We start from the raw sequence: 47,459 nt of genomic DNA on the forward strand, positions 1-47,459 counted from the left end.
ACCGGATTTGAACCCGCCTACTTCGTCGTCCCTGCGACCTCGATCGCAGCCGGTGCAGCAGCAGCCACTTGCCGCTTGCCTGCGTCCTGCTGGCTGTTCAGTGCAGCGCGTTTGGCAGCGGCCTTTGCGCGGGGGATGCGACCGACAGTGTTGATAGACCAGCTGGTGATCTGGGCAAGCACATTGTCTGAGGCAGCATTAAGTGCCGGAATTGCATCAGTGACCGTATCGCCAGTTGTCGGCACACTCGCCGCAAACACACGCATGCCGATGGAGCGGCCATCCCGGTCATCCACGATGCGTGCAGCCACTTCCACATAAGCTTTGTCACCACCGTCCACCTGCAGCTCAAAAGCCCGCAGAGTGGTTTGCAGTTGGTAGTCGATCAACAACCCCTGCCCCGGTTGCGAAACCCCACGCAGCTTGCCGGTGTTCTCCAGCGTCTCAACGAGCTTCGCCTGAAAGACGCGCGGCAGTGTGTCTGTCCATGCCACCTTCGGGAAGTAGGAGTAAATTGGGCCACCGCCCTGTGTCACAGCAATATTGCTCGTATCCAATGCCTGAAGAGCAACAGGTGTCGCCACAAGCATTTGATAATCAGAGGCACGGACTTTAACAGGAACATCGCGCGGCGCAGTCAAGCCATACAAAGCTTCAGGGCCACTTGCCCCACACCCTGCAAGACCACCCAGCAGAACGGCACCAACAACGATTTTTTTAAGTGTCGAACCGAACACGCCGAGCTCCAGCCTACTGCCATTAGCCACTCGCACGTTTTCGAGTCGCTTATCTACATTTTTGTCAAACATTTCAAAAAACTCAACGCCGCTGCGCACCATTAAAGACAGGTGTGTCCGATCCGCCGAAAATCACACGATTTGGGTTACGGTCGAAATTGTTCACAGCACGTCGAATTTCAATAAGTGTCTGGTTTAACTGCTGCATTGCTGCAGTAAAGTCCTGTCCGCCTTGCTGACTCAGTTTCAACAGGGCAGCAGAGATTGGCTCCGCCCGCAAGGCAAACGCATCTGCAACCTTGCGGATGGAGGCCGCAGCCTCAGTCGCTTCCTTGATAAAGCCTTGCCCATCAGCTGAAACCATACCGTCTACTTTCTCCAAAATCGTGTTCACACGAACGGAGGCAGCGTTCAGGTTTGTCGCAATGCTCTTCGCCTGGTCAATCACTTTGTCGACGTCCGGCACCTTCTTCTTCAGTTCCATGGTCATGTCATTGACGGATTTTGCAGCATTCTGGATTTCATCAATTGCTTTAGCAAGGTCAGGCGTCTTCTCAGCAAGAGTGGTCGCCACCTTGTCAGCCGAAGCAACAATATTGGAGACTTTCGCAGGGTCGATGGCTTCCACAATACCGTTGGTGTTGGAGATCAAAGAATTCGCATTGTCCATGGTCTCACTCAGCTGATCAGAGGCAGCGCTCAGGTTCGTTCCAACTTCACGGGCCGAAACGATCACACTGTCGATCTCTTTATTGCGACCGGCAATGGTATTGCTCACTTCACGAATGTTCGCTGTGGCAGCACCTGCATCATCAATAACTTTTGCGATCACCTGATTTTTGTCAGAAAGCGTTTTGGTCACCGTCTCAACCGAGGTCACGATATTACCGACCTGCTCGGACTTCACCATACTCAGGATACGGTTTGCATTCTTCGTGGTCAGCACAATCTCGTTGGAGGCCGTCTCAGCATTCTTCACGATACGGTCGATGGCGTCTTTATTCTTGGTCAGTTCAACAGTCAGCTGCCGCGCGTTTTCAGCAACAACAGAAGCAGAGGAAAGCATGGTGTTGATATCACCGCGACGCTCAGTCAGCACACCACCAAGATCAGACGCACCTTTCAAAATGCGCTCAACCTCTTCAGGCTTGACGGCTCCAATCACAGCTTCAATCTGATCAAGTTCATCGGAAAGCTCTGTCGTAAAGTTCACCAGCTGATCAGAGGCCAGCTTACCGTTGGCAATGATGTCACCAACACCGTCTGCAGAGGCAGACAGTTTCTTGGTCATGGCCTCAACATTGGTGACGATCTCACCCAGTTTGTCCGGGGGGACATTCGCCAGCAGGTCTTCACCGCGATCAACCAGTTTGCCAATCCGGCCCGAGAGCCCCGTCAGCGCTTTACTTGTCTCAGTTACACCAGCAAGAAAATCATCAACGCCCTTGGCATTGTTTGCCAGCGCTTGGGTAAAGACCTCTACGTTCTTTATGGTCTTTTCCACTTCAGGCCGCGCAGTCATCACCAGCTCATCAATATGCGCCAGCGTGGAATCTGCCTTGCGCATGATGTCTTTGGCACCTTCCAGCAAATCCTCAAACTGGGACCTGCGTGCATACATGACCGGAATAGTATCAGCTGCTTTGGAGAACAGTGCCGGACTGTCAGATGATCCGCCGGACAGATCCACATAAGCCACGCCTGTCAGTCCGGTAAACCCAAGAGACGCAACAGTGTCACGGCGCAGCGGAGCATTGGCATCAACGCGCACAATCGCAACAACAAGCTTAGGGTTTTCAGGATCGTACGTCAGCGCACTCACATCGCCGATCTTGATGCCGTTAAACAGCACCTGACCGCCAATCGGCAGACCCGTCACAGCACCGGGGAAAATGATTTTGATATCACGACGGCTTGAGCGGTCACCCGCACTCAACAGCCAGAACGTAAACAGGAAGGCGATGCCAACAACAGTTAGAACGAATGCACCAATAGCGATATTATTTGCGCGGGTTTCCATGCATCCTCCTCACACCCGTTTGAGGGCACGTGCCCCGCGGAAATAGGACTTAACCCAAGGGTGCTCCACCTGCATCATTTGCTCAATGGTTCCTTCAACCAGAACCCTGCGTTCGCCCAAAACGGCAATACGGTCACAAATACTATGCAGACTATCCAGATCATGGGTCACCATGTAAACCGTAAGCCCCAGAGTTTCTTTCAGTTTTACAATAAGATCATCAAAATCAGCCGCCCCGATCGGATCAAGACCAGAAGTGGGTTCATCCAGGAACAATAAGTCAGGGTCCAGCGACAAGGACCGGGCCAGAGCAGCCCTTTTGATCATGCCGCCAGAAAGCTCGGAGGGCAGCTTGTCAGCCGCATCCAAAGGCAGCCCGACCATCTCAATCTTCAGCAAAGCCAGTTCATCCCGCAAACGCGGCGACAGCTTCAGGTGCTCACGCATCGGCACCTGAATATTCTGCTTCACAGTGAGAGAGGAGAACAATGCTCCCTGCTGGAACAACACCCCCCAGCGCTGCTCAATCTCACGGCGCATGGCATCAGTTGCTTCGTCAAAATCCTGCCCGAACACCTCAATGGAACCGGACCGTCGCGGCGTCAGCCCCAGCACAGCACGCATGAGCACGGATTTGCCCATACCAGACGCACCAACAAAGCCAAGCACTTCACCGCGGTAAACATCCATGTTCAGGTTCTCAAGAACCAGTTTGCTTCCAAAGCCGACCGTAACATCGCGCACCCGAAGCAAAATCTCCCGATCATCAACCGCACGATGACCTGAGCCCAATCCGTTCACCGGTCCTGATTGTCCTTGTCCCATACTGGTTAAAACCCGATAGACGCGAAGAACACAGCAAAAACTCCATCCACCACGATGACCATAAATATAGCTTTCACAACAGAAACAGTCGTATGACGCCCAAGTGACTCTGAAGAGCCCTCAACTTTCATACCTTCCATACACGCGATAAGCCCGATGATCAGGGCCATAAACGGCGCTTTCACAATGCCAACCATCAATGTGTCAACAGTAACAGCCGCCTGCAGTTGTGCAATGAAGGAATGAGGTACAATGCCCAGATACCACCAACAGGTCAGCCCCGCCCCAAACAACGCCGCGATGTTCGCTAGAAACACGAGGATCGGAAGCGCGATCATCAGCGCCACCAAACGCGGCAGGATCAGCACTTCGGTCACCCGCAGACCGGTCACCTGAAGCGCATCAATCTCTTCCTGCATCTTCATGGAACCAAGCTCTGCCGTGTAAGCAGAACCGGATCGTCCAGCCACCATAATGGCTGTCAGAATAACGCCAATCTCGCGCAGAACCAGAATGCCGGAGAGATCCACCACAAAGATCTCAGCACCAAACTGCTTCAGATAAAACCCGCCCTGCTGCGCAATAATTCCGCCGATCAGAAAGCTCATCAGGCACACAATCGGAACCGCACCCATGCACGAGCGCTGAAACTGAACGCCGATGGAAATAGGCCTCAACCGGCTTGGATGCGTCGCGGCGGCGGTGATCGTCGCGGTCAACCCACCCAGCATGGCCAGAATATCGCGCGTATCACGGCCCAGCTGGCGTGTCGCCTCGCCCACGGCTTCCAGATAATTGACGAAAGAGTTACCAGAGTGTTCTTCGGTGGGATTGTCGACGTCTTGCCGGTCAACTTCCTTCAGCAGGATGTCAAAACGCTCATCTTCATAGATGAACTTGACCTCTCGCCCCTGTTCGGCTTGCTCCATTTGGAACCGCTGCAGCAACCAGGCACCAGCCGTATCAAGAAAACTAACCGCCTTTAAATCCACGCAAATTACGGAATGGCGCAGTCTGGACGCAGCTTGATTGATGAGTTTTTCGCAAGTAGATCCCTGCCGGATACCCCAGGCACCGGAAGCCGTAAGCAAAAGTAACGCCCCGTCTTCAGCAGTTACCAGGTCCGGCGCATCCATTTTATCAGTCAGCTTCATCACGGGACCCTGCGCCCTATAATCCAAAAATCCTATTGATCCTATACAGGTTTCTGTAGTGTGTCGTCTAGTAATCCTCATTCAGCCACAAGTACAACGGAAAAAATTATGTCTATTTCTAAGCCATATCTATTATTTCTTGGGGACGTAAAAGACGAGCTGGCAGCAAAAACTGCCCATGGCGTACTTGATTGGCGACCAGAATGGTGCCTTGGCCAAATTACACTCCCGGGCTGCAAAGCCCACACGACCCTGTCAGAAATGAGTCTTGCTGATGCCATCGAGGCAGGTGCAAAGACCATGGTCATCGGCTGCGTAAATGCCGGTGGCGTCCTGCCAGATCACTGGATTGCAACCATTGTCGACGCTCTCAACCATGGCCTCGACATCGCAGCAGGCCTGCATATCGAGCTGGCAAGCATCCCAGCCATTGCCAAGGCTGCAGCTAAGAACAAGCGCAAGCTTCACGACCTGCGTTTTACGGACCTCACGTTCCCAACTGGCAAAGGCGAAAAGCGCTCCGGAAAGCGCTTGCTGACCGTTGGCACCGACTGCTCCGTTGGCAAGAAATACAGCGCTCTTGCTCTGCAAAAAGGGCTGGCTGACCGCAACATCAGCTCTGACTTTTGCGCAACCGGCCAGACAGGTATCCTTATTGCCGAACGCGGCGTTGCCATCGACTCTGTGGTCTCGGACTTCATCTCAGGTGCGGCAGAACACATCAGCCCGGCCACCAAAGACAACCACTGGGATGTGATTGAAGGTCAAGGAGCCCTGCATCACCCGTCTTTCGCCGGTGTCTCCCTCGGCCTGCTCCACGGCTCTCAGCCAGATACGTTTGTTGTGTGTCATGAGCCAACCCGCTCCACCATGCGTGGTGTGTCAGCACCTATTCCATCCATTCAGGACGTCATTGACCTGACAATACAACTGGGCCGCCTTACCAATCCGGACATCCGCTGTGTCGGTTTAGCCATCAACACCATGATGCTTTCTGAAAATCATGCAAAAAACCTGATTGAAGAGCTGGGGGAAGCGCATAAACTGCCCGCAACTGATCCTGTCCGCTTTGGGACCGATCCAATCATTGATCATATTTGCGCGGAGTTTAAACTGGTTTGACCTGTCGCCTGTCTATTGAAGCTGAAACATTCCCAATTGCGGGAAGCTTTACCATTGCCCGCGGTTCGCGCACGGAAGTAAACGTCCTCACCGCCACACTCACACAGGACGGCCACACAGGCCGTGGCGAATGCGTTCCTTATCCGCGGTACGGCGAAAGCGTTGAGAGCGTCACCGCTCAAATCGAAGCAGTGCGTGGAGCAATAGAAGCTGATGTCTCCATTGAGGAACTACAAGGCCTAATGCCCGCAGGTGCCGCCCGCAACGCAGTGGACTGCGCCCTGTGGGACCTGACGGCCAAACGCCAGAGTGCCACTGTAGCTGAACTGGTGGGCATCAAGTCCCAGCGCATTCTGGAAACCGCCTACACCATCTCCGTCGGCACACCGGAGAAGATGGCGACAGACGCTGCAAAAGCGGCCAGCCGCCCTCTCCTCAAAGTCAAATTGGCTGGCGATGGTGATGTTGAACGCATCGCTGCCGTCAGACAGGCAGCCCCAAACAGCAAGCTCATTGTGGATGCCAACGAAGGTTGGTCAGAAGATAATCTGGAAGCCAACATCAAGGCCTGTCAGCAGGCAGGTGTTGGGCTGGTGGAACAGCCTTTGCCAGCGGGCAAAGATGGCATTCTGGCAGAAGTGGAACACCTCATCCCGATCTGCGCGGATGAAAGCCTCCACACCTCTGCAGATCTGGAAAGCCTGCGCAATCGCTACTCAGCCATCAACATCAAGATCGATAAAACCGGCGGTCTCACTGAAGGGCTGAAGCTGCTGCGCAAAGCAGAAGAGATGGACTATGTCATTATGGTCGGCTGCATGCTCGCCACATCTCTCGCCATGGCCCCTGCCATGCTGCTGGCGCAAAACGCAGAGTTTGTTGATTTGGACGGCCCTCTATTGCTTGCCAAGGATCGCGAGCACGCAATCCAGTTTGAAGGCAGCCTGATGCACCCGCCGTCCCCGCAACTTTGGGGCTAATCACAAGCATAAAAAAGGCGGCTCTCACATCGAGGCCGCCTTGTTTTTTAAACGCGTTTGGTCACCAGCATAAGCGTCAGCACACCGACACAGCAGATCCCCGCCATCAGATAGAAGGCATAGGCTTGTTCAATCGCATAGAGCCAGCCGCTGGCAATTCCGCTCACGCCCATCACCACACCAAAGGCTGTTTGTGTCAGCCCCTGAGCCGTGCCAAGGCGTTTGCTTGATACCAGTTTAGATGTGTAGGCAACCATGCCCAAAAACACCATCCCAAAGCTACCTGCGTGCAACAGCTGAAGCAAAACAGCGGACCACGTCTCTGTTGCATAAGGGAACAGCATCCAGCGAATGATGCTCGCAACACCACCCGTGACCATCAACCCCCAGGCTCCCAGGTGACGCATAAAGAAGGAGCCCCAAACAAAAATTCCAATCTCTGCCAGAGTACCGATCGCCCACAATCCACCGACCATCGCATCGCTGATGCCTACAGACAGCCAGAAGATGCTGGCGAAGGCATAAAGCGCTGAGAAGCTACCCAGCAGCAAACCACCAGACAAAACCACAAGCAGGAACTGCGGATCGCGCAATTCTTCGGCGGCCCAAACACTTTCTTTGCTTGAGCTGCGGCTTTCTGAAGGCATACCCGGCAACAGCACAGCAAGCAGCGCCAGCAAACCCAGACTGCCCACAGTCAGGAAAAGCAGTTCAGCAGGCTCACCAAATGTCAGATACCAACCACCAATCAGCGTCGCGACCACAAACGCAATCGATCCCCATGATCGCATCGGCCCGTAATTCAGGCCAAGAGTGCTCACAGTTTCATAGGCATATGCATCCTGCAGCGGCTGAATAGGCGTGTAGAAAATGGAGAGGAAAACAACCAGTCCAATGACAGTCCAATAGTCACTGGAGTAGATCAGAATCCAAAAGGAGATCAGCGCGATAACACTGAACAGCGCCATGGAATGACGCCTGCGCCCCGCACGATCCGAGATGCTCGTCATCAACGGAGTTGCAAAGATGCGGACGATATTTGGCAAGGCAATCACCAATGCGATCTGCACGGGTGTAAAGCTAATATCCTCCAAAAAAAGCGGAAAGTACGCAAGAAAGAAAGCGTTTGCGAAATTAAACGCTGCAAACAAACCACTCACGCCTGTTGCAATCCAGAATAGGTTACTGGCTTTCCCTAATGAGGAAGTTCTTCTGGGCATAGTCATTGGAAAACACTACAAATGGGGGTGGAGAGTACCCGAGGAAGTGGATGGGAAGGGATACTCCTATCACTTGTGCTAATAGGGACTATCCAAATCAATGTAAACCAATTATTAGCCGTAGAATCTGTTATATAAACTTGTAGTATTATCTTAGTTAGTTATGAAGGAGCCACTTATGGCTGGCAACAACCGAAAGGTCCTTTTGAGCCCCGAGGAATTTGATGCCATCAAAAGCGCACTCTCTGAGACTGATAGAGGCCGTGCTTTCCTTCATGATCACCTCACACTAAACAGATCCGCCGAAACAGCAGACCTTCTGGAAGCTGTTCGACGACTTGAAAAAACATTGGTTGAGCGCGAACTGCCATCTGAGATGGAAACATATCGCCTGCACACCTATGAAATGTATGAGGCAATTGAGCGAACGAAGGACGAAATCTCAAAGATCAAGCTGGAAAATGCCGACAATAATCGCTTTTCAGCCGCTTCTGACGAGCTAGATGCAATCGTCACATCCACAGAAAGCGCAACACAGGTCATTTTGGAGTCCTCCGAAGCTATTCAGGATTTGGTGGACAAGCTCCGTGCGTCCGGCGCAGAAGATGCCCCATGCGATGCCATTGAAGAAATGGCCATGGAAATTCTAATGGCATGTTCCTTCCAGGATCTGACAGGGCAGCGCATCAACAAAGTGGTGAAGGCCCTTCATTACCTTGAAGGCCGCATCTCCAAGATGATCCGCATCTGGGGTGTAAACTTGGCTGATGAAGATCGCCCGGAAATCAATTTAGATGAGCCACGTGATGAAGATGATCGTCATATAGACAAGCGCCCGGACGCCCACTTGCTCAACGGCCCGCAAATGGATGGTGCAGGCGTTGATCAGGCTGACATTGACGCCATGTTTGATGCAACACCTGCCTCGACCGAAGAAGCACTGAACGAAAACGTCGTTCAGTTTGCTGCTGAGACACGAGCAGAAGCAGCCCATCAAGAAGAGGACAAAGCAGAAGAGCCTGCCGAGGAACCTGCTGAAATCTTTGAGCTTGATGATGTGGAAGACGAGCTGAACGCTGTTGAAACGCCTCAGGTCGCGTTGATCGAGGACGACGACCTCATCGTCACCAACGACGACACGCCAGTCGAAACGGACACCGCGACAGAGCAGGACGATGCACCAATCGAGATCGAGGGGCAGTCTCCTCCGCTCACCTCCCCAAGAGGCAGCAATTCCGACCCGCTCCATCACCTCTCAACAGGAGAGCGCCTCGCACTCTTCTCGTGATTAAGACCTAAAACCAGAAATTCGAAAGCCGTTTGCCGCCTTTTCAGTGCAAACGGCTTTTTTCTTATGCAGGCGCTTTCTCTGCAGAGTACTGCTTCAATGCCTTCTCAAAGATGGCAGGATCCACATTGCCGCCGGAGATCGTGATCACTGCCGTCTTCCCGGCAAGGTCAATCTTGCCAAACAACACAGAAGCCAAAGCAACAGCCGCGCCCGGTTCAACAACCAGTTTCAGCTCAAAATAAGCAAAGGCAACCGCTTTCATCGCCTCGTCATCTGTGACACGCAAACCTTTTGCCTGACGCCTGCTCAAAACTGAGAAGCCTTTATCCCCTGGCATTTCAGTCAGCACCGCATCACAAACAGAACCGCCCAGAGCAGCATTGCGAACACGTGTCCCAGCTTCCAGTGAGCGCGCATAATCATCAAAACCAGCAGGCTCTGCCGTGTAAATCTGACACTCAGGCAGGCTGGTTTCCAACGCCAGCGCAATACCGCTGGTCAGACCACCGCCACCTGTACAGCTGATCAACACATCAGGTGTGACACCCAGAACTTCACATTGCTCTGCAATTTCAAGCCCGGTCGTACCCTGTCCCACAATCACACCACTGTCATTGTAAGGGTGGATGAACGTCGCACCGCGCTCCTCACAAAGACCACGGGCAATCGCCTCGCGGTCCTCGCTCTCACGATCGTAAAGCACAACCTCCGCCCCCAGCGCTTTCGTCCGCTGGATCTTCAGCTGAGGCGCATCCTCAGGCATCACAATCAATGCCGGAAAACCAAGGATCTTCGCAGCAGCTGCAACGCCCTGCGCATGGTTTCCGGAAGAACACGCAACCACACCAGCGGGCCGCTGTTCCTGCGGGATCAGGGAAAGGCGATTGAACGCGCCTCGAAACTTGAAAGACCCGGTGCGCTGCAGGTTTTCGGCTTTAATAAAGACACGGCCATTCACCTGCTCATCCAACACCGGAAAGTTCAGAAGCGGTGTCAGGCTGGCATAGCCTTGCAGCCTTGTTCTTGCTTTTTCAATTTCGGAAAAAGTGAGTTCGACTGGACTGGAAACATCTAAAACCATAAGAACCTCGGCAACAGCAATATGCCGCCCTGTATAGCACGCAAATCTACGAGGGTTTCAGATATTCTGATCACAGCTCAAGGAGATCCACTCAACCATTCAGGTGATTTCCAACAGAGCCTTTGCCCGCATACAGGTCCTGCCGAAATCCTGCAGTGAATGCAGGATCATAGGCATGTTCAGCATTGGCTAGAAACTGCTCGGCACTTGCCCGCCACGTAAATCGCAGGGCAACATCCCGGCAATGATCCCGCGAAACCTCCAGTGCTTCCAGCGCTGCCGACTGAAGATCATTCTTCAGCACACCTGCCCCACTGTTGCCAATCACATCAATCGGCCCCATCACAGGAAAGGCCGCCACCGGCGTCCCGCAAGCAAGCGCTTCCAGCAGCACATTGCCAAACGTGTCGGTCTGGCTCGGAAACACAAATACATCCGAGTTTGCATAATACTCAATCAGCTCATCACCGACGACAGGCCCGGTAAACAACACCTCCGGATAAGCAACCTTGAGCTCCTCCAGCTGCGGGCCTCCGCCAACAACCACTTTGGTTCCCGGCAAAGAAAGCTGCAAAAACGCCTCGATATTCTTCTCAACCGCCACACGTCCCACATATAAAAATCGCGGCCCCGGCAGGTAATCCAGCAGGTTGGTTCGTATCGGCCGGAACCGCTGATGATCCACCCCGCGAGACCATCGCAGCAGATTGTCAAACCCACGCATGCGCAAGTCAGCTTCCAATGTACTCGTCGCAACCATGCACCCCTGCCCGCTGTTATGAAAACGGCGCAACCAGGAATAGCTAAAGGACAGCGGAACCGGATAACGTGCCTGCAAATACTCAGGAAAGCGCGTGTGATAACTGGTGGTGAAGACACGCCCGTCTCGCTTTGCCACCTGCCGTGCCATAAGGCCCAACGGTCCTTCGGTCGCGATATGCAGATGGTCGCAGTCGTACTTCTCAATAAACCCACGCACGATATGCGGCAGCGTCAGGCTCAGCCGGATCTCGCCATAAGATGGCATCGGAATGCTATGGAACGATTGCGGCGTCAGGAACTCAACCCGAATACCCATAGAGCGCAGTTCAACTGAAAGCCGCTCCAGCGTCCGCACAACGCCGTTGATCTGAGGCTTCCACGCATCGGTGACAATCAGGATCGAGCTCATGCCGCCACCCGTCCATCAGAACTCTCGCTGGTAGACTCACTCTCGCCCCGTTTGCCATCGCCCCAATGAATAACCTCAAACGTTCCATCAAAGTTCTCAGCAACGGCAGTGCAGCTCTCCACCCAATCACCAGTGTTGATGTAATGGATACCGTTGGTCTCATGATCAGCCGCATGATGGATATGACCGCAGATCACCCCATCCACCTTCTGACGCTGCGCTTCTGAGACCAGTGTTTCCTCAAACTTGCCAATGAAGTTGACGGCGTTCTTTACCTTCAGCTTCGCCCACGCAGAAAGGCTCCAGTAGGTCAGCCCAAGCTTACGACGGCAATAATTCAGCACTGTATTGAGATTGAGCGCACTCACATAAGCCCAGTCACCAAAGAAGGCCAGCCACTTTGCATGGCGCACCACCACATCAAACTGGTCACCGTGAATGACAAGATACCTCTTGCCATTGGCCCCCTCATGAATAACCTGATCAACAACCTCAACACCCCCAAAGTGAATGCCGAAGAAGTCCCGCAGGAACTCATCATGATTGCCGGGAATGTAAACGATCCGTGCCCCTTTGCGACCTTTGCGCAAGAGCTTCTGCACCACATCATTATGCAGTTGAGGCCAATACCACGACCGTTTCAGCCGCCAGCCGTCAATAATGTCGCCGACAAGATAAACCGTGTCAGCGTCGTTTTGCTTCAAAAAATCCAGTAAGAGATCAGCCTGACATCCGCGTGTGCCCAGATGCACATCAGACAAAAACAAGCTTCTGTATTTTTTACTAGTAGAATCCCCGGTCACCACAAAGCCTCCGGAATAAGAAAACCTTCTTTCCTTTAAATTGATTCACAAGAAACAAATATGACAGGATACATATACTCAAACCTGTCAGTTTCTTGCTTGAACCTCAAGTAACATTACTCCCCGTTTATTAGGGGAGAGAAAATCAAGTGCCTGCAATTCAAGTGAATATTCTATTTGCTTGCTAAGCTTGATCCTGACTGGCTCAAACCTTTCTGAGAATGTAGGCTGCCCTTCACAATTCACCGATTCATTAGGATGTTGAAATGCACTTGGGTATTGAGGGGCGCAAAGCCATTGTCTGCGCATCCAGCCGCGGGCTGGGTTTGGGAACAGCAAAAGCACTGGCAGAGGCTGGGTGCGATCTCGTAATCAACGGACGCAACGAGCAACGACTAGACCAAATCGCGAGCGGACTGGCAGCACAACACAACATCTCAGTCATTCCCGTGGCAGCAGATATCTCCTCACCAGAAGGCCAGCAAGCCGTTCTCAAAGCGTGCCCAAACCCGGACATTCTCGTCAACAACAACGGCGGCCCGCCACGCAAAGACTTCAAAGAGCTGGACCGTCAGGCGATTCAGGACGGTGTCATCCAGAACATGATCACCCCGATCGAACTGATCAAAGCAGTCATTGATGGCATGGCAGAGCGCCGTTTTGGCCGCATCGTCAACATAACCTCCATGTCTGTGAAGATGCCATTTGAAGGGCTGGACCTGTCCAGCGGTGCCCGTGCAGGTCTTACTGCATTCCTGGCAGGCGTCTGCCGCCAATACGCCCAGCACAATGTCACCATCAACAATGTGCTGCCCGGCAAGTTCGACACCGACCGCCTGAAAGGTGGCTTTGAGCGTCAGGCAGAGCAGACCGGCATCACCATTGAAGAAGCCAAACGTCTGTCTTCAGAAGAGATCCCTGCAAGGCGCCTCGGCAATCCGGAAGAATTCGGCAAAGCCTGCGCCTTCATGTGCTCAGCCCATGCTGGCTACATCACAGGCCAAAACCTCTTGCTCGACGGCGGTCTCTACCCAAGCGCCTTTTAAAAACGAAAAGCCTCCCCGCAGTCACACTGCCGGGAGGCAAATCAAACTGACATCGGCAAAGCCTTAGAACTTCAAACGCGCACCAAAGCTGATGATGTCAACATTGGTGTCGTTGACCGGCCCTTGAATGGTAATGCCCTCATAGAACGGGTGGTCCGGATTGATGTTGATATTTGAGCTTTCTGGAAAGATATGCGAGTAGCCAAAATCAACTTCCAGCCAGTCCTCGTAGAAGTAACTCACCCCGGCACTCAGCCAGAACCGGTTTGAATCAGGCAGTCGCGGTGTCCGGTTCGCTTCGTCGATTGGAGACCACTCATAAGCCAGCCCAAACCGACCAGTGATGTTCTGAGTGAAATCATACTCCGTACCAAGCGAGATGAAGTAGCCGTCGTTGTATTGGAACGGTAACTCGGAAACCACCTGATCCTGCAGATTGAACACCGGGAAGGTGCTAAACCGTGACCAATGCGTCCATTCAAACGTACCCATTCCGCGCCAGCGCTCATTCAATACCTGCTGGAAGGAAACTGTCACAGTCTCTGGCATAATGATGTTGGAACGAATTGGAGTTGGCGTGCCACCACCGACCACAAGCCGCCCCTTAAGGTTGTGCTCAATGGGCGAGCGATACCCAATACCAAGCTGAGTGCCTTCCCACGGCTTAAAAAGAGCTCCAAGGGTTGCCCCAAATCCGAGATTGTAGTCTTCGCCGCGCAGTTCCGCAGTTGGTGAATTCGCAGCAATTGGCGGAACACCCGTCGCAGACTTCAGCCTCACTTGCAAATATTGAAGCTGCCACCCAATCCCAACAGAGAATTTTTCGGTGACTTCATAAGCCGCCATCGGCGTAACATTGACAGAAAGCACACGGGAAGACCGCGCATAGACCTGCCCCGCCCATTCAATTTGAGGTTTGGTTTCAAAGCCATAAGGTGCATTGGAACTGACGCCAAGAGTAAGGCGGTCATTAATCTTCCAAGTGCCATATCCTGCTGGCACCCAGGCATCCACGCCAATGTCACCTGAGGAATATGGCACGCCGGTTACAGGAATGCTCAGCGCATCAATCGTCGCCGTATCCAGATCAATCGTTGCACGTGGGAACACAAATGTCTGCGAAGTTTCCACCTGCACCCCATCATGACCAGTCATGGTCGCCGGGTTCCAGTACATGCTGGAGAGGCTTTTAGAGACAGTTGCATTTCCCGCAAAGGAGAGCCCCTGATACCACGCAGATTGCTCACGAACAGCAAAAGCACCGGCAAATGCATCAGACGCAATCAGCAAGGAAGAAAGGCTAGCGATCGTAATGGGTAAATATCTGGACATGCACGGTACTTTCTGTTCTCAAGAAAACATTCAAGCAGTGCCATGATCAACCTACGAGTTACTTATTGATTCGGCTCTCTTCCTCATGATTGAAAATATTAAAGAGTAATTGCACTGGCATATTTAAAGGTATGAGGCGTCGACTTCATAAAACAACAATGCCCAACTCACTTACAATCACTTGGTTATTCGCATTTCAGGCAGGTACACTGAAACATTTTCTGTGACAAAACTTCCGCATAACAAAAGGCCCTCCAAATGGAGGGCCCTTCAAACGCGATTTGATCTGCCAGTTAACTTCTTGCAGAGATGTTTTTGCCCAGTGAAAGAGCGCTCCACCCCGCCAGAAGCTCCTGCGCTTCTATGTAACTCTCATAAATCTTACGAGCTGTTTTGTCTTTCTGGGTATAGATATCCAGCACCTCAACACTGGTTTCCTTCAATGCTGCAAGAACCTCTTCCGGGAATTCGCGAATCTCTACCCCATGCTCTTCCTGCAGCACCTTAAGGCTCGCTGCATTCTGCGCATTGGCCTCAGAAAGCGCCAAGTCAGCTTCCACACGGCAAGCCTCTTCAACCACCGCCTGAAGCTCAGCTGGCAAACCTTCCAAAGCAACCGCATTCACAATTGCCTCACCGGTGCCGTTTGGCTTATTAAAGCCTGGACCGTAGTAGTATTTGACCAGTTTATGGAAGCCCAGCGCACTGTCCGTCCATGGACCGAGAAACTCTACACCATCCACCACACGCGTTTGCAGACTGGTGAAAATCTCGGAGGCTGGAATGTTGACCGGAGTAACACCAAGCTTGCGCATGATTTCACCACCAAGACCTACCATGCGCAGTTTGCGCCCTTTCAGGTCATCCAGCGTCTCAACAGGCTCACGATACCAGCCCGCCATGGTTGGGCCAGCATTACCAGCCATAAACGGCTTCACACCAAATGGCGCATAAAGCTCATCCCAAAGTTCCTGTCCACCCATCTGGTCCACCCAGGCAGTGTGCTCCTGAGGCAGCAGACCGAAAGGAACAGTCGTAAAAAACACCGAACCCGGCATCTTGCCAGCCCAGTACAAAGCAACTGAATGACCCATCTGTGCAGTGCCGCTTGAAACAGCGTCAAACACCTCAAAAGCAGGAACCAGCTCACCTGCAGCAAACAGGCGCACACGCATCCGACCATTACTCATAATGTTGATGCGATCACAAATGCGTTGCGCAGACATGCCAGGGCCCGGCAGGTTCTTGGGCCAGCTGGTCACCATGCGCCATTCGATCACCGGATCAGCATCCTGAGCCAGTGCAGGTGCAGCAAGTGCAGCGCTACCGGCAACCGCCCCAGCAGTTAGCCCCAGCGCCTGACGGCGGGTCAGATTGTTTTCTTTGTTCTTGGTCATTATCTCCGCCTTTTATTCAGACCAGAATTCATGGAAATGGTGCACAGGCCCATGTCCCTCGCCTACGTCAAGCGTATCCGCAGCTTTAATCGCCTGACTAATATATTCTTTCGCTTCACCAATGGCATCTTGCAGCTCCAACCCCTTGGCCAGTTCCGCTGCAATCGCAGAGGACAAGGTACAGCCAGTCCCATGTGTATTCTGCGTTTTATGTCTTGGCGCCGTATACCACCTCTCCACATCACGGGAGAGGAAGAGATCATCACAGGTATCATCAGATCCGTGTCCGCCTTTCAGCAAAACCCCGTTAGCACCCATGTCCAGCAGCAGTAACGCTTGTCTGTGCATGTCTTCACGGGTTTCGGCTACCGGCTGGTCCAGCAAAAAGGCCGCTTCCTGCATATTCGGCGTAATCAACGCCGCCATGGGAAACAGCTTCTGCTTCAAGACCGAAACGGCGGAGTTTTGCAACAAAACATCACCAGAAGTTGCAACCATCACCGGATCAAGGATGACGCGCTTAACATTATATTCCGCCAGCTTTGTGGCAATAACAGCGATAATCTCTGGCTGTGAAAGCATGCCGATTTTCACGGCATCCACCTTCAGGTCAGAAAAAACAGCATCCATCTGCTCTGCCACAAATGCTGGCGGCACATCATGAATACCTGTCACACCTTTGGTATTTTGGGCCGTCAGTGCAGTGATGACACTGGCCCCATAGACCCCACGAGCCGAAAAGGCCTTCAGGTCTGCTTGAATTCCGGCACCACCACCGGAATCCGACCCTGCAATTGTGACTGCAATCGCACTCATTAGGCCAATACCCCACCTTTATTATTCATTGTTTCGAGCTTGAGATGCTCGTTGAACTGGTCAGCCTTCAAGCCGTAAAGGGTATCGATGAAAGCTGGAGTGAAGCTTCCCGGTCCGTTCGCCTGCTCTGCGGCAATCTCGCCGCATACACCATAGACAGCAAGCGCAGCAAGCACGGCAAGTTCCTTATCTGGCTCGGTAGCGGCGAAACCAGCCAGCACACCGCCCAGCGCACAGCCAATGCCAGTCACCTTGTCCATATAAGCATGCCCATTGCCCACGGTGTAGGTTGTCTCCCGGCCAAACACAGCGTCTTCAATACCGGTGCGCACAATCAGTGTGTTCTCGGTAACAGCTCCACTCAGCCCAGCGCTCTCAGTCATGTTTGCTTTGAGGATCGAAACATTCTCTTTCAGAATATCTTTCGCAAACTCCATGCGAATGTCTGAGCGATCTACTTTAACCGGGTCCAGCACCACGGGCATAGATTTTTTGGCAGCCCCTTCAAGCCCAAGCCGAATACCATGCCGCCGCTTTCCATCCAGCGTACCAAGATTGAGGAGCAACCCGTCAACACTTTCGATGAATGCAGGAATTTCATCATGGGCCGCTGTCATGGAAGGCACAATGTTACAAGCCAACATGATGTTCGCGGTAAGGCTCTGCGCAACAGAATTCGTCAGGCAATGAACCCGAACCCCACGCTCACGCACGCTCTCAAAGACTTCCCAGAGATTTTCATTTGTGTAGGACATTTGTTTTCGCTCCCCTATAGATTACGGCGGGAACGATTACCTTGGTACTCATCCCAATTCCCTCCGCCGGCACAATCCGGATCAGGTTCTAGGAGTTGGCTTTGCGCCTCTCAGCCCGTCAGTCACTTCCGAGCACCCCCATTGGTTAGAATTTTTTGCTAGCAAACAAGAGAGCGAACTGCAAGCGGAAACGAGAGGCAGCGACAAAAGGCAACTGGGGGTAGATTTCGCATAAAAAACGCAAAAGCTTGCAAAAAAACGCAGCTTCAACGCAAAATGCTCACAAAACAACGCAAACTCAAATTTGAGCGCATCCCTGAAAGACAAATCAGCCTTTCGGGACAGAAGGATAGCAGATTTATGATTCCGTTCTTTGTACAGATCAAATGCCAGCTCGGAAAAACCTATCAGGTTGCCAACGCCATCGCAGACGCGGAAGTCGCCTCCGAGATTTACTCCACCTCCGGGGATTTCGACCTGCTGGCCAAATTCTACATCGATGATAACGAAGACATCGGACACTTCGTTGCAAACAAGGTTCAGGTCTTCGAAGGCATCCAGGACACCAGAACCATCATCACCTTCAAAGCGTTCTGATACCTACGAAAACAGGCGGGACACCAGCCCGCCTGCACAATCTCTTTTCAAGCTTTACTATCTTGATGGCTTAACTCTGAGCGTCCTGAATAGCACTCCAGACAGCAACCGGCGTCGCGGGCATATCTATATGCTCAACACCTGCATTCTTGCGCAACGCATACTGCACAGCATTCATCACCGCCGGCGCCGCTCCAATAGAACCAGCCTCACCAGCACCTTTGATGCCCATCGCATTTGTCGTGGAAGGAACGTTGCTCGTCGAGAAGTCGAAATTCGGCAAATCATCAGCACGTGCAACATGATAGTCCATGAAGGACGCTGACAGCAGCTGCCCGGTTTCATCATAAACCGTGTTCTCGCAAAGCGCCTGCGAGATCGCCTGCCCCGCACCACCATGCACCTGACCCGCCAGCAGCATCGGATTCACCGTCACGCCAAAATCATCCACGATCACATAACTGACCACGTCCGTCTTGCCCGTTTCCGGATCAATCTCCACCTCACACACATGCGTGCCATTGGGATAAGTACATTCATCCTGCATGACTTTTTCCGCTGCACTCAAGGTCTCCGGTTGCGAACCAGCCACATCAACAAGGCTGACTTGTTGGTCGGTACCAACCACGCGCACCTGCCCGTCTTCCAACGTCAGATCCCCAACACCAACCTCAAGCTTCTCACTGGCGATCTCTTTGATCTTCTTAACCAGCGTTTCAGAAGCCGCTTTCACAGATGGCATTCCAATCGGAATGGACCGCGATCCACCGGTACCACCACCAGTCGCAACACGGTCCGTATCTCCCTGCACCATCTCAACCTGATCAAGCTGCAAACCAAGATGTTCTGCAATGACTTGGCCATATGCAGTGGCGTGACCCTGACCGTTGCTCTGCGTTCCAATCAGCAAAGTAACGCTGCCGTTCGTGTTAAGCTCAAGCTTAGCTTCCTCCCCGCCGGCAAAGGCACACGCCTCCACATAGGTCGATAGCCCAACACCGCGATACAAACCTTTTGCCTTGCTCTCCGCTTCACGCTCCGCAAACGTCGAATAATGAATCTCGTCCAGCGCCTTGGTCAGGTGAGTTCCAAAGGAACCCGTATCATACATGCGGCCAAGCGCTGTCGTATAAGGCAGAGCTGCATCGGGGATAAAACTTTGACGACGAAACTTCGCCGGATCCATACCCATCTCATGCGCAGCTTTGTCTGCCAGTCGTTCCATCAGATAAAGCGCTTCCGGACGCCCTGCCCCTCGGAACGCATCCACCGGCACTGTATTGGTATAAACGCCTGTCGCTTCCACCCACGTTGCGGGGATATCGTAAAGACCGGGAGTCATGGTGATGCCAATCTGCGGAATACCTGGGCCAAATTCATGCAGATAAGCGCCCATGTTTGCAAGCACATGCACCTTGAGGCCGATCATCTTACCGGTCTCATCAAGCGCAAGCTCAGCCGTGGATACATTATCCCGGCCATGCGCATCAGACATGAAGTGCTCGGTACGCTCCTGAAGCCATTTCACGGGATGACCAAGACGTTTCGCGGCAATCAGGCAAAGCGGATATTCAAGATAGGTGAACATCTTGGTTCCAAAACCACCACCCACATCAGGTGTCACAACGCGGATATCTTTAGGGTCGACGTTGAGTATGTTCTTGGCAATCAGATCACGCATCCCATGACCGCCCTGCGTTCCAGTGGTCAGCGTATACCTGCCGCTCTCACCATCAAACTCGCCAATACAGGCCCGCGGCTCAATCGCATTGGACACCAGACGGTTGTTGATCACTTTGATCTTGGTAACATGATGCGCATTCTGGAAGGCCTCTTCCATCGCCTCCTTGTTACCCATGCCAATGTGAAAGGCCTCATTAGACCCATGCTCAGGCCACACAAGCGGAGCGCCGTCTTCTAAGGCAGCTTCAGTTCCGATTGCCGGATCAACATCCTCGTAGTCAACCTCAATCGCCTCCATCGCAGCCCGCGCTTGCTCCACCGTATCGGCAACAACAAACGCAAGAGCATCACCAACAAACCGGGCTGTATCAGAGCAAAGAACTTCACGATGAGGCACCCAGTGCTTCGTCCCATCCAGCTGCCGAAGCACTGCTTTACATGGGATAGAGTTCGTTCCTTCAAGATCCGCAGCAGTCAGAATAAGCTGCACACCATCCATAGCCCGTGCTTCATCCACTCCCTCTAAGGTGAACTTGGCAAACGCGAGAGGAGACCGCAAAACAACGGCATGTGCTGCACCAGCCACCTTCAGGTCATCCGTGTAATGGCCCTTGCCAGAAATAAAGGCAGCATCTTCTTTTCGGCGAACGGGAGCACCAATTCCAAACTTCGGTGTAGCAACCTGATTCATGAAAACCTCAAAAATCTGGAGAGCGACCCAACACCGCACCTCCCAATACAGCTTTTTACGTATCAGCAGAGAACGTACAGTGCTTTTCTCAGGCTGCAAGTGTTTTCTGGTTCACCACAGAGGTGTATTTTCCAGAGTGACTTAAGGTCATTACCGCATTATTTAGAGCAAATTACGGAAGGGTACTTAGAGCTCTAAGTTGTCGGCAGCTTCGTGCTTACTGTCGAAACTCTCAAGCTAAAATTTGTTTTAGAATTTGACCAAACCGCAAACATTAGGTTATTTAAGCCATACACCCATCTGATCTTTGTTACGTTGTCCGCCCCCTGGCGCACACCATTTTGCACCAGACATCGGGTCTGGTCGTTTTGATCGTATCAAGGCAGCTTCGAAAGCAGTTACATGCCTGTTCCTTCAGCAGAGCCTGAAGGCAGCTCATCATCTGCTGCGTTAAAAACAAGGTTTTCCGCAAAATGGCAAAGCCTGTCCAATAACACACGCGGCATCTGCTGGGCCCTTCTGGCAACATTCCTTATGGCCGTCATGAGCACCATCATCAAGCTGCTCGGCGACCGCTTACACGTTACTCAAATCCTTATGCTGCGCCAGTTTTTCATGCTGGTGATCTCAGCACCGATCATTATCAAAGGATTTCCGGGTTCGCTCAAAACACAGGCTCCACTGCTTCACCTGGGCCGCATCCTGCTTGCGTCCTCTGCAATGTATTTCGGCTTCACCGCAGTCATTCACCTACCTCTTGCTGAAAGCACAGTAATTGGTTTTGCACGCACGTTTTTCATCACGATCTTTGCAGTTTTCTTCCTGAAAGAAGTTATCGGCATTCACCGAATTTCGGCGACTATCCTTGGCTTCATCGGGGTGATGGTCATCGTCCAGCCCGGCACCGGCGCGGAAATGAGCATCTACAGCTTCATGGCGATCCTGGCCTCAGCCTGTGCCGCACTCGTAGGCATCATCCTGCGCAAGGTCACTCAGGTTGATCAGCCCATCACGATTCTGACCTTTCAAGCAACTTTTGTGGGTCTGATCATGGCCCCCTTCGGCATCTATTATTGGGTATCAATCAACCTAAATGATGCGATCCTACTGCTCTTGCTGGCAGGTGTTAGCTGGAGCGCTCAGATGAGCAACATTCAGGCCCTCAAGTTTGGTGAGGCCTCTGTGATTGCACCGTTTGATTATATCCGCCTTGTCTACGCGGCAATCATTTCTGTCGTAATCTTCGGCATCTGGCCGCTCTGGACCACATACCTTGGTGGCGCAATTATCGTCGCAGCTTCCCTTTACACCCTGCACCGCGAGACTGTGCTGGGCAAGAAAGTGGCAACTGGAACAGCGCCCACGAAAACGCACTAGAGCAAACGCTAAGCTCAAGCAAAAAGCCCTCGCAAATGCGAGGGCTTTTCTTTTTTCACGAAGTAGCTATCAACTGGCGTTTTCAGTGCTGCGAGTCTTGGCAGCCTCTTCCTCAACCAGCTCTTTCTTGGAGAGTTTACCAACCATGGTCTTTGGCAGCTCCTCACGGAATTCAATCGCCTTCGGCATCTCAATCTTGGAGATGTGCCCCTTCAGGAAGTCTTTCAACTCTTCTGCAGTCGCGCTCTGACCATCTTTCAGCTTCACAAAGGCCTTCGGTGCCTGACCGCGATACCCGTCTGGAATAGCAATCACGATAACCTCAGCAACGGACGGATGCTGATAAAGTGCCTCCTCGATCACACGCGGGTAAACGTTGTAGCCAGAACAGATGATGAGGTCCTTGATGCGATCAACAAGGAAGATGAAACCCTCATCATCCATGTAACCGACATCACCAGTGTGCAACACACGGCCATCTTCCAGAGTTTTAGCGGTCTCATCAGGACGGTTCCAGTAACCCTTCATGACCTGCGGACCGATGATGCAAAGCTCACCTTTTTCTCCGCGCTCAACCGTTTTCTCTAGATCTTCTAGATCACGGAACTCAATAGTCGTCCCCGGCATTACAACGCCGATAGAGCCGTCTTTACCTGTTCCGTCCATCGGGTTAGCTGAGGCAACCGGAGAGCTCTCTGTCAGACCGTAGCCTTCCACCAGAACACAGCCTGTCAGGGCTTCAAACTTCTGCTTCACTTCAACAGGCAGCGGCGCTCCACCAGACATACAATAGCGGATTGATGTCAGGTCGTAGTTCTTAGTTAGCTCACTGTTGTTGATCGCGGTGTAAAGCGTTGGCACAGCAGCAAACAAGGTTGGTTTCTTCTTCGCAGCCAGATCAAGCAGTTCTTTCAGGTCAAACCGCGGCATAAGCAGCATTTCTGCCGCACCTAGAATGGAAAGATTCTGCAGAACAGTCATCGCAAACACATGGAAGAATGGCAGCACACAAAGTGTCTTCTCGTAGCCGCGCTTCAAGCCACCGTAATGGCTTTCCAGCATCTCCATGTTTGACGTGATGTTGTAATGCGTCAGCATCGCACCCTTAGGCACACCAGTCGTACCACCGGTATACTGCAGGATCGCCACATCTTCCTTCGGCTCGATTTCAACCGGAGTAATGCCTTTGGACTTTGCAAGAAAATCTTTGAAACGGATGTGAGCTTTATCAGCTGGAATGTTGGAAACATCCTTCCGCTTGAACAGCTGGAACAACAGCTTCTTAGGCTGAGGCAGAATGTCAGCCATCGGACATACAATGATGTTGTCCAGAGCACCTTCTTGACGAACAGCTTCCACACGATCATAGATCACAGAAAGATCCATGGTCACCATGATGCGTGCGCCAGAATCCCGCGCCTGAAACGCGATTTCGCGCTCAACATAAAGCGGGTTGAAGTTGACGACGACACCGCCAATTTTCATGATCGCAAAATAGAAAATGGTGTAGTACGGCGTATTAGGCAGACAAAGGCCGATCTTGTCGCCCTTCTTCACACCCATCGCCTGCAGGGCACCTGCAGCACGCTCAACGAAATCTCCCAATTCGCCGTAGCTTGTTGATTTGCCCATGAAGTAGATAGCCGGACGGTGCGCATAATTTTTGACCGTATCATCCAGATAGCTATCGATAGTACGAATTGGAAATTCCACTTGTCCCTCACGACCTGTCGCCATGCGCAGATCTCCTCCCCGAATTATTATAGTTCTTCAGACGAAGTTGACAGGAAACCGAAGCTGAGCGCCAAGGTTCATGTGCGCAACATATCAGAAAAACCTTATATCATCATGCTTTGCGTGGAATTTGCGGCAGGTTTACCATTGCGTCAACCCAGACATACGGTTGACCTTCAATACGACACATTACTCAATTCCACTGAATTTTTCTCGAGAACCCAAGAGATATCAAAGCTCTGCTCTATTGAATGAGCTGAAAACTCGACACGTCAAAAAGCCCAAAATCAGTAATTTTAAGGTGGGGAATAACCGGAAGAGGCAAGAATGCGACCTGCAAAAACGGCTCTGGTAGAACACAATTGAGCGATTTTGCAGCTTTGCGCAGCACTTCCAAACGCTCTTTGACCACCTCAAATCGCTCCAAACTCATCAATCCGGCAAGTGGCAGTTCCATCTCAGCCAGCACTTCTTCACCTTCAGCAACCACAAATCCACCGCGCAACGCAATGCATCGGTTCACAGCAATTGCCATGGCCTCTTCATCAGCGCCAACCACACAGATGTTGTGACTGTCATGTCCAACAGAGGAGGCAATCGCACCCGATGTCATTCCAAACCCGTTTACGAACCCTGTCGCAATATTCCCTGTCTTTCCATGACGCTCCACAACAGCCACCTTGATAGCATCCTGCCCCAAATCGATCTGGGAATAATTATGTTCAACGGGCAAATCCCTCTTCAGATGCTCGGTGATAATCAGCCCCGGTTTCACACCAATCACTGATGTTTCGCGCTGCGCAGGCACACGGAAGCTCTCTGCATGCACTGGTTCGGCATGGCAACTGTCCAGCAATCCTTCCGGCTCAATCAACTTGCGGCTGGCAAACAACTCATCCGAAACCACACGCCCAGCACTGATCACCTGATCCACATCACAGCTTTCCAAATCATTGAGCAACACAATATCCGCACGCCAACCCGGCGCGATCAATCCGCGATCTCGCAGACCAAACGCAGTGGCTGCTGACCAGCTTGCCGCACGGTAGACATCACGAGGTGCACATCCATGAGCAATCAGGCGCTTGATGAGACAATCAAGATGTCCCTCCTCAGCAATATCAAGTGGATTCCTGTCATCCGTACAAAGCGCAACAAAACTGGCCCGTTCAGGCGTCAGGACAGGCGCTAAAGCATCCAGATCTTTGGAGACAGATCCTTCTCGGATCAGGATCGTCATGCCCTTAGAGATCTTCTCCAATGCTTCTTCTGCGGTGGTCGCTTCATGATCAGTCCGAATGCCCGCAGCAAGGTAGCCATTCAAGGCTTTGCCACGTACCAAAGGCGCATGACCATCAATATGCTCCCCTTCAAACTCAGCAATCTTAGCCAAAGCATCCGGGTCACCAGCCAACACACCAGGGAAGTTCATAAACTCCGCCAAACCAATAACGCTTGGATGATCCTTGAATGGCAAAAGATCATCAATCTCCAATTGAGCACCAGCTGTCTCAAATTTGGTGGCAGGCACACAGGAAGACAGGTTCACCCGTAAATCCAGAATGGTCTCAACAGAGCTGTCGAGGAAGTACTTGATGCCAGCAGCACCGGTCACATTGGCAATCTCATGCGGATCACAAATCGCAGTCGTCACACCGTGAGGCAGCACACAACGATCGAACTCAAACGGTGTCACCAACGATGATTCCACATGAAGATGGGTATCGATAAAGCCGGGTACGGCAATCTTGCCGCTGCAGTCGATCTCGTTCACACCGCTGTAGTTGTCATAAGTCCCAACAATCTTCTCGCCGGAGATCGCAATGTCGGTCTTCGTCAGACTGCCGTCGATCACATTGAACAGCTCAACATTCTTCAACACCAGATCGGCAGGCACATTGCCCTGCCCCTGATCGATGAGTGTTTTTAAACCGGCAACCTTTTGCTGACGAGATCCCATGCCATTTCCTCCCAGAGGAAGCATAGGGCATGCCTCCTCATTTATATTTCCCTTGGGGCAAGCCTAGCAAAAGATCGCAAGCTCCCCAATGCCGCCATTACAAATGCTTGTTGGAATTGTACAAATCATGACAGTCAGAAAACAAAACCCACAGAAACTGCATTTTTTGGATGGCGACTTCCCCTTTCAGCACGCCGAAATGCCTAGTTTCTAGGCACATTCGTATTTTTGCTTGCATTTTGATGAAACCCGCATCAAACAGAGGTGCAATTTCATAAATGCAACCTTTGTATGAGTTTTGATGCAGATAAGAGCAGTCTATCTGCCAAGCTTGCGGCTCACGTCCGCGCCTCTCACAACTCTACAATCAAATTTAATTCAGTTGGCCTGCTGGCTTGCTCCTGCAAATTCTCCAACTGATACCGCATGCCAAGCAATTGAAGCCGGAGATCCGATACCGGCTCACGACTAAGGGAACTTCATGGCGAACCGTCCAGCTCAATCTGACCCATTTGATCTCGTTGTATTTGGAGGCACCGGCGATCTTGCACACCGCAAGCTGCTCCCAGCTCTCTATCATCGCGAACCAGTCGGTCATCTGGGTGAAGACGCGCGCATCATCGCAGTTTCCCGCCGCGAGCTCAGCGATACAGAGTACCGCGACTGGGCCCGTACTGCCATTTGTGAGCACGTCGCTGAAGTAGATCAGGAAGCTCTCGAACGCTTCCTCGCTCGTATCCAATATGTCTCCGTTGACGTTGCTCAGAACACCGGTTGGGAAGCTCTGGAACAAAAGCTAGCAGGCCGCGAAGACGTTGTCCGCGCTTTCTACCTCTCTGTTTCTCCAGACTTCTTCGGCCCAATCTGTTCCGCCCTTGGCGAACACAACCTCGTAACAGAAACCTCCCGCGTCACCATCGAGAAGCCGATCGGCAAGAACGGCAGATCTGCTCACGAAGTTAACGAAACCATCGGTTCCGTGTTCAAAGAGCACCAGATTTTCCGTATCGATCACTACCTCGGCAAAGAAACCGTTCAGAACCTTATGGCTCTGCGCTTTGCCAACGTACTGTTTGAACCACTCTGGAACGCGGCTCACATCGACCACGTACAGATCACCGTGGCAGAAACACTCGGCGTTGAAAGCCGCGCTGGTTACTACGACACCGCAGGCGCTCTGCGCGACATGGTCCAGAACCACCTGCTTCAGCTGCTTTGCCTCGTTGCTATGGAACCACCTGAATCCATGGCACCAGACAGTGTGCGCGACGAGAAACTGAAGGTGCTCAAAGCCCTCCGTCCAATGAGCACCGAAATGGTCGAGCGCAACACAGTTCGCGGTCAGTACCGTGCTGGCGCATCTGCTGGCGGTGCTGTGAAGGGTTATCTGGAAGAGCTGGGCCGCAACGATTCCAACACTGAAACCTTCGTAGCTGCCAAAGTAGACATCGAGAACTGGCGTTGGGCCAACGTTCCGTTCTACCTGCGCACTGGCAAACGCCTTGCCGCTCGTGTTTCTGAAATCACCATCCAATTCAAAGACCTGCCTCACTCCATCTTCCTGCCAGATGCTGGACGGATTGCTGCAAACAAGCTGGTCATCCGCCTGCAGCCAGATGAAGGCGTGAAAATGCAGGTGATGATTAAGGACCCGGGCCCGGGTTCCATGCGTTTGCGCGAAGTACCGCTGGACATGACCTTTGCTGAAGCTTTCAGCTCCCGTCATCCGGATGCTTATGAGCGCCTCATCATGGATATGATCCGCGGCAACCAGACCCTGTTCATGCGTCGTGACGAAGTCGAAGCGGCATGGACATGGATCGATCCGATCCTTGAACAATGGTCCCAAATCAAAGAAGCTCCAAAGCCTTATACCTCAGGCACGTGGGGTCCATCTGCTTCCATCGCACTTATCGAGCGTGATGGCCGTACATGGCATGATGAAACATATTGATTAAACACCAGGTGCCGGTCCGCTGGCACCTGGTCACCCTTGCAAGTATTTCTCCCACTTGCGCCAATCCCCGAAAAAATCAAAATTGCCTACGGGCAGAGTTGTCAGAATAAAAATTAGGCTCAGAATTTAAATCGATTAAAACGACCAAAAACAGGGATTTCCTCCTCCCAATCCCGCATCTGGTCATTCGGTTTGACTGATGAAAAGTCAAAGAACAAAAGGCAGAGCACAAGACATGGTTCACCCTCGCCTCAAAGAGATTACAGATCGCATAATCGAGCGCAGCGCCACGAGCAGACAAGACTATCTTCGTCGCATGAAAGCGCAGCACACAAACGCACCACAACGCACAAACCTCGGCTGCACTAACCTGGCACATGGCTTCGCAGCCTGTCCGGCAGCTGATAAACAGCACCTCGCCACAGACAAGCAGCCAAACCTCGGCATCGTCACCGCCTACAACGATATGCTTTCCGCACACCAGCCATACGAGAGCTACCCGGAAATCATCCGCGAAACAGTCCGCAAAATTCAGGCGACAGCTCAGGTTGCTGGCGGCGTACCAGCCATGTGCGACGGCGTCACACAAGGCCTGCCAGCGATGGACCTGTCACTGTTTTCCCGTGACCTGATCGCCATGTCCGTTGCCGTTGGCCTGTCACATGGCATGTTTGACGCGGCAGTGTTCCTCGGTGTGTGCGATAAGATTGTCCCGGGCCTGCTCATCGGAGCCTTGTCCTTCGGCCATCTGCCGGCAATCTTCCTACCTGCTGGCCCAATGACCTCCGGCATTGCCAACGACGAAAAAGCCCGCATCCGCCAGCTGTTTGCAGAAGGCAAAGCAACCCGTGAAGAACTGCTTGCTTCTGAAAGCGCATCCTACCACTCGCCTGGCACCTGTACGTTCTACGGCACTGCAAACTCCAATCAGATGCTGATGGAGATCATGGGCCTGCACATGCCGGGCAGTTCCTTTACCAACCCGCTCACACCCCTGCGCAAAGCATTGGTTGAAGAAGCAGTCACACAGGTCGTCGAACTCACCGCACAGCGCAGCACACCTACGCCGCTCTTTGAGATCATCGACGAACGCGCAATCGTAAACGGTGTCGTGGGCTTGCACGCAACAGGCGGCTCCACCAACCACACCATGCACCTCGTCGCAATCGCCGCCGCCGCTGGCATTCAGCTCACATGGCAGGACATTTCGGATCTGTCCGAACTCGTCCCGCTGCTTGCCCGCGTTTATCCAAACGGCAAAAGCGATGTAAACCATTTTGAAGCAGCAGGCGGAATGGGGTTCCTCATTCGCGAACTGCTGGATGCAGGCTTGCTGCACAAAGACGTCAAAACAGTCAACGGAACAGGCTTGGACGGTTACACCGTCAACGTCTTCCTTGATGACAAAGGCGGTGTCCTCCGCAAGCCAGCACCGGCTAAGGCATTGGATGAAACCATCCTTGCGCCAATGTCCGTTCCGTTCAACAAAGACGGCGGTCTCAAAGTCCTCACAGGCAACCTCGGCTCTGCCATCATCAAAACCTCTGCTGTCGCACCTGATCGCCATATCATCGAAGCCCCAGCTCAGGTCTTCCATACTCAAGAAGATGTCGAAGCTGCCTTCAAAGCTGGCGAACTCAACAAAGATGTGATTGTTGTGCTCCGTTACGTTGGTCCGCAAGCCTGCGGCATGCCAGAAGCCCATAAACTGACACCACCTCTTAGCGTTGTGCAGAACCGAGGGTATAAAGTCGCACTTGTAACAGATGGCCGGATGTCCGGCGCCAGTGGCAAGATCCCAGCTGCAATTCATGTTACTCCCGAGGCGATGGATGGTGGACCAATTGCAAAGGTAAGGGACGGTGACTTGCTGCGCCTTGATGCAGTAAGCGGTACGCTGGAGCTGCTTGTTCCTGCAGATGAGTTTGCGCAAAGAACTGCCGCACCTGCAGATCTGCAAGCATACCAGAGTGGAACCGGAAGAGAATTATTCGCAAGTTTCAGGGCAAACGTGAGCTCAGCCGATACCGGCGCTCGCCTCTTCAATCTGGAACAGACAAACAAAACCCAACGGAATGCTGACACAATCAGCGCAATGGAGACAGTGTAATGGCTCAAAATATCGAGCGAGTAGAAGCAATCATGACCGCCGCCCCGGTGATCGCAGTTCTCATTGTCGATGACCCCAAAAAAGCAGTTCCAATGGCACAGGCCCTCGTGGATGGCGGCATCCCGGGCATCGAGATCACACTGCGCACTCCAAACGCTCTGGACTGCATCAAAGCAGTTGCCGACAACGTCGAAGGCGCTCTGGTTGGTGCTGGTACCGTTCTCACCCATCAGCAGTACGAAGCCTCCGTCAAAGCAGGGTCAACATTCGTCGTTTCTCCGGGCGCAACAGACAACCTCATCGCAGCCGCTGAAGATTTTCAGCAAACTCCTTTACTTCCGGGCACATGCACTCCGTCTGAAGTGATGAAGCTGCTGGAAGCAGGCTATGAGCGTCTCAAGTTCTTCCCAGCTGTTCCAGCCGGCGGCACTCCGATGTTGAAAGGTCTGTCTTCTCCTCTGGCTGCGGCTAAATTCTGCCCAACTGGTGGTATCAACCTTGGCAACGCACGTGATTTCCTTGCTCTGCCTAACGTCCTTTGCGTTGGTGGGTCATGGATCGCAGACGCAAAAGCAATTGAATCTGAAGACTGGGCAGGCATTGAAAAGCGGGCTCGCGAAGCAGCTGCATTGACTGTTTAATCGCAAACCATCACGATTGATTGCATTGAATTTCTTACCCGGGGCCTTACATCAAGGACCTGTCATGCTCCTAAAAGCATGAAGGTGTTTCCGGGTAAGAAGACGCATAAAAACAAAACTTTAGAGCAGTTTGCACGTCCCGAAAAACGAGCAAGCTGCTTTACGGTAAATTGGCAAGGCGCGACACTCGCTGCCAGTCAGAAGCTATTACAAGAATAAATGGAGGCCTCGATGCCGACAGCTAATCCAAAAGATATCTTTAAACGCCTTGATGAACACGCTCAGGCCATTCATTCCACTAAGATTACCGATCTCTTCGCAGCAGATCCTTCTCGTTTTGATAAGTTCTCCCGCTCTTCTGACGACCTGCTCTACGATTTTTCCAAGAACAAGCTGACTGAAGAAACCCTGGAGCTCCTGCTCGAACTCGCACGCGCTGCCAATGTTGAAGCAAAACGCGATGCCATGTTCGCAGGTGAGCACATCAACACCACAGAAGACCGCGCCGTATTGCACACCGCCCTGCGTAACCAGTCCGAGAACCCGGTATTGGTGGACGGCAAAGACGTTATGCCTGACATCAACGAAGTGCTCGTCAACATGGGCGACTTTGCAGAAGGCATCCGCTCTGGCGAAATCACAGGCCATTCCGGCGAGAAAATCACAGACGTAGTCAACATCGGCATTGGTGGCTCTGACCTTGGTCCGGTGATGACAACTCTGGCTCTGGCCCCATATCATGATGGCCCGAACCTGCATTACGTCTCCAACGTGGACGGCGCACACATTGCCGACACTTTGGAAAACCTGAATCCGGCGAAGACTCTCTTCATCATCGCCAGCAAGACCTTCACCACTATTGAGACCATGACCAACGCGGCAACAGCCCGCCGTTGGATTGCCAAACACAACGGCGAAGAAGCTGTCGGAGCACACTTTGCAGCTGTCTCCACCGCACTGGAAAAAGTCGCGGCCTTTGGCATCTCGCAAGAGCGTGTCTTTGGCTTCTGGGACTGGGTCGGCGGACGTTACTCCATCTGGTCTGCAATCGGCCTCCCGCTCATGATCGCTATTGGTCCAGATGCATTCTCCGATTTCCTCGGCGGCGCCCATGCAATGGACAATCACTTCCGCGCCACCCCGATAGAAGACAACATCCCGTTCCTGATGGGCCTCGTCGGCGTCTGGCATCGCAACGTGCTGGGTTACGACACCCGCGCAGTTCTGCCATATGATCAGCGCCTCGCCCGCTTCCCTGCCTACCTGCAGCAGCTGGATATGGAATCCAACGGCAAAAGCGTCACCAAAGATGGCACAGCAGTTGAAACCCAGACCGGCCCAATCGTCTGGGGTGAGCCTGGCACCAACGGCCAGCATGCGTTCTACCAGCTCATCCATCAGGGCACGAGCATCATTCCTTGCGAGTTTTTGGTTGCTGCCAACAGCCACGAAGAAGACCTGCAAACCCATCACAATCTCCTTCTGGCAAACTGCCTTGCCCAGAGTGAAGCCCTGCTCCGTGGCCGTTCTCTGGAAGAGGTTGAAGACAAGTTTCGTAAAGATGGAAAATCTGAAGAAGAGATTGCCAAACTAGCTCCACAAAAGGTCTTCCCGGGTAACCGGCCCTCAACCACCCTCCTCTATGATCGTCTCGATCCATTCACGCTGGGTAGGCTGATCGCGTCTTATGAACATCGCGTCTTTGTTGAAGGAGCGATTTGGAACATCAACTCCTACGACCAGTGGGGTGTTGAACTTGGAAAAGAACTCGCGACACAGCTGTTGCCAATGGTTGAAGGCAGCCAATCCGCAGCAAACAAAGACAGTTCGACCCAAGGCTTGTTAAAATATCTAAAGAAGGCGAGGAGCCTCTAATTTTTAACAAACTTTAACCATGTTCTTTTTGTTAGCTCGACCTCACAAAGTTAGAGCTGCCAGGAGGTATCGGGGTCCGGTCAAATTGGGATTGGCAGCAAAAGGAGACTGGAAAAAATGAAAAAAATTGCTCTTGCTGGTGTAAGTGTTGCATTGCTTGCCCTCGCTGGCTGTAACACATCTTCAAGCACGGACCGTACTCTCATCGGCGGTGGCCTTGGTGCTGCAACTGGTGCAGCCATCGGCGCTGCCACAGGCGGTGGTGTGGGGTCCGCTGTCGCTGGTGCAGCAATCGGCGGTGTAGCTGGTGGCATTGTTGGCAATGTGACAACTCCGAAAAACTGCACTGCCTATGATCAGTACGGTCGCCCTTACCGCGTAAAGTGCCCATAAGCCTCGCAAAAAGATTTGGTTACACCATTCCAAAGGCCCTGCAACCGCGGGGCCTTTTTGCGTTACATACCTACAACTCTCAAAAGGCAAACAGCTTCAACTTAACCACCTTGCCATCTCGTAAGCTGCATTCACTCATCTGCAACAGATCAGGTACTACCGTGGGTTTCAAACAATCAGCCCATGGGTAGGATCGTGAGAAAAGCAATAATCATAACAGCCACCCTGCTCACACTCGGTGCTTGCAGTGAGTATAACCGAACAGACCGCGTCCTCGTTGGCGGTGGTCTTGGTGCAGCCACCGGCGCTGCGATTGGAGCAGCAACCGGAGATGTTGGCGCCGCCTTTGCCGGTGCTGGTATCGGTGCCGTTGCAGGCGGGTTGATTGGTGCAGCCACCACTCCGCGCCGCTGTGTCGGCTACGACACCTATGGCCGCCCATACTACTACCGTTGCTGACAGCAATCCTCTCTACAGATCAGCCATAAAGTCCGGAGCAGTCATGTCCAGCTTGAAGCTGCGCGGGCTTTTGGCACTCGCACTCTGCTGCACTATCTTCTTGTAGATGATCTTATGTGCAGCCGCCAAAGCCATCTTGGCGTATTTCATCGCACCTACGCTATGCCGGTTGCCAGAGATACCTGCTCTACGCAGCAAACCATTGGCATAGATGATCGCATAAAAATCCCTGATCTCAGTGGTGAAGTGCTCAGTGGTCACCGAGATGTTCACCTCATCATGGTTCTCAACCCGATGCGGGTTGTTGAGCGGCCAGTGCGCCATCTCACCTGGGCTCAGCGTCACCTTTGTAGCGAACTCATCATACCAGGGCTCAAAGCGGATCTCTTCTTCGGTCGTTCCAAGGAAGATACCTTCCAACTGCTCATCAGAAAGAAACGGCGCTGAATTCTCATAAATATAAACGTCCTTATGGCCCTTCACTTGCCATAAGGATTGTCCGGGTACATCTGCATGATAGTACACTTGAGCACCGGGGGAAGAAATCAACATCCCGGTCTTGTGCTTAAAGGTCTCAAAGCCTGGAACCTTCACCTCAAGCTCATCAAATATCTTCGATGTGACCTGCTTGAAGCCTTCATCCCAGTCCTGAAGTGCACGAAGAGAAAGCCAGAAACGTCCTTCTTCTACAGCACGAAGCACATCCTCGCCTTTGGCACCTTCAATGCTGCCCTGTAGCCACTGGGACTTCTTGGTGCCAATCGCACCAGGACGAACAAAATCATAGTGCTCAGAGGGAGTGGTCTCAATCAACCGCGCTAGGTTTTCTGGCAGAAACACAGGTAACTCATGCAGGCGGTTGTTCAGCAGGAGCGTGTGCTTGCCGAACACCTCTTTGTAATGCTCTTTCCATTCAACAATCAAATCATGCTGAAGAACCAATTCCAAATCATGATACATGACGCCGCCCAATCAGAAAAATACTAGTAAATTTTGACCAGTATATCGAAACCGCACCTGCAAACTCATTAACGCCGCAGCAAACCGGTGACAGGGTAAACAGAACCTTTACCAACGCAAAACGGGAGCCAGTGGCCCCCGCTTCTAATCTCTAGAGCGCGTTCCGTTTGATTGGATTCAATCAAACGACAAGAATTCGCTCCGCCAAAGATGTTAGAGCACGGTGCGTGAATGCTAATGAACGCGACGTGCTCTAAGTCCGCTTAGACTTTCAGGCTGCTTCGGTTTCCTGAACCAGAGCAGCTTCCGGAGCTACGTAAGTGTAGCCCAGGTTTTCAGCAACTTCAGCAACAGTCACCTGACCCTTATAAACGTTCAGACCCGGCAGGAAGCCCGGGATGTCGCGAAGAGCAGCTGCGTAGCCTTTGTCAGCCAGCGCCAGAACGTATGGCAAGGTCGCATTGTTCAGCGCGTAGGTAGAGGTGCGAGCCACAGCACCCGGCATGTTTGCCACGCAGTAGTGAACCACTTCATCCACGATGTAGGTTGGATCCTGGTGAGTTGTTGCACGGGAGGTTTCAAAACAGCCACCTTGGTCGATAGCAACGTCAACCACAACAGAACCCGGCTTCATCGCCTTGATGTGCTCTTTGGTCACCAGTTTCGGCGCAGCAGCACCGGCCACCAGAACAGCACCAACAACCAGATCAGCAGCCAGAACTTCTTTCTCAAGCGCGGCACGGTTGGAGAACACTGTCTTCAAACGGGAACCAAAGCGAGCGGAAAGAGCGTCGAGAACATCAACGTTTCTGTCCAGAACGGTAACATCGGAGCCAAGGCCGATTGCCATTTCAATTGCGTGGGCGCCAACAACACCGCCGCCAATCACAACGGTTTTCGCAGGAGCAACACCCGGCACACCGCCAAGCAGAACGCCAGCGCCGCCATTGGCTTTCTGCAGTGCAGTTGCACCTGCCTGAATGGAAAGACGACCAGCAACCTGAGACATAGGCGCCAGCAGTGGAAGACGGCCTTTCTCATCCGTTACTGTTTCATAAGCGATGCAAACCGCGCCAGAGGCGACAAGGTCAGCAGTCTGCTCTGGATCCGGAGCCAGGTGCAGGTAGGTGAACAGCAGGTGATCAGGGCGGAGCATCTTGCGCTCAACAGCCTGAGGTTCTTTCACCTTCACAATCATTTCTGCTTTCGCGAAGACGTCTGCAGCAGTCGGCAGGATGGATGCGCCAGCTGCAATATAGTCAGCATCGCTCGCGCCAATGCCAACACCGGCATTGGTTTCAACAACCACGTCGTGGCCATGAGCAACAACTTCACGCACGCTGTCTGGCGTCAGACCAACGCGATATTCGTGATTTTTTATTTCCTTAGGAACACCAACAAGCATCACAATCTCCCAATCAGCTTCGGCTTTGTGTTTCTACATAGCTTATGGAAATCTCAGTTGCAGATGCTTGCAATGTGCGCACGACACGGTACATTTTAGCAAACATCTACGAATAAACATCGTTCAGACACAATAATCTGCGAAAACGGCAAAGCTATGAAACTCGACAAGCTTGATAAAAAGATCCTCCGCGCGCTGCAGGACAATGGCCGTATCTCCAATTCTGATCTTGCAGATCATGTGGGTCTGTCCGCCTCTGCCTGCTTGCGTCGTGTCCGGACTCTGGAGGGTGAAGGCGTCATCGAGAAATACGTCGCACTGCTCAATCCGAAAAAGCTGGGCAAGCGTATGAGTGTCTTTGTCGAGATCTCACTCGGTTCTCAGTCAGAGGAAGCCCTTTCAACATTCGAGAAAGCCGTTGATCGCTCCACCGAGATTATGGAGTGCCACCTCATGGGCGGCGATGCGGATTACATCCTGCGTGTGATGGCCGATGATCCGGTTGATTTTGAGCGCATCCACCGTGACCACCTCACCCGCCTTCCCGGCGTTGTGCGCATGCGTTCCTCCTTCGCGATCCGCTCCACCAAACAAGGCAGCGCCCTGCCAATTTCCGAGAGCTAATTCACCTCGGAAACCTTGCGGTTTTCTCACAGGCATACTCGACGCTTCTGCCAAACCTCTCTATAACAACGCTCAATTGTATATTGCTGCAGCTCTCCCGGGCTGCATGAGTATGGAGCACGACTTTGACCCCAATTATCACTTGCTTGCTGGACGGTCGCTACGAGCTGGCCGAAGGTCTCCTCTGGGATGAGCTGACAAAACACCTGTTCTTCTGTGACATTCTCGGAAAACAGATCCACGCGATGCATTGGGATAGCAAAGAAGTCACCACATGGGACTTCCCGAAAGTCGTTGGCTCCTTCGGTCTTTGTAAGGACGGTCGCCTCATCGTGGCGATGAAAGACGAAATCATCCTGTTCGATACAGGCACCAAAATGTACGAGGTCATCGCAAAGATTGAGCCGGATAATCCACGCACTCGTCTGAACGACGGCAAGGTTGGACCTGACGGCGCATTCTGGGTGGGCACCATGGACGACATCAGTCCAAGAACCCCTATCGCCAGCCTCTATCGCGTCACGCCAGATGGCAACGTCACGCAGATCGCCACAGAAATCAGAACCTCCAACGGCTTGGCATGGTCTCCGGACAACAAGACCATGTACCACTCTGACACCGGCTCCGGTGAAGTCTTCGCCTATGATTTCGACCGCGACTTCGGTGCAGTCACCAACCAGCGCAAGTTCCTGCAGCTGGACAACACAGTGGGCAGACCCGACGGCGCTACAACAGACACCGATGGCAACTACTGGTCCGCAGGCGTCTCAGCAGGCAACGTCAACTGCTTTGATCCGGATGGACAGCTGCTGCAGTCCATCGCCATGCCTGTTCCTCGCCCGACCATTCCGTGCTTTGCAGGTCCAAACCTGGGCACACTGGTCGTGGCAAGCCTGCGCCCTCATGGAGATGACGAGCTTCTCAAGGAGTTCCCAAAATCAGGCGGTCTCTTCGCAATGGATGTGGAGCACAAAGGCCTGCCAGCCTGCCGCTTTGGCTAAGCTCTGCCCTGCCTCCTGAAAAACAAACAGATTTAGCACCGCTGGCTCCTGTCCGGCGGTGTTGTCGTTTGGGCCCCGGAATACGGGAGTGAGCAAGGCGAGCAGGCAGTGCCTGCGCATTGTAAGTAAATTAGTTTCTTCGGCATTGGCTGCTCGCCTCGCCCGGGCGTTTTTGTATGAAACAAGATCTCCACCGAAAGGCATTGGGAGCAGGCACCATCAGCAACAAGCACATCAGCCAGAGGCAAATGTGAGTGTCAGTGATAGCTAAACGCCTGCCAGTGTAGACGCCCATCGGGTGACCAGCTTCCGCTTGGTCCCTGCACTAAAGACTTTCAAGGGGTGTTTCAACGGACCCGCCGGAGGATGCGTTATGTCTCCCGGTAGCCCCGCCCAGCTCACGCTGCACTGACGGTCGCTCCGCCAGCTGCCCGTTTACGTGAACATGAGATCAACAATAAGCTAGCCTGAGCGAACGGGGATAAGATTTTCCGGATCCAAGCAAAAATAAGGGGCAGTCAAACCGCCCCTCAATCAACTCTGCTTCAGCTTTCACCAGCCTCAGAAGGCTTGTCATCAATCTGGTAGGGCGCGAGTACCTTCTTGGTTTTCTCCGGCAGGTTCTTCCCCCAGCCGGCATCAAGCTTGTGGTCAACAGACACGCGGTCATCAAACACAAAGCACTCGCCCTTCCAGAGGCTCTCATCCTCTGGTACGTTTTCCAGATAGTTCAGAATACCGCCCTCAAGGTGGTAAACCTCATCATAGCCCTGCTCCAGCATCAAGCCGGTAGCCCGCTCACAGCGGATACCGCCGGTGCAGAACATGGCAACCTTCTTCTTGGCACGCAGAGCATTGTCATTGCGTTTGACCCACTCAGGAAACTCATTAAAGGTCTCCGTGTCAGGGTCCAATGCACCTTCAAACGTGCCCAGAGCAAACTCATAGTCATTGCGCGTATCAATCACGACCGTATCCGGGTCAGAGATCAGCGCATTCCAGTCCTCTGGCTTCACATAGGTGCCGACCAGATCATTCGGATCGATATGGTTCACGCCCATATTCACGATCGCCTGTTTCAAACGCACCTTCATGCGTTTGAATGGAACTTGCTTCGCCCAGCTTTCCTTGACGGTGATGTCATGAAAACGCGGGTCTTTGCGCAAGTAGGCAATCACGTCCCGCATCTGCGGTTCTTCACCAGCAATAGTGCCGTTAATGCCCTCACGAGCAATAAGAAGACTGCCGCGAATACCACGGCTTTTGCAGTAGTCAAGCAGAGGTTCGCGCATGTCTTCAAAGTCCGCAAACTCAACAAACTTGTAGAGCGCACAGACTAAAATGGGGGTTAGCGTATGTGTCATTCTTTGCCTTTGTGGGCTTATTCGTAGCAGTACCTATACCCATTTCCATCGGGTCTGTCAGCAAAAGAGACCATACCAAAACTGCAAACCTCCCCTGCCGAAGCAGGGAAGGTTGAAATGTAACTCGCACGAGAGGTCGTCACAGGTTCATTTACCGGCCCGGACGGAAGGTTTCCATAATGGTAAGAAGCGTCTGAAGCTGATCCGGCGTGCCAGACTGAGCAACCTTTTCCGTAGCACCAGCAGCTGCCATGGTATCCATGGAGTAGATCTGCATAACGCCCTGGTTGGTTGCAGCCTGAGCCAGAATGTTCTGCTGCTGAGAAGCAGCCACGTTATTCTCAAAGAGAATACCGGTTGAGTGCGCCATCGTCTGGAAAAGCGAACCCATAGCCATGGCGGGTGCTTCACCAACAACCTTCACATTGGTTTGTGTGACGGCATCAGTAATCATTGGATTTACCGTATCCGGCATAGTCGTCATCCTTAAAAATGCAGCATATCTTTCGAAGAGACGAAACCGCCTTTCGAATACCGATACGCGGGAGACAGAAACAAAAGCAGCTCAGCAGAATATGAACTGCCATGAATAAAAGAAGTCGTGTCCGGTGATTTCACAGAGAACCACCAGGGGCATGCCCACCTGAAAACCAACCGGACACCAGTAACTGCAAGTTGAACCAACGCCGCCGGAGGGCGACGCCTAAACCCGTTAGGTTGGGTTGAAAACGCGCATGATTGTCAGCAGCGTGTTCAACTGGTCTGGTGTGCCGCTCTGAGCAACTTTTTCGGTAGCACCAGCGCCAGCCATCGTATCCATGGAGTAAATCTGCATGACTCCCTGGTTAGCTGCTGCCTGAGAAAGGATGTTCTGCTGCTGAGCGGCAGAGACATAGTTCTCAAAGAGAATTCCGGTGGAATGAGCCATTGTCTGAAAGACACTGCCCATTGCCATCGCAGGGGCTTCACCCACGACCTTTACGTTGGACTGGGTAACCGCGTCAGTGATCATAGGGCTAACAGTTGTTGGCATTCTAATAGTCCTCTTTCATACAGTTCTGGTCAAAATCCGGTTCTGCATTTCCTTGAACTGGCTCCAAAGGAGTACGCGCTACTACAACTTAAAGGATGCATCAGAACCATTCTCATCGCTCTGGCCTTTGCACCAGAAAGCGAAGCTCGAAAGTTCCGGTTATGGGTTGAAACTACGCAAGGTAGTCAGCAGCGTGCTGAGTTGGTCAGCTGTCCCAGCCTGAGCAACTTTTTCTGTGGCCGATGCCCCGGCCGTTGTATTCGCGGAATAGATTTGCATGACGCCCATGTTGGTCGTCGCCTGTGCAAGAATGGTAGATTGAGACGCGGATGCGACTGAGTTCTGCAACAAAATGCCCGTTGAATGTGCAAGGGATGCATAGAGGTTTCCCATCGCAATTGCAGGCGCTTGCCCAAGCACCGTTACATTGGATTGCGTGACAGCATCCGTCACCATGCCACCCTCTGGTATTACGGGGCCAATCCCCGGTAGATCCGCCATAAATCACTCCCACCTGATCAATCGAACTCATGAGCAGTTCGGTAAAAACGCAGCCCTACTTCACCTCTGATCAAGCGCAAGCACTGCACTGACCAGAGGCAAACTCTCAATTATTTAGAAAACTCAATGGCCGTTGCAGACTGACCAAACACCGCGACTTAACGCGAAAAGTACCGACACAATGTTCCGAGCAAACTCTCGTTCACCTGCTCGGCTTCCTTCGGGTCCATATGTGAAATGCTGTTTGCAGCAGCCATGGAACCAACAGAATAAGTATGCAAAATTCCCTGATTCAAAGCGGTCTGCGCAATGATGTTCTGGCGCTGTGCATTCGAGACGGAATTCTCAAAAAGCACCCCTGTCGATTGCGCCGCTGTCAGGAAGGTCAGCGCCAGCGCGAACGCAGGAGCCACCCCAAGAATTGCAATCACGTCAGCATCAACAGTTCCGCCATCGGAGGGTTTTGTTGCGCCACATTGTTCCTCAATAGTCTTTGGCATTTTTTCTCCAATATGCTTGTTATTATTGCCATTTACAGACTATTGACGCCGCTCCTCTCTATTTGTGAACTCTTTCCTAAGAGCCAGTGCCCTTCGTAAGAATTGGTTCACACATCACTCATCTATCGCGAGTTCTCTGTTGCAGATAACTAATCAAAAGCTCGGAGAGCTTCTCATTGAGCGGTGCAATCTGCCTTGAAAGCTCCGACTTGATTTCCTTCTTCAGAAAATCCCGCATGGCTTCAGCAGCCTGTACCGCCATCGCTTCCTGATTGGGAACCCCGCCCTGACCGGGCAGGCCAGAGCCCGGAAACTGCGCCATGCCGGGACCAGCTTGCGGCCCACCTTGCCCAGTCACCATTTGCGGCTGCGGCTGCGCGGGCGGCGGTGCTGGTGGTGATTGCGGCTCCTTCTCCTCATCCCCCGTACCAATCACGCTCTTAATCGTCGTAATCTCTTCATCAATGGAGGTGCACAGCTTGGCTGCCGCCTGCTCCACCTCAGACACAATCGTCTGCGCAGAGGATGTTGCATCATCACAAGCCCGATTGATCTGCGCCTGCTGCTGACGGATTTCAGCAACCACCTCATTGTAGTTTGGAATGCCCTGCCTCAGCTGCGCAAATTCACTGGCCGCCTGATCCACATTCTGCTTCACCTTGGTCAGCTGCACGACAGCATCATCCAGCGCAGAGTTGAATTCCGGGCCCGGCGTCACCGTGACCTTTTGAGGACCAGCATCTGCGGCCCCTGACGTTCCGTTCGCGGCTGTACTCATCGCCTCACTCCTCAAGTCCAGTCTTACCAGTTGTGATCTGAATTTCGCTCGGAACTGCGGTCCTCTCCCCGCGCGTCAAACTCAATGTCGCCAGTGGAGGTAAACCGCGCAAGAAGCTCCTCTTCCACCCCATCCTGGATCAACCGGTCCTCGTCTTCACGGTCCTCATACCGGTCGGCCTCTTCCTGCAATCGCTCATCGCGAAACCCGAGAACCACATCCGCTGCAGTAATGCCATCTTCACACACCAGCATCCCTTCCGCCTTCACCAGCGCATCCCGCGCCAGACTCAGATGACACAGAAGCCCTGGCAGCGTCTCAACACCAGACCGCGACAGCGTAAGCGTCTCTTCCTGCTCGATAACCCCTTCCCAGCGGCGCAACTGATTGAGGATCACCTCCTCCAATTCCTCTCGAATGTATGTAACGTCCCGTTCCATATCTCACCTTTAGAGCTGACCGGGGATCTGCCTATCGCGTCAGAGCCCGAAGAAAAGTCGCAAGCAAAATGTAGTCCTATTGAAACAACAGCGTAATTTCCTGAAACAGATCCATCAGCTGACCCGCTTCCGGCAGATCACTCACTCACATCCTGAAACGCCGAGATGGCATTGGTCACCATGACGTTCAGCTCCGTCAGCGCAGGTGTCGCTGCCAGCGCCGGATCCTGTGCGATCTTCGCGGCCACAATCGCCTGTGCAGCCATAGAGATTTGCATGACACCGTTCATGTAAGTTTCTGCATTTTGCGACGCATGCCCGCTGGACTGCTTGGTCATCACATCGTCAGGAATGGAGATCATCGACTCCAATCCTTGGTAATTTTGAAAGTTGGTAAACTGCACGGCCTGAGTAATCTGTTCGTTTAAAGCAGAGGTTGAAGGCGCAGAGGTTGGCAATGGTGGATAGGATGGCCCGGAGGACTGCTCCTTCCCGGTATCCGTGGATGTGCCCTGCGACTGCCCACCCGTCCCGTCAGAACCGGTAGTATCCTCAAAGTCTGCACCGCCAGCAGATCCCTTTTCACTATCCATCACCATGGTTTGTTGCGCTCCGGATTGACTGTTGCTCTCACTTGCTGTGTTGACGGTTTCCGTTGCCGCCTGTGAGGACATTTTGACCGCTGGAGAAGATCGCTGAGCACCCTGTGTTCTGGATGCCTCAGCACCGGACTGAGTTGAGGAACGCAAACTATTATCGCTCAAAGGTCCGTGGAGCAGAGAGATCAGGCGCCGCCGACGCGTAATCGCATTCTCATACTCTTGAGAAGCTGAACTCTCACCTCTCTCCCTCACCATCAAATTCCCTCAAATTAGCCACCTGAAGGTTTAGACTCCGCTCCAGAGGTCGGGCCTATTTCCATAATCAGCTGAACGCCCTTGGACACCACAGCCGTCGATATCTGGTTCATGGATTGCTGCGCATGGGTCGCATTTTGAACCGACAGTCCCGTCGCATTGCTTACCACCTGATACAGATTGGCAATTGCCTGAGAGGGCGCTTCACCCACCACCTTCACATTTGTCTGGGTAACGGCATCCGTCACCTGAGCATTTACAGTATCTTCCGCCATGCTTTCGCCCTCGCAGTCTAAATTCGTTAACTATTCGGAGAGACGCACTCCCAACCCTCCTGTGAACATTCAATCTGCTCAATTGAGCCGCTTACGCTTCTTGGAGCGGGCATCTCTCAGCTTCTCGCGCAAAAACTGCACCCGCTTGCGGGCCAAAGCCTGAGAAATATTCAGCTCCTCCGAAATCTCGCTGTAACTGCGATCCTCGGCAAACTTCATGGAAAAAATCTGCTGATAGATAAGAGGAAGCCGCTCCAGCGTCTTGCTGATCAACATCAGCTCTTCCTTCTGTGCCAGCAGCACTTCCTGCGGTGCGCTTTCAATCTCTGTATTGGCCAGATGTTCGTCGTAAACATCCTTATCGCCATCACGAAACTGATATTCATAACGCTTCTTCCGGTACTGACTGATGAACTCGTTTTTAAGCGCATACATAAAAAAGGCGATTGGCTCCCTCATATTCAAGGGACGCTGTTCAAAGTGCGATGCAACCTTAATGATCGTTGCTGACATCAACTCTTCAGCCGCATCCATGTCACCACCCGTAAGATGAAACGCTCTTCCGAATATCTTTTTTCTATACTCGTTCCAGTATTCCCAAACAGGCGTCAAATCCTGACGCCCATCAAGATGTTCTAATCGTGTATTCTTGTAATACATCCGCCACACCTCAATGTATTACAGACTAAATCCCTGAACACCACAAAGAGACATCACGAAACACACACCAGCACTGGCATGGAGAACAGATATCAACTTTATTTCTAGAGAATTCGTCCGCTTCGATAGAGATGAAGCTACGGATATTCTTGTTTACGGAAAACCAACACAATTTTATGGGTTGTATAAATTCATGCTTACAACCCTTGATAATAGAACGCGAACCAGATTAGAAATTTTAAGAGGTTCCAGTCACTTAACGACCTTCGAGTAATCAACCTTGCAGAATTACAACACAACCAGAAACACGACGACGACCTGTTAACAACCTATAAGGTGTATGCTTGAGATTGATACAACCCGAAAAATGCATAAGCCCAATCTCATAGAGCGCCATCCACCCTGCCCTTAATAGACAGCCCACCCGACGTTTTGTGACATAAGCGATTCTACAAATTAAAGGAGAGATTGTTTTTCCAGGTGCTCAATCACAAACCGCGCACGCTCTTCAACGCACACTTGCGGCACGTCAACCAACTCATATCCATAAGCACGATAGACCGAAACATTCGCGGCATAATCCTGGCACGCAAAGTCAAAGCCATGCGTTCGCTCCGCATCATGTTCAAAAATCTCTCTCCACGGCGCACACACAAACACTGGCGACGCAAACCACCTCAGATGCGCAGCACGCACCATACTCTCAGGAACAGAAGCCCCAATAATTGCACTATACGCAATCGCTTCCAGAAAACTGCGATCATGGAACACAGTCTCACCTGACCGCACCCCTCCCCGATCAAACGCCGCAATAGAACGCTCAAACAACAAATCCCGAAAAGCAACACGGCTTATTGGCCCTACGACGCAAAAAAACCCGGCGAAATAAGTCGCCGGGTTTTTCTTTTGAAGTCACATCTAATTATCCAAGGAATGTAAAGTCATCCTGTTTCAGACTGGATAGGGTGACGCCCTCAAGAGTAATCGAAGTATCGGCGTCGAGTGTGATCACCGTATTAGCACCATCCTGCTCAGCGGCTGCAAGTACTGCTTCAAAATCGGCAAAGACAGATGTTGTAAACTCGATAACATCCGAACCTTCTGCTCCACTAGCAAAATCCTGGATGACATCGTGGCCAGTAGTAACAGCCATGAACACAAATGTGTCATCGCCTTCACCACCATTAAGGATATCATCACCAGCTCCACCGGAGATCCGATCATCCCCGCCATTCCCGGCAATTACATCAGCTCCGACACCACCTTTAAGAATTTCAGCAACAGCACTACCAATCAACTTAACTGGGGCCATCTCGAAGGTTTCAATTACCGGCGTTCCTGTTGGCTCATATACAGTGCCATCAGCCCCGACATAGTTGCCATCTTCATCAGGCGTGAACACGTAAACCGAACCTGACCGCTCACCCTTGTCGTCATCCCCATAAGCCCCGACAGTGATGACACCATCTTCATTGATCGAGACGGATTGCCCGAAGTAATCACTGGCTGCCCCATCATGAGCCGTCAGAACGATTTCCTGATAACCACCAGATCCATCCGGCACATAAACATAGGCAGCCCCTTTTAAATTGTTGCCACCTGTCGTCCCTGTGACGATGACACCAGCCTCATTCATGGCAAGCGTTGAGCCTGTCCCACTGTGTCCGGTAATCAGCTTGGAGATCACATAATTGCCACTGCCATCAGGTTCATGGATGTATAGGACACCTGTGGCTCCAACAACAACGGTACCATCACCCTTAACAGCACCACTGATGCCGAAGGTCGCAGTGGAATCAGGGGCAATCAACTGCAGTTCCGTATAACCACCAGATCCATCTGGAGTGAACACACGGGCCAGAGCACCCGGACCGTCCGCAAACACAACACCAGCCTCATTGATGCTGAGGGTGCCGCCAAAACCATCTTTACCAGAGGCAACCAGCTTCGTTTCCGTGTAACCACCAGAACCATCAGGAGCAAAGATATAGATCTTGTCGGTAGTTGTGCCGTAAGCAGAAGCGACAATCACGCCCGCCTCATTCATGGCAAAGCCATGGTTACCGAGGTAGTCGCTGGCAGCACCGTCAGAGGCAGTCAGCTTGACTTCCGAATACCCCCCGCCTTCTGTCGGTGTGTACACGTAGATCGAGCCAGACTGTGCGCCCTTGTCGGAATCTCGGATTGCAGCAACTGCAATCACACCAGAATTATTAATGGCTGTTCTCACCCCATAAAAATCAGAATTTGCCCCATCGGAAGCCACCAACTTGGTCTCAATATAACCATCACCATCAGGTGTGTAGATATAGACTGAGCCAGAGTTCTGACCTTTGTCATCATCATAGCGAGATCCGACAACAACAACACCATGGTCATTCATCTGCGCATCAGAACCAAAATTGTCATCCTCAAATCCATCAGAAGCGACGAGTTTGAACGCTGACCCGTCTCCCTCAACAGCATGGTGTTCACCATAGGAATAGATTACCGGCGTTCCTGTTGGCTCATATACAGTGCCATCAGCCCCGACATAGTTGCCATCTTCATCAGGCGTGAACACGTAAACCGAACCTGACCGCTCACCCTTGTCGTCATCCCCATAAGCCCCGACAGTGATGACACCATCTTCATTGATCGAGACGGATTGCCCGAAGTAATCACTGGCTGCCCCATCATGAGCCGTCAGAACGATTTCCTGATAACCACCAGATCCATCCGGCACATAAACATAGGCAGCCCCTTTTAAATTGTTGCCACCTGTCGTCCCTGTGACGATGACACCAGCCTCATTCATGGCAAGCGTTGAGCCTGTCCCACTGTGTCCGGTAATCAGCTTGGAGATCACATAATTGCCACTGCCATCAGGTTCATGGATGTATAGGACACCTGTGGCTCCAACAACAACGGTACCATCACCCTTAACAGCACCACTGATGCCGAAGGTCGCAGTGGAATCAGGGGCAATCAACTGCAGTTCCGTATAACCACCAGATCCATCTGGAGTGAACACACGGGCCAGAGCACCCGGACCGTCCGCAAACACAACACCAGCCTCATTGATGCTGAGGGTGCCGCCAAAACCATCTTTACCAGAGGCAACCAGCTTCGTTTCCGTGTAACCACCAGAACCATCAGGAGCAAAGATATAGATCTTGTCGGTAGTTGTGCCGTAAGCAGAAGCGACAATCACGCCCGCCTCATTCATGGCAAAGCCATGGTTACCGAGGTAGTCGCTGGCAGCACCGTCAGAGGCAGTCAGCTTGACTTCCGAATACCCCCCGCCTTCTGTCGGTGTGTACACGTAGATCGAGCCAGACTGTGCGCCCTTGTCGGAATCTCGGATTGCAGCAACTGCAATCACACCAGAATTATTAATGGCTGTTCTCACCCCATAAAAATCAGAATTTGCCCCATCGGAAGCCACCAACTTGGTCTCAATATAACCATCACCATCAGGTGTGTAGATATAGACTGAGCCAGAGTTCTGACCTTTGTCATCATCATAGCGAGATCCGACAACAACAACACCATGGTCATTCATCTGCGCATCAGAACCAAAATTGTCATCCTCAAATCCATCAGAAGCGACGAGTTTTCCTCCTCCAACTTTATTGGTGCCGTTGATCGTCACCGTCACTGTCTTGGTGATCACACCGCCATTGCCATCATCGATCGTGTAGGTGAACGTGTCAGTCGCTGTCTCACCAACGCTCAGATGGATGAACGCATCACCGCAATCATAGGAGAACGTGCCATCGCCATTGTTGATCACAACACCAACTGTGGTGCTGTTGTCGATCGTGATGATGTGCGTGTCGTTCACATCAACAT

The 47,459-nt window shown here is 52.3% G+C and carries 43 protein-coding genes and 1 riboswitch; of the genes, 14 read left to right on the forward strand and 29 right to left on the reverse strand.

Going from position 1 to position 47,459, the window contains the following annotated elements; genetic code table 11:
- Positions 1-17: 17 nt before the first annotated feature.
- Genes PsAD5_RS16075 through PsAD5_RS16090 form a run of 4 tightly spaced genes read right to left on the reverse strand, consistent with a single transcriptional unit; the run spans position 18 to position 4,736 of the window.
- Positions 18-809, reverse strand: a complete 792-nt coding sequence (locus PsAD5_RS16075; RefSeq protein ID WP_208981987.1) for an ABC-type transport auxiliary lipoprotein family protein — start codon at positions 807-809, stop codon at positions 18-20.
- A gap of 10 nt (positions 810-819) precedes the next feature.
- Positions 820-2,757, reverse strand: coding sequence for an MlaD family protein (locus tag PsAD5_RS16080; RefSeq protein WP_057462650.1), 1,938 nt, complete (start codon positions 2,755-2,757; stop codon positions 820-822).
- 9 nt (positions 2,758-2,766) lie between these two features.
- Positions 2,767-3,582, reverse strand: a complete 816-nt coding sequence (locus PsAD5_RS16085; protein WP_063289629.1) for an ABC transporter ATP-binding protein — start codon at positions 3,580-3,582, stop codon at positions 2,767-2,769.
- Positions 3,583-3,587: 5 nt separating this feature from the next.
- Positions 3,588-4,736, reverse strand: coding sequence for an MlaE family ABC transporter permease (locus PsAD5_RS16090; RefSeq protein WP_057462652.1), 1,149 nt, complete (start codon positions 4,734-4,736; stop codon positions 3,588-3,590).
- A 108-nt stretch (positions 4,737-4,844) separates the two neighbouring features.
- Here PsAD5_RS16090 and dgcN point away from each other — a divergent pair, with 108 nt between their 5' ends.
- Positions 4,845-5,858, forward strand: a complete 1,014-nt coding sequence (gene dgcN / locus PsAD5_RS16095; RefSeq protein WP_063289630.1) for an N-acetyltransferase DgcN — start codon at positions 4,845-4,847, stop codon at positions 5,856-5,858.
- The gene (gene dgcA, locus PsAD5_RS16100) at positions 5,855-6,838 is read left to right on the forward strand and encodes an N-acetyl-D-Glu racemase DgcA (protein ID WP_063289631.1); all 984 of its coding nucleotides are present in this window, start codon (positions 5,855-5,857) and stop codon (positions 6,836-6,838) included. Before dgcN ends, dgcA begins: the two co-directional genes overlap by 4 nt.
- Positions 6,839-6,885: 47 nt before the next feature.
- Here dgcA and PsAD5_RS16105 read toward each other — a convergent pair whose 3' ends face one another.
- A complete protein-coding gene (locus PsAD5_RS16105; protein WP_342585862.1) occupies positions 6,886-8,064 on the reverse strand; it encodes an MFS transporter in 1,179 nt (392 codons plus the stop codon).
- A 172-nt stretch (positions 8,065-8,236) separates the two neighbouring features.
- Between PsAD5_RS16105 and PsAD5_RS16115 the strand changes: the two genes are divergently transcribed.
- Positions 8,237-9,346, forward strand: coding sequence for a protein phosphatase CheZ (locus PsAD5_RS16115; protein ID WP_208986853.1), 1,110 nt, complete (start codon positions 8,237-8,239; stop codon positions 9,344-9,346).
- A gap of 64 nt (positions 9,347-9,410) precedes the next feature.
- Here the strand turns inward: PsAD5_RS16115 and PsAD5_RS16120 are convergent, their stop codons facing one another.
- The 3 genes from PsAD5_RS16120 to PsAD5_RS16130 form a co-directional block, all read right to left on the reverse strand.
- Positions 9,411-10,430 carry a threonine ammonia-lyase gene (locus tag PsAD5_RS16120; RefSeq protein WP_063289635.1) on the reverse strand — a complete coding sequence of 340 codons (1,020 nt, stop codon included), beginning with the start codon at positions 10,428-10,430 and terminating at the stop codon, positions 9,411-9,413.
- A gap of 91 nt (positions 10,431-10,521) precedes the next feature.
- Positions 10,522-11,601: a glycosyltransferase family 4 protein gene (locus PsAD5_RS16125; RefSeq protein WP_063289636.1), complete on the reverse strand. Its 1,080-nt coding sequence runs from the start codon at positions 11,599-11,601 to the stop codon at positions 10,522-10,524.
- A complete protein-coding gene (locus PsAD5_RS16130; RefSeq protein WP_063292801.1) occupies positions 11,598-12,407 on the reverse strand; it encodes a UDP-2,3-diacylglucosamine diphosphatase in 810 nt (269 codons plus the stop codon). Before PsAD5_RS16130 ends, PsAD5_RS16125 begins: the two co-directional genes overlap by 4 nt.
- 263 nt (positions 12,408-12,670) lie before the next feature.
- On the opposite strand from PsAD5_RS16130, the gene PsAD5_RS16135 reads away from it, so the two are divergent.
- The gene (locus PsAD5_RS16135; protein WP_063292802.1) at positions 12,671-13,450 is read left to right on the forward strand and encodes an SDR family oxidoreductase; all 780 of its coding nucleotides are present in this window, start codon (positions 12,671-12,673) and stop codon (positions 13,448-13,450) included.
- Positions 13,451-13,513: 63 nt separating this feature from the next.
- Here the strand turns inward: PsAD5_RS16135 and PsAD5_RS16140 are convergent, their stop codons facing one another.
- The 4 genes from PsAD5_RS16140 to PsAD5_RS16155 all read right to left on the reverse strand — a co-directional run bounded on the left by PsAD5_RS16140 (position 13,514) and on the right by PsAD5_RS16155 (position 17,750).
- The gene (locus PsAD5_RS16140) at positions 13,514-14,782 is read right to left on the reverse strand and encodes an OmpP1/FadL family transporter (RefSeq protein ID WP_063292803.1); all 1,269 of its coding nucleotides are present in this window, start codon (positions 14,780-14,782) and stop codon (positions 13,514-13,516) included.
- Positions 14,783-15,075: 293 nt separating this feature from the next.
- Entirely contained in the window at positions 15,076-16,179 is a 1,104-nt protein-coding gene (locus PsAD5_RS16145; RefSeq protein ID WP_063289640.1) for a TRAP transporter substrate-binding protein, read from the reverse strand.
- A 12-nt stretch (positions 16,180-16,191) separates the two neighbouring features.
- Positions 16,192-16,995, reverse strand: coding sequence for a bifunctional hydroxymethylpyrimidine kinase/phosphomethylpyrimidine kinase (gene thiD, locus PsAD5_RS16150; protein ID WP_063292804.1), 804 nt, complete (start codon positions 16,993-16,995; stop codon positions 16,192-16,194).
- A complete protein-coding gene (locus tag PsAD5_RS16155; protein WP_063292805.1) occupies positions 16,995-17,750 on the reverse strand; it encodes a hydroxyethylthiazole kinase in 756 nt (251 codons plus the stop codon). Before PsAD5_RS16155 ends, thiD begins: the two co-directional genes overlap by 1 nt.
- Positions 17,751-17,791: 41 nt before the next feature.
- Positions 17,792-17,900, reverse strand: a riboswitch (TPP riboswitch).
- A gap of 210 nt (positions 17,901-18,110) precedes the next feature.
- Here PsAD5_RS16155 and PsAD5_RS16160 point away from each other — a divergent pair.
- Complete coding sequence (locus PsAD5_RS16160) at positions 18,111-18,347, forward strand: Lrp/AsnC ligand binding domain-containing protein (RefSeq protein WP_057462693.1); 237 nt, start codon at positions 18,111-18,113, stop codon at positions 18,345-18,347.
- Between the two features lie 70 nt (positions 18,348-18,417).
- Here the strand turns inward: PsAD5_RS16160 and PsAD5_RS16165 are convergent, their stop codons facing one another.
- Complete coding sequence (locus tag PsAD5_RS16165) at positions 18,418-20,721, reverse strand: xanthine dehydrogenase family protein molybdopterin-binding subunit (protein WP_063292837.1); 2,304 nt, start codon at positions 20,719-20,721, stop codon at positions 18,418-18,420.
- Between the two features lie 402 nt (positions 20,722-21,123).
- Between PsAD5_RS16165 and PsAD5_RS16170 the strand changes: the two genes are divergently transcribed.
- Positions 21,124-22,098, forward strand: coding sequence for a DMT family transporter (locus PsAD5_RS16170; protein ID WP_057462666.1), 975 nt, complete (start codon positions 21,124-21,126; stop codon positions 22,096-22,098).
- Between the two features lie 69 nt (positions 22,099-22,167).
- Here PsAD5_RS16170 and PsAD5_RS16175 read toward each other — a convergent pair whose 3' ends face one another.
- Positions 22,168-23,835 carry a long-chain-fatty-acid--CoA ligase gene (locus PsAD5_RS16175; RefSeq protein ID WP_063292806.1) on the reverse strand — a complete coding sequence of 556 codons (1,668 nt, stop codon included), beginning with the start codon at positions 23,833-23,835 and terminating at the stop codon, positions 22,168-22,170.
- A 241-nt stretch (positions 23,836-24,076) separates the two neighbouring features.
- Positions 24,077-25,792 carry an adenine deaminase gene (ade, locus tag PsAD5_RS16180; protein ID WP_063289707.1) on the reverse strand — a complete coding sequence of 572 codons (1,716 nt, stop codon included), beginning with the start codon at positions 25,790-25,792 and terminating at the stop codon, positions 24,077-24,079.
- Between the two features lie 481 nt (positions 25,793-26,273).
- Between ade and zwf the strand changes: the two genes are divergently transcribed.
- The 6 genes from zwf (at position 26,274) to PsAD5_RS16210 (ending at position 33,227) form a co-directional block, all read left to right on the forward strand.
- Complete coding sequence (zwf, locus tag PsAD5_RS16185; protein WP_063292807.1) at positions 26,274-27,746, forward strand: glucose-6-phosphate dehydrogenase; 1,473 nt, start codon at positions 26,274-26,276, stop codon at positions 27,744-27,746.
- A 238-nt stretch (positions 27,747-27,984) separates the two neighbouring features.
- Entirely contained in the window at positions 27,985-29,859 is a 1,875-nt protein-coding gene (edd, locus tag PsAD5_RS16190; protein WP_063292808.1) for a phosphogluconate dehydratase, read from the forward strand.
- Entirely contained in the window at positions 29,859-30,500 is a 642-nt protein-coding gene (eda, locus tag PsAD5_RS16195) for a bifunctional 4-hydroxy-2-oxoglutarate aldolase/2-dehydro-3-deoxy-phosphogluconate aldolase (RefSeq protein WP_057460916.1), read from the forward strand. Before edd ends, eda begins: the two co-directional genes overlap by 1 nt.
- A 231-nt stretch (positions 30,501-30,731) precedes the next feature.
- Positions 30,732-32,375: a glucose-6-phosphate isomerase gene (gene pgi, locus PsAD5_RS16200; RefSeq protein ID WP_063292838.1), complete on the forward strand. Its 1,644-nt coding sequence runs from the start codon at positions 30,732-30,734 to the stop codon at positions 32,373-32,375.
- Between the two features lie 117 nt (positions 32,376-32,492).
- The gene (locus tag PsAD5_RS16205) at positions 32,493-32,768 is read left to right on the forward strand and encodes a glycine zipper domain-containing protein (protein WP_057460914.1); all 276 of its coding nucleotides are present in this window, start codon (positions 32,493-32,495) and stop codon (positions 32,766-32,768) included.
- A gap of 195 nt (positions 32,769-32,963) precedes the next feature.
- The gene (locus PsAD5_RS16210; protein ID WP_057460919.1) at positions 32,964-33,227 is read left to right on the forward strand and encodes a glycine zipper domain-containing protein; all 264 of its coding nucleotides are present in this window, start codon (positions 32,964-32,966) and stop codon (positions 33,225-33,227) included.
- A gap of 12 nt (positions 33,228-33,239) precedes the next feature.
- Here PsAD5_RS16210 and PsAD5_RS16215 read toward each other — a convergent pair whose 3' ends face one another.
- Together PsAD5_RS16215 and ald are read right to left on the reverse strand one after the other, a co-directional pair.
- Complete coding sequence (locus tag PsAD5_RS16215; protein WP_063292809.1) at positions 33,240-34,187, reverse strand: hypothetical protein; 948 nt, start codon at positions 34,185-34,187, stop codon at positions 33,240-33,242.
- 271 nt (positions 34,188-34,458) lie between these two features.
- Positions 34,459-35,592, reverse strand: coding sequence for an alanine dehydrogenase (ald, locus tag PsAD5_RS16220; RefSeq protein ID WP_057460912.1), 1,134 nt, complete (start codon positions 35,590-35,592; stop codon positions 34,459-34,461).
- Positions 35,593-35,748: 156 nt separating this feature from the next.
- Here ald and PsAD5_RS16225 point away from each other — a divergent pair, with 156 nt between their 5' ends.
- Both PsAD5_RS16225 and PsAD5_RS16230 read left to right on the forward strand, forming a co-directional pair.
- Complete coding sequence (locus PsAD5_RS16225) at positions 35,749-36,216, forward strand: Lrp/AsnC family transcriptional regulator (protein ID WP_057460911.1); 468 nt, start codon at positions 35,749-35,751, stop codon at positions 36,214-36,216.
- A gap of 125 nt (positions 36,217-36,341) precedes the next feature.
- The gene (locus PsAD5_RS16230) at positions 36,342-37,217 is read left to right on the forward strand and encodes an SMP-30/gluconolactonase/LRE family protein (protein ID WP_063292810.1); all 876 of its coding nucleotides are present in this window, start codon (positions 36,342-36,344) and stop codon (positions 37,215-37,217) included.
- A gap of 545 nt (positions 37,218-37,762) precedes the next feature.
- Here PsAD5_RS16230 and trhO read toward each other — a convergent pair.
- The 12 genes from trhO to PsAD5_RS16290 form a co-directional block, all read right to left on the reverse strand.
- Positions 37,763-38,581 (reverse strand): oxygen-dependent tRNA uridine(34) hydroxylase TrhO, encoded by an 819-nt coding sequence (gene trhO / locus PsAD5_RS16235; RefSeq protein WP_063292811.1) that lies wholly within the window; start codon positions 38,579-38,581, stop codon positions 37,763-37,765.
- A gap of 151 nt (positions 38,582-38,732) precedes the next feature.
- Entirely contained in the window at positions 38,733-39,056 is a 324-nt protein-coding gene (locus PsAD5_RS16240) for a RebB family R body protein (RefSeq protein WP_057460908.1), read from the reverse strand.
- Between the two features lie 237 nt (positions 39,057-39,293).
- On the reverse strand, positions 39,294-39,614 hold the full coding sequence (locus PsAD5_RS16245; RefSeq protein WP_057460907.1) for a RebB family R body protein: 321 nt from the start codon (positions 39,612-39,614) through the stop codon (positions 39,294-39,296).
- A gap of 159 nt (positions 39,615-39,773) precedes the next feature.
- Positions 39,774-40,070: a RebB family R body protein gene (locus PsAD5_RS16250; RefSeq protein ID WP_057460918.1), complete on the reverse strand. Its 297-nt coding sequence runs from the start codon at positions 40,068-40,070 to the stop codon at positions 39,774-39,776.
- 203 nt (positions 40,071-40,273) lie between these two features.
- On the reverse strand, positions 40,274-40,615 hold the full coding sequence (locus PsAD5_RS16255) for a RebB family R body protein (RefSeq protein ID WP_063292812.1): 342 nt from the start codon (positions 40,613-40,615) through the stop codon (positions 40,274-40,276).
- A gap of 118 nt (positions 40,616-40,733) precedes the next feature.
- The gene (locus PsAD5_RS16260) at positions 40,734-41,393 is read right to left on the reverse strand and encodes a hypothetical protein (protein ID WP_063292813.1); all 660 of its coding nucleotides are present in this window, start codon (positions 41,391-41,393) and stop codon (positions 40,734-40,736) included.
- Between the two features lie 23 nt (positions 41,394-41,416).
- Positions 41,417-41,833: a hypothetical protein gene (locus PsAD5_RS16265; protein WP_057460905.1), complete on the reverse strand. Its 417-nt coding sequence runs from the start codon at positions 41,831-41,833 to the stop codon at positions 41,417-41,419.
- 137 nt (positions 41,834-41,970) lie between these two features.
- On the reverse strand, positions 41,971-42,690 hold the full coding sequence (locus tag PsAD5_RS16270) for a hypothetical protein (protein ID WP_057460904.1): 720 nt from the start codon (positions 42,688-42,690) through the stop codon (positions 41,971-41,973).
- A gap of 14 nt (positions 42,691-42,704) precedes the next feature.
- Positions 42,705-42,965 (reverse strand): RebB family R body protein, encoded by a 261-nt coding sequence (locus tag PsAD5_RS16275; protein WP_054663306.1) that lies wholly within the window; start codon positions 42,963-42,965, stop codon positions 42,705-42,707.
- Positions 42,966-43,043: 78 nt separating this feature from the next.
- On the reverse strand, positions 43,044-43,625 hold the full coding sequence (locus PsAD5_RS16280) for an RNA polymerase sigma factor (RefSeq protein WP_063292814.1): 582 nt from the start codon (positions 43,623-43,625) through the stop codon (positions 43,044-43,046).
- Between the two features lie 456 nt (positions 43,626-44,081).
- Positions 44,082-44,480: an AAA family ATPase gene (locus tag PsAD5_RS16285; RefSeq protein WP_084405987.1), complete on the reverse strand. Its 399-nt coding sequence runs from the start codon at positions 44,478-44,480 to the stop codon at positions 44,082-44,084.
- Between the two features lie 67 nt (positions 44,481-44,547).
- On the reverse strand, positions 44,548-47,459 hold a 2,912-nt coding region (locus tag PsAD5_RS16290), incomplete at its 5' end, for a VCBS domain-containing protein (RefSeq protein WP_063292815.1).

It is taken from the genome of Pseudovibrio sp. Ad5 (assembly GCF_001623095.1).
Lineage (GTDB): Bacteria > Pseudomonadota > Alphaproteobacteria > Rhizobiales > Stappiaceae > Pseudovibrio.

What these genes read in the sequence shown, in the direction of transcription:
- PsAD5_RS16075 (WP_208981987.1), bottom strand. Translation starts at nt 809, where the DNA reads ATGTTTGACAAAAATGTAGATAAGCGACTCGAAAACGTGCGAGTGGCT.
- PsAD5_RS16080 (WP_057462650.1), bottom strand. Translation starts at nt 2,757, where the DNA reads ATGGAAACCCGCGCAAATAATATCGCTATTGGTGCATTCGTTCTAACT.
- PsAD5_RS16085 (WP_063289629.1), bottom strand. Translation starts at nt 3,582, where the DNA reads ATGGGACAAGGACAATCAGGACCGGTGAACGGATTGGGCTCAGGTCAT.
- PsAD5_RS16090 (WP_057462652.1), bottom strand. Translation starts at nt 4,736, where the DNA reads ATGAAGCTGACTGATAAAATGGATGCGCCGGACCTGGTAACTGCTGAA.
- dgcN (WP_063289630.1), top strand. Translation starts at nt 4,845, where the DNA reads ATGTCTATTTCTAAGCCATATCTATTATTTCTTGGGGACGTAAAAGAC.
- PsAD5_RS16105 (WP_342585862.1), bottom strand. Translation starts at nt 8,064, where the DNA reads ATGACTATGCCCAGAAGAACTTCCTCATTAGGGAAAGCCAGTAACCTA.
- PsAD5_RS16115 (WP_208986853.1), top strand. Translation starts at nt 8,237, where the DNA reads ATGGCTGGCAACAACCGAAAGGTCCTTTTGAGCCCCGAGGAATTTGAT.
- PsAD5_RS16120 (WP_063289635.1), bottom strand. Translation starts at nt 10,430, where the DNA reads ATGGTTTTAGATGTTTCCAGTCCAGTCGAACTCACTTTTTCCGAAATT.
- PsAD5_RS16125 (WP_063289636.1), bottom strand. Translation starts at nt 11,601, where the DNA reads ATGAGCTCGATCCTGATTGTCACCGATGCGTGGAAGCCTCAGATCAAC.
- PsAD5_RS16135 (WP_063292802.1), top strand. Translation starts at nt 12,671, where the DNA reads ATGCACTTGGGTATTGAGGGGCGCAAAGCCATTGTCTGCGCATCCAGC.
- PsAD5_RS16140 (WP_063292803.1), bottom strand. Translation starts at nt 14,782, where the DNA reads ATGTCCAGATATTTACCCATTACGATCGCTAGCCTTTCTTCCTTGCTG.
- PsAD5_RS16145 (WP_063289640.1), bottom strand. Translation starts at nt 16,179, where the DNA reads ATGACCAAGAACAAAGAAAACAATCTGACCCGCCGTCAGGCGCTGGGG.
- thiD (WP_063292804.1), bottom strand. Translation starts at nt 16,995, where the DNA reads ATGAGTGCGATTGCAGTCACAATTGCAGGGTCGGATTCCGGTGGTGGT.
- PsAD5_RS16155 (WP_063292805.1), bottom strand. Translation starts at nt 17,750, where the DNA reads ATGTCCTACACAAATGAAAATCTCTGGGAAGTCTTTGAGAGCGTGCGT.
- PsAD5_RS16160 (WP_057462693.1), top strand. Translation starts at nt 18,111, where the DNA reads ATGATTCCGTTCTTTGTACAGATCAAATGCCAGCTCGGAAAAACCTAT.
- PsAD5_RS16165 (WP_063292837.1), bottom strand. Translation starts at nt 20,721, where the DNA reads ATGAATCAGGTTGCTACACCGAAGTTTGGAATTGGTGCTCCCGTTCGC.
- PsAD5_RS16170 (WP_057462666.1), top strand. Translation starts at nt 21,124, where the DNA reads ATGCCTGTTCCTTCAGCAGAGCCTGAAGGCAGCTCATCATCTGCTGCG.
- PsAD5_RS16175 (WP_063292806.1), bottom strand. Translation starts at nt 23,835, where the DNA reads ATGGCGACAGGTCGTGAGGGACAAGTGGAATTTCCAATTCGTACTATC.
- ade (WP_063289707.1), bottom strand. Translation starts at nt 25,792, where the DNA reads ATGGGATCTCGTCAGCAAAAGGTTGCCGGTTTAAAAACACTCATCGAT.
- zwf (WP_063292807.1), top strand. Translation starts at nt 26,274, where the DNA reads ATGGCGAACCGTCCAGCTCAATCTGACCCATTTGATCTCGTTGTATTT.
- edd (WP_063292808.1), top strand. Translation starts at nt 27,985, where the DNA reads ATGGTTCACCCTCGCCTCAAAGAGATTACAGATCGCATAATCGAGCGC.
- eda (WP_057460916.1), top strand. Translation starts at nt 29,859, where the DNA reads ATGGCTCAAAATATCGAGCGAGTAGAAGCAATCATGACCGCCGCCCCG.
- pgi (WP_063292838.1), top strand. Translation starts at nt 30,732, where the DNA reads ATGCCGACAGCTAATCCAAAAGATATCTTTAAACGCCTTGATGAACAC.
- PsAD5_RS16205 (WP_057460914.1), top strand. Translation starts at nt 32,493, where the DNA reads ATGAAAAAAATTGCTCTTGCTGGTGTAAGTGTTGCATTGCTTGCCCTC.
- PsAD5_RS16215 (WP_063292809.1), bottom strand. Translation starts at nt 34,187, where the DNA reads ATGTATCATGATTTGGAATTGGTTCTTCAGCATGATTTGATTGTTGAA.
- ald (WP_057460912.1), bottom strand. Translation starts at nt 35,592, where the DNA reads ATGCTTGTTGGTGTTCCTAAGGAAATAAAAAATCACGAATATCGCGTT.
- PsAD5_RS16225 (WP_057460911.1), top strand. Translation starts at nt 35,749, where the DNA reads ATGAAACTCGACAAGCTTGATAAAAAGATCCTCCGCGCGCTGCAGGAC.
- trhO (WP_063292811.1), bottom strand. Translation starts at nt 38,581, where the DNA reads ATGACACATACGCTAACCCCCATTTTAGTCTGTGCGCTCTACAAGTTT.
- PsAD5_RS16240 (WP_057460908.1), bottom strand. Translation starts at nt 39,056, where the DNA reads ATGCCGGATACGGTAAATCCAATGATTACTGATGCCGTCACACAAACC.
- PsAD5_RS16245 (WP_057460907.1), bottom strand. Translation starts at nt 39,614, where the DNA reads ATGCCAACAACTGTTAGCCCTATGATCACTGACGCGGTTACCCAGTCC.
- PsAD5_RS16250 (WP_057460918.1), bottom strand. Translation starts at nt 40,070, where the DNA reads ATGGTGACGGATGCTGTCACGCAATCCAATGTAACGGTGCTTGGGCAA.
- PsAD5_RS16255 (WP_063292812.1), bottom strand. Translation starts at nt 40,615, where the DNA reads ATGCCAAAGACTATTGAGGAACAATGTGGCGCAACAAAACCCTCCGAT.
- PsAD5_RS16260 (WP_063292813.1), bottom strand. Translation starts at nt 41,393, where the DNA reads ATGAGTACAGCCGCGAACGGAACGTCAGGGGCCGCAGATGCTGGTCCT.
- PsAD5_RS16265 (WP_057460905.1), bottom strand. Translation starts at nt 41,833, where the DNA reads ATGGAACGGGACGTTACATACATTCGAGAGGAATTGGAGGAGGTGATC.
- PsAD5_RS16270 (WP_057460904.1), bottom strand. Translation starts at nt 42,690, where the DNA reads ATGGTGAGGGAGAGAGGTGAGAGTTCAGCTTCTCAAGAGTATGAGAAT.
- PsAD5_RS16275 (WP_054663306.1), bottom strand. Translation starts at nt 42,965, where the DNA reads ATGGCGGAAGATACTGTAAATGCTCAGGTGACGGATGCCGTTACCCAG.
- PsAD5_RS16280 (WP_063292814.1), bottom strand. Translation starts at nt 43,625, where the DNA reads ATGTATTACAAGAATACACGATTAGAACATCTTGATGGGCGTCAGGAT.